Here is a 56,910-nt window from a genome sequence, read left to right as displayed (position 1 = left end):
TGGCCATGCGTCCGGACCTGCCGCCGGTATCCGCCGCCAACTCGGCGTTCAAGGTCGCCGGTCTGGTCGACGCGTTCGATCCGCCGGATCTGTCCGCTACCGATGGACCCATTCTGCTGCTGGATCTGCTGTCGGACACCGGGTGGACGCTCACCATGGCGGCTCGCGCGCTTCGTCACGCCGGCGCGGACGCGGTGTTGCCCTTCGCGTTGGCGACTCCGAAATGAACTAGCCCGCGGCGCGAGTTCGATACGTCGGTCTCGCACAATCCTGCGCGACGCCCAGCGAGGTCCCGGTCATCGATCGCGCGAGGTCCGACGCCGCGAACGCCGCGACATTGCCGACGTCCTCCAGAGGGACCGTCTCCCCTACCCCGGCGCTGTCGATGGTCAGAACCCGAATACCCCACGGCATCAACTCTTCCGACAGCTGACATCGCATGGCGTCGAGGGCGCCGAGGGCCACCTGAAAACCGCCGGGGTGAGACTGGTCGCCACTCGACGAGTGGCCGAACATCAGGATGACGCCGGACTCCTGACACTTCATGTGGCGGGCCGCGGCGCGGGTGGTGATGAACTGCGACCGGACGGCGTTGAGAATGGGGCGCTCGAAGTCGCGCAGTTCCATGTCTGCGAGTGGAACACCGCGAACGTCGTCCAACGCCATCAGGTTGAACGAGATGTCCACGCTTCCCGAGCAGGCCGCCATGATGTCGACGTGTTCGTCCACGTCGACCTCGTCCAACGCGTCGACCAGCGCGGCCTCCGCCTTGCCGCCGTAGGCGCGAATCTTCTCGACGACGATGTTCATCCGGGACAGCGTGCGCCCTGCGAGATGAATCTTGGCGCCCTCGCGGGCGAACGCCATGGCCACCGCGGTGCCGATCCTGCCCGCACCGCCGTAGATGACGGCGTTCTTGCCCTCGAGAAGCACATTGGCCTCCTGCTGGTGTGTGCCCCTACGGTACGGAGGAAGCCGGCTCGGTGTCCCGAGTTTCGGATTTCGTCTCGTCGACGTGCACGTCGGTCGAGTGCGCCGACCGAACAGCCTGCGCCACGGCGATTGTCGCGACGGCCACGACCGCGGACACCAGCGTCCGCACGCCTGCCCCCGACTGGGCGATCTCACCGAGAGCGGTCACGACCTGGCCCAACGGAAGGAACGAGGCGAGGTGTGCGCCCGTCTGCCAGAAGGCCGGACCCGCCACACCGCACACCACGAGCTGGACAGCCGCCGCGACGAGCAGCACGATCCGCCCGATCGTCCGGCCGGCCACCGCGATCACCGCACGGCCGGCCGCCACGAGCGCCGCGGCCCACAGAGCCAACACCACCACCGCGGAGGCCAACGCCCCACCGGTCAGATCGTCCTGAGCGAACCACAACACCACCGCAGCGGAGGCAGCTATTCCGGCTGTCACCAGCGCCGGGAACCGCTCGCGCATCACGCGCAGCGAGACGGCGACGGCCGCGCCGACCAACAGGAGCGACCCCACCATGTAAGGCCAATCGGGCAACGCCGGCCGCACCACGAAACTCGCCGGGGACGTCGAGCTGTCCGACTCCGACCGGCCTCCGGCCTGCCCGGAATCCGCTGCGATGCGATTCGCCGGCGGCAGCGACGCCGACGCCGACGCGATGTCCGACTGCACCCCGCTGATCACCCCGGCCATCGGCCCGGTCCCGTCGACCAGCTGACCGGTGCCGTCGACGAGACGGTTGCCACCGTCGTCGAGCTTGACGATCCCGTCGCGCAGCGCCGCCGACCCCTCGGTCGCGCGCACCACGCCGTCGACGAACTCGGACTTCGGATCGCTGAGCTGATACGCGAGCGTCCGCGCTCCGGTCTTCAGTTCTTGCAGCTGGTTCATGATGTCGCCGCCCAGTCCCTGCGTGCGCATCATGGTCTGCACGGTCGTGAGCTGGTCGATCGCGCCCTTCGCGGCCGGATCGGTGCTGGTAGCGAGGGTCTCGATCGATTGCTGGATGATCAGGTCGACCTGACCTTGCACGGCGCCGAGCCCGGTCAGCGAATCGACGACCTTGTCGACCCCGCCGCTGACTTTCGTCGAACCGTCACCGAGCGCCCAGACGCCTTCGCGCAGCTGGGTCATGCCGTCGGCCAACTCCCCCGACCCGTCCTTCGCCTGATGCAGACCGTCGGACAGTTGGTGTGCACCGTCGTCGAGCTGCTTGCCGCCGTCGGTCAACTTCGCGAGACCGCCACTGAGAAGGCCGAGCGGCAACGTGGTCGAGGCCAACGACTTTCGGGTGTCGGCGAGAGGGTCCGCGGACGAGGACATGGGCGCGGCCGTCACCGTGGTCGCGGGCGCCGGGTTCGACGCGAACCACACTCCCGCAGCGAGCGCGGGAACGACGATTGCGAACACGAGGGCTACCGGAGAGAGCAGGACGGCGACGACTCGGGCCACCACGTTCGAGTTCCTCATAATGGTTTCGGACGATAGTGGCTGTTCACAGCCGTTTCGGGGTGCCTCGCCGCGTTCGACGCCAACGATTTCCGCACCATTGTTGTCATAAACTCGGCGAATGCGCTCTCCTGCCATTGCCCTGCAGCCCGATATCGGACCCGAACTGACGGATGCGGTGACCGGTGGGGGCGGCACGATCGTCCCGCTGGACGAGGCGGAGGCACTTGTCTGGTACTCCCGCGCGCAGGACCTGCCCGACCTGCCGCCGAACGTCCGGTGGGTCCAGCTCGGGTCGGCGGGGATCGAGCAGTGGGCCGACGAGATCGCCGCCAATCCCGAGGTCACCTTCACCTCCGCCGCCGCGGCCTACTCGGACATCATCGCCGAGCACGCGCTGATGATGCTGCTGGCCGGCGTCCGAACCCTTCCGGCGCACCTCGCCGCGACATCGTGGCAGGACACCGAGCTCGCCGGCGGTGTCGGCACCCTCCGCGGCTCGACGGTCACGATCGTCGGAGCGGGTGGCATCGGACGCTCCCTCATCACCATGCTGGCCCCGCTCGGCGTCACGTCGGTGGCCGTCAACAGGTCGGGCCGGGAGGTGCCCGGCGCCGCACGCACGGTCTCCGCCGAGCACCTCGACGACGTGTGGGACGCCACCGATCACGTGGTGATCGCCGCCCCCGCGACGGCCGAGACAGCCCACATCGTCGGGGCGGATCGACTCCGCCGGCTGAAGCCGCACTCGTGGGTGGTGAACATCGCCCGCGGATCGCTGGTGGACACCGACGCGCTGGTCGACGCGCTGCGCGACGGGACCATTGCGGGCGCCGGTCTCGATGTCACCGAGCCCGAGCCGCTGCCCGACGGTCATCCGTTGTGGACGATGCGCTCGGCCATCATCACTCCCCACGATTCCAACCCGACCGGCCCCCGTACCGCCGCGCTGGCGCGTCACGTCGAGGCGAACATCGCACGGTTCGCGGCGGGCGAGCCGTTGGCCGCCGTGGTCGATCGCGACGCCGGATACTGACCGCGCCTACTCTGGAGTACGTGACCTCGTCGACCACCAGCACGCAGCCCGATCGGCGTCCGGTCGACCCCGGGATCGCGCTGTCCGACGCGTTCGCTCGTGGTGGTGTCGTCGCGCTCACGGGCGCCGGGATGTCTACCGACTCCGGGATCCCGGACTACCGCGGACCGGACTCGCCGCCGCGCAACCCGATGACGATTCAGCAATTCATGTCCAGCCCCGACTTCCGTCGCCACTATTGGGCCCGCAATCACGTGGGCTGGCGCCACATGGACGCGGCGATGCCGAACGCCGGGCACCGTATGTTGGCCGACCTCGAGGCACGCGGAGCAGTCCTCGGGGTGATCACGCAGAACGTCGACATGCTGCACACCAAGGCCGGCAGCCGCACCGTGATCGACCTGCACGGTGTCTACGGCCGTGTCCGGTGCCTCGGGTGCGAGCGTCTGATCTCCCGTCTCGAACTGGACGAACGTCTCACGAAGGCCAACCCCGGTTTCGCCGAGACGGTCACACCGGCGGACGGTGTCGAGATCGCCCCCGACGCCGACGCCATCATCTCGAGTACGGAACATTTCCGGATGGTCGACTGCGAGGTGTGCGGTGGAATTCTCAAGCCCGACATCGTGTACTTCGGTGACAGTGTCCCGAAGCCGCGCGTGCGCGCTGCCTTCGACCTCGTCGATTCGGGATCGTCGTTGGTGGTGTTGGGGTCGTCGCTGACGGTCATGTCCGGGCTGCGTTTCGTTCGTCATGCGCGCAAGACCGGAAAGCCTGTCTTCATCGTCAATCGTGGTCGGACGCGCGGCGACGATCTCGCGACACTCAAGATCGAGGCCGGTTGTGCAGAGGTGCTCGCCTCGGTCCTGTGACTAGAGTGACGGGGTATGACGCGAGTCGACCCCAAGGACGCCGCCTTCTTCTACGAATCCGTGCCCGGAAACACCACGGATCACTATTTCACCGTCGGTCTGCATCATCCGAGCGACGAGCACATCGACCCCGAGCGTCTCGCGAACGATCTCGTCGGCCGACTAGACGGCATCCCGCAGGTACTGGTCCGGCTGGCGCGCGTTCCGTTCGACCTCGACTATCCCTCGTGGACAACCGATCTCACGACACCGGCGGATCACGTTCGCGTGCTCCCGGTCGCGTCCGGTGACTGGACCGGGGCACTCGCCGTCCTCTCCGACATCGTGTCGGTTCCGCTGGACGTCGAGCGCAGCGCCGTAGCGGTGCACATTCTGCCGAACCTCCGCGGCGTTCCCGGAATCGACGGTATCGGATCGATTGTGGTGGTTCAGCTTTCGCACGCACTGGCCGACGGTCAGGGCGCGGTCGCCGTGACACGCACGCTGCTCGGCGACGAGTCCGCGCGCACGCACCTCCCCTCGCCCGCGCCGACCCACCGCCGTCCCGCCGTCGCTGCGGCCGTGGGATTGCTCCGCACGCCTCTGCAGGCGGCAGGGTTCGCCGGCGCCGCGGTGCGCGCCATCCGATCGAGTCGGGAGTTCGCCCGTGAGATCGCCGACGGGACCATCGTCCCCCGGCCGTCGGCGAGGCGGGCGACCGCCGTGAACGTGAACCCCGGAACCGACCGTGCCGCAGCCGTTCTCGTCCACGACCGCGCTGCTCTGACCGCATCCGGTCTGTCCGTGACCTCCGCGGCGCTGACCGCGATCTCGCGCGCTCTGACCACCTACCTCGGCGACGACGCCCCCACCGACCTCGGTGCACACGTCACCGTGGCGCTGCCCCCGGACGCCCACTGGCCCGGCGTCAATCGGTTGGCGTCGGGCAGCGTCGATCTGTTCCCGAACGCAGACGACCAGCCCGCACGCATCCGCGACTGCCTCGTCGGCGAACGACGGCGCGTGACACATCGGGCCATGCTCGATTCCGTCCGCGTCGCCGAACACATACCGGCGCCGTTGCTGCGTGCGGGTCTGCGCCGCCAGCATCCGTCGGGCGAAGGCGGGCAGGCCGGAGGCCGCTCGGAATTGACCGTGCATGCGCACACCACCGTCTCCAGCGTGAACTGCGGACCCGCGACCCTGCACCCGAGTGGCACGGACGCCGTGTTCATCGCTGCATTCGCGGGCCTGTCGCCCGCGATGTCGCTCAACCACGCTGTGCTCGGACTCGGTGACACCATCGCCGTCGGGGTGGTCACCTCACCGACTGCGATTCCCGATCACGCCCGATACCTCGACGTGCTGGACCGCGCACTGCACGAGGTCGGACGTCAGACGGACACGAGATCGTCGGCGTGAACGACGGGACGCTGCAGCTCCGGAGCCAGACTTACCGTCGATCGACCGAGCATCGCGGCGAGCTCGGCAGCGTCGTACGCCACCACTCCCCGACCGACGACCGCACCGCTCGGGTCGCGTAAGGCCACGACGTCACCGGCGTCGAAACCGCCGTCCACCGCCGTGATTCCGGCAGAGAGCAGCGAGTGACGCCCGGCGACCACCGCGCGCACCGCTCCCGCGTCCAGGTGTAGGTCACCGCGAGTGTCCGCGGCGTGCCGAACCCAGAAGCGTCTGGCGGACAACCGGTTCGGACGAGCGGTGAAGGTGGTGCCGACTGCGCCGCCCGTCAACGCGGACGCGGCGTCGGCCGCCGCAGCGAGGAGGACCGGAACACCGGCGTCGGCGGCGAGCCTGGCGGCGGACAGCTTCGACGCCATCCCACCCGTTCCCAGCGCTCCGCCGGACCCGGCGATGACCCCGTCGAGGTCCTCGGGACTGTCGACCTGCGAGATGAACTGCGCCGCAGGGTCCTTACGGGGGTCGCCGCTGTAGAGACCGTCGACGTCGGACAGCAGAATCAGAGCATCGGCTCCGACGAGGTGCGCCACCAATGCCGCGAGTCGATCGTTGTCACCGAAGCGCAGTTCGGCCGTGGCCACCGTGTCGTTCTCGTTCACCACGGCAACCGCACCCAGAGCCCGCAGGCGGTCCAGGGTGCGTTGCGCATTGCGATGATTCGAGCGCCGCGCCATGTCCTCGGCGGTCAGAAGGACCTGTCCGACGGTCCGCTGGTACCGGCCGAACGACGTACCCCACGCGTGTGCGAGGGCGAGTTGACCGACACTGGCGGCAGCCTGCTTGGTAGCGAGGTCCTGTGGGCGCCTGCGCAATCCGAGAGGTGCCAGTCCGGCACCGACGGCACCGGAGGACACCACGACCACGTCCGACCCGGCTCGCATCCGGGTCTCGATGGCGTCGGCCAGAGCGTCGAGGCGACCTGTGTCGAGGCCCCCGGCAACGCTGGTCAGCGCGGACGACCCGATCTTGACGACGATGCTGCGGGCGGACGCGATGGCCTGCCGAGTGTCGACGCCTGCGTTCACTTCTCTTCGGTCTCCAACCCTCGGCGTACACGCCGTGCGTGCTTGCGCTCGTCTGCGCCTATGCGCTCCACCTGATCGATGCGAGCGTCGGTGCCGCGCCCGGTCATCGTGATGTCCACGCCCGCAGGGGTTTGCGGCTCCCACTCGAAGCTGACGTCGCCGATGGTGACGGAACAGCCGGGCTGCGCACCCTGCTTGACCAGTGCGTCTTCCACACCGAGACGCGCCAGACGATCCGCGAGATAGCCGACAGCTTCGTCGTTGTCGAACGCGGTCTGCTGAATCCAGCGCTCGGGGCGCGTTCCGCGCACGATGAATCCCCCGGGAATCTCGGGATCGGCAGTGACGGAGAAGCCCGACTCGTTCGCCGCGATCGGACGGATGACCTGGCGACGCGGTGCGGCCTTGGGGTGCGCCTCCCGGTACTCGACCACCAGCTTGGCCAGTGCGAACGTCAACGGCCGCAGGCCTTCTCGGCTCACGGCGGAAATGGCGAACACCGGCCAGCCGCGCGCTTCGATGTCGGGGGTGACCATCTCGGCGAGGTCGGCGGCCTCGGGGACGTCGACCTTGTTCAGGATGACGATGCGAGGACGCTCGGCGAGATCGCCGAGGCTCGCATCCGACGACAGTGCGGGCTTGTAGGCGGCCAACTCCGACTCGAGTGCGTCGATGTCGGACAGCGGATCGCGACCCGGATCGAGGGTGGCGCAGTCGACGACGTGCGCGAGTACCGCGCACCGCTCGAGGTGACGCAGGAAGTCCAGGCCGAGACCCTTGCCCTCGCTGGCACCGGGAATGAGGCCGGGCACGTCGGCGACGGTGAAGGTGGTCTCACCGCTCGACACCACGCCGAGGTTGGGGGCCAGTGTCGTGAACGGGTAGTCGGCGATCTTCGGCTTCGCTGCCGAGAGCACGGACACCAGAGACGACTTGCCTGCACTCGGGAACCCGACCAGTCCGACGTCGGCGACCGATTTCAGTTCGAGAACCAGCTCGCGCTCCACACCCTCCTCGCCGAGCAGGGCGAAGCCGGGGGCCTTGCGGGCACGCGAGGCCAGCGCAGCGTTGCCGAGTCCGCCGCGGCCACCGGGAGCGGCTTCGAAGCGCGTTCCCTCACCCACGAGGTCGGCAAGAATACGGCCGTTCTCGTCCAGGACCATCGTGCCGTCCGGAACCGGAAGCACCAGATCCTCGCCGTTGGAACCGTCGCGGTTGCTGCCCGCGCCCTGCGTCCCGTTGCCGGCCTTGGCGTGCGGGTGGAAGTGGAAATCGAGCAGAGTGTGGACGTTGGGGTCCACGACGAGGACGACGTCGCCTCCGCGACCGCCGTTACCGCCGTCGGGTCCGCCGAGCGGCTTGAACTTTTCGCGGTGGACCGAGGAACACCCGTTGCCGCCCTTACCCGCGCTGATGTGCAGCGTGACGCGGTCTACGAAGCGAGACATGGAATTACTGGTCCTTCCGGAAAACTACCGACAAACCGACAGGGGCGGACGAGAGGCTCGATTGGCCCCTCTGTCCGCCCCTGTCGGGTGAAGCGTGTGAGCTGGGCTCAGACCTCGACGGTCTCGGCCACAGGCGGAACGATGTTGACGGTCTTGCGGCCGCGCTTGGTGCCGAACAGAACTGCACCGGCAGACAGCGCGAACAAGGTGTCGTCGCCGCCACGTCCGACGTTGACGCCGGGGTGGAAGTGGGTGCCGCGCTGGCGAACGATGATCTCGCCGGCGCTGACGGTCTGGCCGCCGAAGCGCTTGACGCCGAGGCGCTGTGAATTCGAATCGCGACCGTTGCGTGAGCTGGACGCGCCCTTCTTGTGTGCCATGTCTCTACGACCCTTTCAGCAGAAGTGTGTTGGTTACTTGATTCCGGTGACCTTGAGGACGGTCAGCTTCTGCCGGTGTCCCTGCCGCTTGTGGTAGCCGGTCTTGTTCTTGAACTTGTGGATGCGGATCTTCGGGCCCTTGGTGTGCTCGACGATCTCGCCGGCGACGGAGAGCTTCGCCAGCTTGTCTGCATCTGTGGTCAGGTCGGAACCATCGACGACGAGAACAGGAACAAGCGAGACAGCCGTGCCGGGCGCTCCCTCGATCTTCTCGACCTTGACGAGGTCACCGACAGCGACCTTGTACTGCTTTCCGCCGGTCTTGACGATCGCGTACGTTGCCATCGGAGGGCTACCCCTTGCTTCTTCGAACTTGTTCGCGCCGGTGACGGCGCGACTGGTCTGGTACTTCGTATCTCTTGCGTCGGCAGGTCGCGGCTCATAAGTGCACACCGCGCAGCGGGCAGAACTAACCGCGTCGCCGACAGCGACTGTCCAAGATTACGGGAGAGCCGCTATCGGAAGCAAACCGCGCTCACGACTCCCCGTCCACGGGCGGACCCGCGGGCCGTCCCGCAGCTCGGCGACGCTTCGGACGAGTCGCTGCGGTCGGCGGAGCGACGGACGCTCCACCTGCGGGAGCTGTCACAGACGGCTCGGCGGGTTCGGGTGCCGTCGCGCCCTGCGGAATGACGATGACCGTGCCCGCAGCGTCGCCGGCCGGTGCCGCCGCAGCGCGGGACACGCGTCGGCTTCGCCGCGGTGCGGCGGCCGGAGCGGACCGTGGCTCGGGAGCTGATTCGGGCTCGGGAGTCGATTCGGGCTTGGGGGCGGCCTCCAGGGCGCTCGGCGTTTCGTCGGTCGACGCCGACTCCGCCTCACGAACGGCCTCGACGGCTGCAGCCGCAGTATCGGCCGGGTCCTCGAAGGCAACCACTTCGGTGCCGTCGACGTCGATTGTCTCGGCCTCGTCCTCCGGGTGCAGGTGAGCGGCCATGGCCAGCGCAACCGGGTGCGCCCGCTTGGCGGTGACGTCGACCGTCTCCTTCTCCGGCTCCGACGATGTGACGTCGCTGCGCGTGTCGGACCTGTCCTTGCCACCGCGGCGACGACGACTGTTGCCCGACGACTGGTCGGACCGGGACGATCCGCCGCCGTTGTTGCTGCCGCCGCCGTTGTTGTTGCCGCTGTTGTTGTTGCCGCTGTTGCCGCTGTTGCCGCTGTTGCCGCTGTTGCCGCTGTTGCCGCCGCCGCGTCCCTCGTCGGACTTCGGCTCCACCGGGAATTGGTGAATCATGATCCCGCGGCCATGGCAGTGGTCACAGGTGGTCGAGAACGCCTCGATCAGTCCGGTGCCCATGCGCTTGCGGGTCATCTGCACCAGGCCGAGCGACGTCACTTCCGACACCTGGTGACGAGTGCGGTCGCGACCGAGGGCTTCGGTCAGCCGTCGCAGCACCAGGTCGCGGTTGGACTCGAGCACCATGTCGATGAAGTCCACGACGATCATTCCGCCGATGTCGCGCAGACGCATCTGTCGCACGATCTCCTCGGCAGCCTCGAGGTTGTTGCGCGTGACCGTCTCTTCGAGGTTTCCGCCCTCACCGGTGAACTTGCCGGTGTTGACGTCGACGACGGTCATGGCCTCGGTGCGGTCGATGACGAGCGTGCCGCCGGACGGCAGCCACACCTTGCGGTCCAGCGCCTTGGCCAGCTGCTCGTCGATGCGGTACGCAGCAAAGACGTCGACGTCCTTGGACGACGATTCGTACCGCTCGACACGCGGAAGCATGTCCGGGGCGACCGTCTCGATGTAGTTCTGCACGGTCGACCACGCACGGTCACCTTCGATGACCAGCTTGGAGAAGTCCTCGTTGAAGAGGTCGCGAACCACCTTGACCAGCAGATCGGGCTCTTCGTAGAGGCTCTGCGGGTTGGTGCCCTTGCTCGACTCGGCCTTCGACGACGCCTCCGAGATGGTGGCCCACTGAGCCTGCAGACGCGTCACGTCGCGAGCGAGCTCCTCGGCACTCACACCCTCGGACGCTGTCCGGATGATGACGCCGGCGTCGGCCGGGACGATGTCGCGCAGGATGTCCTTGAGCCGCTTGCGCTCGGTGTCCGGCAGCTTGCGCGAGATGCCTGTGGACGAGCCACCCGGCACATAGACGAGGAAGCGACCGGCCAACGAGATCTGCGTGGTCAGCCGCGCACCCTTGTGCCCGACCGGGTCCTTGCTGACCTGGACCAGAACTTGATCACCGGGCTTGAGCGCCTGCTCGATCTTGCGCGAACTGCCACCGAGGCCTGCTGCTTCCCAGTCGACCTCACCGGCGTAGAGCACGCCGTTGCGGCCCTTGCCGATGTCGATGAATGCAGCTTCCATGCTGGGCAGCACGTTCTGCACGCGTCCGAGGTAGACGTTGCCGGAGATCGAACCCGACGACGTGCTGGTCACGAAGTGCTCGACCAAGACTCCGTCTTCGAGGACGGCCACCTGTGTGAGGTCGGGGTCCCCGGCCAACGCCTTCTCGCGGACGACCATCGTGCGGTCGACAGCTTCGCGGCGAGCCAGGAACTCGGACTCGGTCAGGATCGGCGGGCGGCGGCGACCGGCATCACGACCGTCGCGTCGACGCTGGCGCTTCGCCTCGAGACGAGTGGATCCGGAAATGCCCTGGACCTCGTCCTTGGGAGCGCGCTGCTTGTTCCGCGGCTCGCGCTCGTGCACGACGGTGTTCGGCGGATCGTCCTCGTCGTTCGAGTCGGCCGAGCTGTCACCGGTGCTCTTGCGGCGACGACGGCGACGGCGACGGCGACTGCCCGACTCGGACTCGTCGTCCGACTCCGACTGGTCGTCGTCGGAACTGTCCTTCTCGGAACTGTCCTTGTCAGAGCTGTCCTTGTCGGAGCTGTCCTTCTCTGCGTCGGTGGTTTCTGCCTCGTTCGGCTTCGACGCGACGTCGGCATCGCGGGCATCGTCCGACTCGTTGTCGTCGGTCGACTCGTCCGAATCCTGCTGTTCACCACGACCGCGACCACGGCCACGACGGCCTCGGCGACGGCGACGCGGACCCGATGATTCCTGGTCGTCGTTGGATTCTTCGGCGTTGGAATCTTCGGCGTCGGAGTCTTCGGACGATTCGGATTCCGCCGACACACCAGCGGCCTGGCCGTCCACCGGAGCATCGGACGTGCTCGTCTCGGACTCGGTCGTCTCTGTTGTGGGCGCCTCTACCTCGGCGGCCTCGACATTCGCCGTCTCCGACTTCGGACGACGTCGTCGGCGGGCGGGCGCCTTTACCGGCGCGTCGTCAGAGGGCGGTTCGGGCTGCAGGAACAGCGGCATGGCCGCTGCGGTGGCGGCAGGCGGAGCCGACTGCGCGGGAGCGTCGACGTCGGTGAACAGGTCGGGCTGAGGCGCCTGCGCGGTGTCCTCCGGCTCGGCCGGGCTCACCTCGGGGATGCTGTCGATTGCGTCCTCGGTCGGCTCCGGCGTCTCCGGCAGAGCGGGCGCATCCACGGTGGGGACGCTTCCGAGCGCGCTGGTGACGGCTTCGGCGTCGGCGCGCACCACGCTGGACTGCACGTTGCGGGCGGGCGAACCCATCTCCACAAGTTGGGCCATCACCTGCTTGCTGGTGACACCGAGCCGTTTGGCGAGGGCGTGCACGCGTATGCGCTCGGGAAGAGCGTTCTCGGCGGCAAGGTCGGGCGAAGTCTGGGGCGGCTCGTGATCGGCCACGTGTTCTCCTCGGGCCCCCGGGCGCGTTCATTCACCGATTGCGATGAATGGCACGCGGCCACGCGGGAGCTATGTATGTTCTCGCGTCAACTGAACGCGAGAGTGGTCTCGCCTCGCATCGATGCGGCAACCGGCGGTCACCACTGTGTCGATGCAATGCCTGGTCGGATGGCTGGTGCGTCCGCCGGTCCGAGCGCCTGATCTTCAGCGTGACACGTGTGCAAGAGGTGTATTGCACCAGCGTGGCCGCGATGACGGGCATCGAACCGTTGGTTGTCATCCGGTTGCGAACGCGTGAACAGTAATTGCGTTGCAACCGTTGTCAGTATCCCACACCACTCGACGGACCCGTGCCAGGCCGTCCAAAACACGGCCGGCCTCCGGCCTACCCGCGCCAAAATGACGGCCGGGGTCCGCCGGCGGTGTCGGGCTCGTCAGGACAGTTCAGGAAACCAGAGTGCGATCTCGCGGTCCGCGGACTCCACCGAATCGGAGCCGTGAACGAGATTCTGACCGCCGTCGAGGGCCAGGTCGGCACGGATGGATCCGGGCACGGCCTTTTCGACGGGATCGGTTCCGCCGGCAATCTGTCGGAACGCAGCAATGGCGCGCGGCCCTTCCAGAACGGCCGCCACGACGGGTCCGGAAGTGATGAACTCGAGCAGATCGGGGAAGAAGGGCTTGCCCTCGTGCTCGGCGTAGTGCGTGCCGGCGAGTTCGCGGGTCACCATCTCCATCTTCAGTGCCACGATGTCGAGACCCTTGCGCTCGATGCGCCCCAGAATCTCTCCTATGTACCGGCGCTTCACGCCGTCGGGCTTGATCAGTATGAGAGTTCGCTCAGTCACGCCGCTCAGCATAGGGCGCAGACGTCAGTCGAAGTCGCGCTGACCCGCGAGAAGACCCTTGGTGATCCGTCGACGAATGTCGCGGCGCAGGTAGATCAGATACGCCCACACCAGCGCGAAGATCACACCGATCGCGGTCACGGACGGGTGCGCGAAGAACCCGAGGATCACCAGGACCTGAAGCGCCACGTTGAACTGCATCGCCCACGGGCGACGCTGCAGACCGGAGCCCACGATCATCAGCAGGCCCAGAGCCACGAGGTACGTGCCGTTGAGCCAGGTCACTCCCCCGCCGACGGTGCCGACGACGGGCAGCGCCAGCAGAACGACGATGGCCTCCAGGATCAGCGTGCCCGCGCAGACACCGCGGAAGCCCTTCCACGGGTCGGTGATCGGCGCACGAAACCCGGTGACGGGGTCGATGTCGTCGATCTCGTTGTCGCTCACGCCGGGTCCTTTCCGAACAGAGTGCGCGCCACACCCGCCGTCACGACGGAACCGGTCACCACAACTCCTGCACCCGATACTGCCTCACCTTCGTCGGCGACGTCTTCGGCGATGCCGATGGCCACCTCGATGGCGTCCGGCAACGTCTCCGCGACGACAACGCGTTCGTCCCCGAACTTGGCGACGGCCGCGTTGGCGAGGTCCTCGACGTCCATCCCGCGCGCCGAGCCGTTGTGGGTGACCACCACCTCGTCGAAGATCGGTTCGAGGGCGGTCAGGATTCCGTCGACGTCCTTGTCGGCCATGACCGCGACGACGCCGACGAGTTTGCGGAAGTCGAACTCTTCGCGCAGCGCCGTCGCGAGCGCCTGTGCGCCGTGCGGATTGTGCGCGGCGTCGAGAAAGACCGTGGGGGCGTTGCGTACGCGTTCGAGCCGGCCGGGATTGACGACGGAGGCGAATCCCTCACGAACGGAGTCGATGTCGAGGCGGTGATTCGCTCCGGCGCCGAAGAATGCCTCCACCGCCGCGAGGGCCAGGGAAGCGTTGCGCGCCTGGTGTTCTCCGTGCAGAGGCAGGAAGACCTCGTCGTAGACACCGCCGAGTCCCTGCAGTTCGAGCATCTGACCGCCGACGGCGACACCGCGGGAGAGGATTCTGAATTCCGAACCCGCTCGGGCGACTGCCGCGTCCATCTCGACGGCCCGCCGGAGCAGTACGTCCGCCACCTCGGGCTGCTGCTCGTCGAGGATGGCGACCGTGTCGATCGGCACCACGTTGTCCGGTGCCTTCTTGATGATCCCGGCCTTCTCGGCCGCGATTCCGGCGATGTCGCTACCCAGGTACTCGACGTGGTCGATCCCGATGGGCGTGATCACCGCCACCTGCCCGTCGACTACATTGGTTGCGTCCCAACGGCCCCCGAGGCCTACCTCGATCACCGCCACGTCGACGGGTGTCTCCGCGAACGCCGCGAACGCCATCGCCGTGAGCACCTCGAACTTGCTCATCGCCGGACCGCCGGCGTCCTGCGACTGCCGGTCGATCATCTCGACGTACGGGAGGATGTCGCGGTAGGTGTCGACGTACATGCGCGGCGAGATCGGCTTGCCGTCGATCGCGATGCGCTCGGTGGCCAGCTGCAGGTGCGGGCTCGTCGTCCGCCCGGTGCGGCGGTGGAACGCCCGCAGAAGCGACTCGACCATGCGCGTCACCGATGTCTTGCCGTTGGTGCCGGCGATGTGAATCGACGGATAGTTGCGCTGAGGCGAGCCCAGGATGTCCATCAATCCGGCGATGCGGTCGAGCGACGGCTCGATCTTGGTCTCGGGCCACCGGCGATCCAGTTCGGCCTCGACGAGCGTGAACTCGGCGAGGTCCACCGGCGACGGACCCGGATCGGCGGGCCCGTCGTAGGCGTGCTCGTGCGGGGTCGTCACTGACCGCCCAACTCCTTCAGCCGCTTCGTGATCCGCTCGATGTCTTCGTGAGCGAGCTGCTGTCGCCCACGAATTTTGTCGACGACGGCTTCCGGTGCGTTGGCGACGAATTTCTCGTTACCCAACTTGGCGGTAGTGGTCTCGAGTTCCTTCTGCGCGGCCGCGAGGTCCTTCTCGGCGCGCTTGATCTCCGCGCCCACGTCGACGGTTCCCGACGTGTCCAACTCGACGTTCACCGTGCCGAGGGACAAGCGGACCTCGAGCGAGGCCGATGCCGTGAAGTCGTCCTCCGGCTCGGTGAGGAACGCGAGCGCCTTGACGGCGGACAGTTGGCCCTCGATGTCGGCATCACCGGCACCTCCGAGACGCGCGGGCACCTTCTGCTTGGGCTTGAGACCTTGGTCGCTGCGGAAACGACGCACCTCGGTCACCAGCTTCTGCATGTCGGTGACCCGTTGCAGCGCAACGGGATCGGCGCCGACTCCGGTCTCGGTGGGCCACGACGCCGTCACGACGGTCGACCCTCCGGTCAGCACCTTCCACAGCATCTCGGTCACGAACGGGATAACCGGATGCAGAAGGCGCAGAAGCGAATCCAGGACCGTGCCCAGCACGATCCGGGTGGTGTCGCGGCCTTCACCCAACTGAACCTTCGCCAGTTCGAGGTACCAGTCACACACCTCGTCCCACGCGAAGTGGTAGAGCGCCTCGCATGCCTTGGAGAACTCGTACCGGTCCAGGGCGTCGTCGACTTCGGCCCGTACGGACGCGAGGCGATCGAGAATCCAGCGATCGGCGTCGGTGAGCTCGGCTCGATCCGGAAGGTCCTGCAGCACAGCGCCGTTCATCAACGCGAACTTGGTGGCGTTGAAGAGTTTTGTCGCGAAGTTGCGCGAGGCCTGCGCGTTGTCCTCGCCCACCGAGAGGTCGCCGCCGGGGTTCGCGCCGCGAGCCAGGGTGAAGCGGAGCGCGTCGGCGCCGAACCGGTCGACCCAGTCGAGAGGGTCGATGCCGTTGCCCTTCGACTTGCTCATCTTGCGTCCGAACTCGTCGCGAACGAGCCCGTGCAGGAATACGTCTCGGAACGGAACGGCGCCGGGGAGCTCGTCGGCGACAGCGGTGCCGAACATCATCATGCGCGCGACCCAGAAGAACAGGATGTCGTACCCGGTGACGAGAACGCTGGTGGGATAGAACTTCTCGAGATCGGCGGTGCGCTCCGGCCACCCCATCGTCGAGAAGGGCCACAGGCCGGACGAGAACCACGTGTCGAGAACGTCCGGGTCCTGAGTCCATCCCTCGGGCGCGCTCTCGTCGGGGCCGAGGCACACCGTCTCGCCGTCGGGCCCGTACCAGATGGGGATGCGATGACCCCACCAGAGCTGGCGAGAGATGCACCAGTCGTACATGTCGTCGACCCAGGCGAACCACCGCGGCTCCTGGCTCTTCGGATGAATCGTGGTGTCGCCGTTGCGCACGGCGTCACCCGCAGCCTTCGCGAGCGACTCGACCTTGACCCACCACTGCAACGACAGTCGCGGCTCGATCGGCTCACCGCTGCGCTCGGAGTGGCCGACGCTGTGGACGTAGGGACGCTTCTCCGCGACCACGCGACCCTGCTCCGCCAACGCCTCGCGCACCTTGACACGTGCCTCGAATCGCTCCATGCCGTCGAATTGCGTTCCGGTGTCGACGATGTGGCCGGTCTTGTCCATGATCGAGGGCATCGGCAGCGAGTGCCGCAGGGCCATCTCGAAGTCGTTGGGGTCGTGCGCAGGCGTGATCTTCACTGCGCCCGTACCGAATTCGGGATCGACGTACGCATCGGCGATGATCGGGATCTCGCGATCGAGGAACGGGTGCGGCAACGTCGTCCCCACCAGGTGGGTGTAGCGCTCGTCGTCCGGATGCACCGCGACGGCGGTGTCGCCCAGCATGGTCTCGACTCGCGTGGTCGCGACGACGACGTGTGGTTCGTCGTCGTTCAGCGAGCCGTAGCGCAGCGAGACCAGCTCGCCCTCGACGTCCTCGTACTTGACCTCGATGTCGGAGATGGCTGTCTGCAGAACCGGCGACCAGTTCACCAGGCGCTCCGCGCGGTAGATCAGGCCGGCGTCGTAGAACTTCTTGAACACGGTCTGGACTGCGCGCGAGAGACCGTCGTCCATGGTGAATCGGTCGCGAGTCCAGTCGACGCCGTCGCCGAGCCGTCGCATCTGCTCACCGATGGTGCCGCCGGACTCGGCCTTCCACTCCCACACCTTCTCGATGAACTTCTCGCGCCCGATCTCGTCCTTGGAGACGCCGTCGGCGGCGAGCTTCTTCTCCACCAGCGACTGGGTGGCGATGCCGGCGTGGTCCATGCCGGGGAGCCACAGCACCTCGTAGCCCTGCATCCGCTTGCGGCGGGCGAGCACGTCCATGAGCGTGTGGTCCAAGGCGTGGCCCATGTGGAGGCTGCCGGTCACGTTGGGCGGCGGGAGAACGATCGAGTAGCCGGGCTTCGACGAATTCGCGTCCGCGGTGAAGTAACCCGCATCCACCCATCCCTGATAGAGATCGGCTTCGACCTCGCCGGGGTTCCAGTTCTTGGGAAGCCGGTCGGCGGGGTTGTCCTGCGGTTCGGACGGGTCGTGGTCTGAGCTGGTCACTCGGCCAATTCTAGTGGGCCGCCGAGGTGGCTCCCAACCGCCGTCGGGAGACGACGGCGAGAGCTGACGCGGCCAACATCGCCGACACGACCATCGTCGCCGCCATCGGGACCGCCGTGCCCTCTCCCCCGAGCCCCACGATCGGCGACACGACGGCAGCGAGCCCGAACTGCAGAGCGCCGAGGACGGCCGACCCCGTGCCCGCTGCCTTGCGCACCTCACCGAGAGCGAGGGTGGTGGCGTTGGCCATGACCAGGCCGAGACCGCTCACCGCGAACCACAGCAGAACGCACACCGGCCAGAGCGACGGCCCCGCAATCGATTCCACCAGCAGCAGGGTCGATGCCACAGAAATGACGACGATCCCGACGCGCAGAAGCTTCTCCGGGCCCAGCGTGCCGACCAACCGAGCATTGAGACCGCTGGCCAACACGAGACCGAAAGCGTTGGCGGCGAAGGCAAGCGAGTATGTCACCGTCGACAAGCCGAGGAGGTTCTGAAACACGAAGGGCGACGCGGAGATGTAGGCGAACATGACGCAGAAGGACAGGGCGAAGGACAGCGTGTATCCAACGAAGCGTCCGTTGCCGAGCACGTACGCCACGTCTTTCTTCAGCGCCGCGAATCCTCCGGCGCTTCGCTTCTCCGGCGGCAGGCTCTCGTTCACTTTCAGCGCCACGCCGACGAACATGACGGCAGCCAGCGTGGTGACCACCCAGAACACCCCGCGCCACCCGATGTGGCCGACCAGTGTTCCACCTATCAGCGGAGCCACGATCGGAGCGACTCCACCGATCAGCATCATCAGACTGAAGGCCTTCGCGGCGTCGGTGCCCTCGGCTCGGTCCGAGATCACGGCGCGACTGAGCACGATTCCCGCTGCACCACAGAAGCCGGTGACGAAGCGCGCAGCAGTGAGGGTTCCGATGCTCGGTGCCAGCGCGCACGCCGCACTGGACACGGCACAGATCAGTGTCCCGCCGAGGAGGAGCGGGCGACGACCGAAGCGGTCGGACAACGGCCCGATCACCAACTGGCCGACGGCCAACCCGATCATGAACGCCGTCAACGTCAGCTGGACCGCCGACGCCGAGGTGCCGAACTCGTCGGCCATGCTCGGGAAAGCGGGGAGGTACATGTCGGTGGCGAGAGGTGCGACCGCCGAGAGCAGCGCCAGCACGGCGATGACCGATCCGGGCAAGGGCTTGGACATCAGCAACTCCATATATGTATAGATTTATAGCTATTTCTATAGCTAGTATGACACACATGGCGACCGACGACCCGACGCACGACATCTCCGTGGCCGTCGACTCTCTGGTGTGGAAGCTTCGACGGTTCGGCGAACAGCAGGTGGGTCTCACGCCGCTACCGCAGTCCGAGTTCGACGTCCTCCGCGCGGTCTTCGAAAGCCCCGGGGTGTCGGTGTCGGAGGTGGCGAAGGCACTCTCCCGTCAGCCCAGCAATGTCTCGACGGCTGTGCGCCACCTGGTCGAACGCGGACTTCTGGTTCGCCACACCGATCCCGACGACCGCCGATCCGGTCAGCTGCATCCGACCGAGCAGGCGCGCATCGACAAACGCGCCATCGATACCGCATGGGACGCCGCGGTCCGCAGAGTGCTGGACACCATGACCGACGACGAAGTACGGGTGGTGGCCGAGGCAATTCCGCTGCTGCATCGGCTGACGGAGTTGAACTGAAGCCCAAGTGGGACGGCAGGGCGGAATTGGGCTGCCTTTATCGCCCTGCTGTCCCTTTCGCGATCAGAACGTCGACGGATGATCAGGGCGCGAGCGACTCATCCTGCGGTACCAGTACCGGAGGTGACGGCGTCCAGGGCTTCAAGCCTTGAACCACAGTCGAGTAGAACTGCTCGGCACCCGACGTCACGCTGGTGATGAAGCTGGAGGCCGTGCCGGATCTCCTGCTCCCCAATGGGCTGATCATTGTCAGGGTGAACGCCGTGATATCACCGTGCCGGTCGGCGTACAGCGACTTTGGATCAGCTCGAACAGTTGTCAAATTTTCACACGCAGTCTCGCTGCCGCCGGCAAACTGGGCCTCCACCAACAGCTCCGGAGGTGAGTCCGCAAGCTGCTTCAACAGCCACTGCACTCGCTTGAGCGAGGTTCCAGTCTCGGGGGCCGAGATCGACGTGGAGCAATGAACTTTGTTGGTTCGCAAATCAGCTTCCACCGTCACATCACCCGCGCAGTCCGGGATACGCAGTACCGCAGTGAGCGACCCCTTGGCCGCCAACTGCTCGACCACATTCTGTCGCCGCGCGTCAGCATCGTTTGCCAGCCTCCTGGGCAAGTGGTGCTTCACGGTCACGCCGAGGTCGGCCGTGAATCGAAGCGCCAAATTTCGTGACAGCGCGGTCCATTTATCGGCTACCGCGTCGGCCTTGGCGTCGCCGGGTCGAACGGTTCCGGAGGCAACTGCATCCCGCACCGGCACCCAATGCCGACCCATGTCGACGAATTCGGTAGCGCCCGATCGGGGGTGGGTCAGGTAGCGAAGGAACTCGTTCAGGACCCATGCTTGGAGCGGGTCATCGATCCCGCCGTGAGACAGCAACATTCGCGCTTCGTGGATGACTTCGGACCACGAGATGTGCCGGAGCGCGACCTTGGCGAGCTTGCGCTTGTCCACCAGAACGGGCAGATCGCCGACTGCGGCGGGGATGTCGTTGGAGATGCTCAGAACGACTTCGTACTTGTGCCGCCTCGCGACGTCGAGATAGTTCTCGAGTTGCTCCTTCTGCAGTTTTCCCGAACCTGTCTTGACCTCGACGAGACAAGTCCACACATTTCCAGCGCGAGAGACTCGAAGGACTGCGTCGGGAATCACTCGCCCTTCGCCCTTCGGGTGGGAAACTTCTAGGTACCCCTCGAACGGTCCAACCGGGGCTCCGACCTTTCCACAGATCGCCCGCGCGAATGGCTTGACGGCTTGCATGGTCGCAAGCAACGCAGATGTCGCGCGCTTCTCCTGCTCTTCACCAGAGCCGACACCCGAAATGGAGAACAGACGGGCGGTCTGCCAGGAATCCCCACCGCTCAGCACGAACTCCGGCAAAATTGCCTTCTTGGACACTTTCTTACGAGTTTTGACACCCTTGACCGGTGGAGGAATCTCGACCACTGTCGCGTCGACTGTTGCAACCTGATGGCTGGCTTCGGCTACCTGAAGTACAGCCACGGAATCGTCGGCTACTGGTATGGCGTCGGAATCATCGACATGCACTCCGTAATTGGTCGCGAGGCCTTCGAGCCCCGAGTCCCAACCCTGTCCTACCGCCCGCAACTTCCACCCGGAACCGCGACGGTAGAGCTCGCCGAAGACAAAAGCCTGCTCGGAGGACGCGTCCGCAGTCACGAACTCCGCAAGGAGCGAACCCGTCGAATCCTGAACGTGAAGGCCGAGTTTGCCGAAGTCCCCCAGCGGACCCGAACTACTGCTGCCGCTGATGACAATTGTCTGCACCTCCGCAGCGACCGCACCGAGCTCGATCGAAATGAGTTCCTGGCGTCCTTCTTCGGTTGTGGTGCCACCCAGATGTCTCACCGAGGCATCCTTCGATTCCGACTGGTTGTAGAAGACGAAATCTCCGTCGTCACGAACTCGACCGTTCGAGTCGAGAAGCAGGGCGGACCCATCCATATCCAACTCACCTGCTACCCAGGTGACCAACACATCCAAGCGCGTGACGTCGTCCGGTAATTCGACGTTTTGGCCCTTGATCAAACTCGATGCGGTCACGTGGGCTCCTGGTTCGCAAACGGAAATATGTTCACAAACTAACCAAATCGACCCGACTTGTCTTGTTCTCGGTAGTGCGTCATTCGACCGAATGAACCCGGCTGCTACCAAGTGGGACGATGGGGCGGAATTGGGCTCCTTTTATCGCCCTGGTGTCCCCTTCGCTTCCTCGCCCGCGGCGAGCAGCACGTCGACGGTGTTCGCGATGAACTGCTCGGCTTTCGCTTTGTCGAAACCGAGCCCAGCCAGAATTCCGCTTCCGTCCTCCACCTCCGCGAGCGCCAGCAGAATGTGTTCGGTTCCGATGTAGCTGTGGCCCAATCGAAGTGCCTCACGGAAGGTCAGCTCGAGCGCCTTCTTGGAGTCGGAGTCGAAGGGAATGAGCGCCGGCATCGCATCCGATTCCGGGCCGCGGGCATCACGAGCTCGCGCAGCGACATCACGCAGCGAGATGCCCTGATCGGCCAGCGCCGCGGCAGCCAGGCTTTCGGGCTCCGCCACCAGTCCCAGCACGAGATGAGCGGGCGCAATTTCGGCGTTCTTGCCGGCGTGCGCCTCGTTCTGCGACGTGACCACCACGTTGCGCGCCCGCTCGGTGAACCGATCGAAGCCCTGGCTGGCGTTCAGATCGTTCGGCTCTCCGGGATCCTTGGCGACGAATCGCTTCTGCGCGGCCTGCTTGGACACGCCCATGCTCTTGCCGATATCGGTCCACGATGCGCCCGACCGGCGGGCCTGGTCCACGAAGTGGCCGATGAGGTGATCGGCGAGTTCCCCGAGGTGATCGGCTGCCAGCACTGCATTCGACAACTGATCCAGCGCGTCGGGGTGGACCTTCTTGATGGCGTCGATGAGATCGTCGAGGCGGATGGGAGGTGTGGGCTGCACTGGGGTCATGCGTCAACGATAGGTTGACGATCTGGCATCGTCAACCCGAAGTTGACGCTAGTTTGGCGGACCCTCCAGCACTTGGCAGACGCCGCAGCCTCTGCCGAGTGCTGCACGGTCTGCCAAAATCTCCGTCAAAACCGCCCGCCAAACCGAACAACTCAGCCCAACACCTCCGGCATCACCGCGTCCTCACCCAGAACGTGCTCGGCGAGGAAAGCCATAACCACCTGGTACCAGACCTTCGCGTGCTGCGGCGTCAGAACCCAGTGATTCTCGTTGGGGAAGAGCAGGAAGCGATGCTCGGTCTTGCCGAAATCGTCTGCAGGCAAGCCGGATTCGGACAACAACTCGTACCACAACCGCACACCCTCGCCGATCGGGACGCGGTAGTCGCGGTCACCGTGGATCACGAGCATGGGGGTGACGATGTTCGACACGAACAGGTGCGGAGAGTTGTCGAAGGCCATCTCGGGCGTCATCTCGCGCGCCCAGTACCAGGCTGAGTCTGTGGTCGGGCCGAACTGATCGAGCGCCCACAGGCTTGCGTGCGTGACGATGGCGGAGAACCGATCGGTATGCCCCGCAATCCAGTTGGCCATGTACCCGCCGAAGGATCCGCCCATGGCGGCCGTCCGCGTCGCGTCGATCGCCGGCAGTCGTTCGGCCGCGTCGGTGATCGCCATGAGATCGGTGTAGGGCTCCGTGCCCCACCGTCCCCACCCGCGCTGCACGAAGTCCTGCCCGTATCCGGTGGACAGGGCCGGATCGGGAAGCAGCACAGCGTATCCGGCGGCCACCATCAACCACGGATTCCAACGCCACGACCAGCTGTTCCACGAATTCAGCGGACCGCCGTGAACCCACAGCAGCAGCGGCGACGGGCCTTCGGCGGGCCGGGCGAGCCAGGCGCGCACGGTGGTTCCGTCGTCCGTCTGCGTCGACACCTCGACGAGCTCGCCCGGTAGCTCCGGGAGTTCGCACGGGGCGGGCAGCACACCGACCTCACCGGTGCTCGGGTCGATCCGAACCGGATGCGGCGGCGCGGCATACGACGCCCGCATCGCGAAGAGAACTCCGTTCGGGCCGGCGACCACATCGGTGTACACGAAATCGTCGTTCGTGGCGGGCTCGACCGCGTTCTCGTCGACCAGCAGAACCCTGCCTCGGCCGTTGTCGTCCACCGTCACCGCCACGGCACTCGAATCCTGCAGCCAGGTCACCGATGTGGGCCATCGGTCCAGGTTGCTCGCCCACTGCGCGGACGCACCCGACGACAGATCGAGAACGTGCAGTGTGATCCGGGGAGCGATGTCGGGCGTCGAGACCGACTCGCGCAGGAAGGCCACGCGCCGACCGTCCGGGGCGATCGCCGGAGCGAAGACGTCGGCGTCCGGGTCGTCCACGAGCACGGTTCGCGCGCCGGTGGCAATGTCGACCCGCACCAGCGTCGATCGAAGCGACGCCACCGGACCCCCGACGGACCACGTGCTCACGACGAACGAACCGTCCTGCGCCAGATCGTATTCCGCCTCGCGGAGGGCGCCGCCGGCCAAGGTCGTCACATCGTCGAGGTCGGTGTCGTCCGCGTCGGATGCTCCCATGAACAGGTGCGGTGTCGCCGGTCCGAGATCGTGATCCCAGTAGCGCACCGGGTATCCGCTGTGCAGGATCGCCGACACCTTCGAGTCCTTGCGCAGCGCTCGCACCCGACCGTCCTCGGTGTCGGAGCCACCCAGCACATCCGACGACAACACGAATGTCGGGGACGTCCGCGCGGACACCACGCCGCGCACGCTGCCCCCGCGGGATGCGATCTGCCGCGCCTCACCCCCGCCGGACGGGAGCAACCACAGCGCCTTCGGCGCGTGGTCCTCGGTCGAGGTCGCACGCAGAAACAGGACGTCGCCCGACGCCGAGAAAACCCCGCCCGACTCCCCCTGCTCACTGCGGGTGAGCCGCCGCGCGGGCGCTCGCCCGGTGGCGTCGAGCTCCCACAGCGCGGACACGTACGCGGTCGACTTCTCGTCCAGCGTCGACACGGTGGTGACCAGCCTGGCGCCGTCCGGTGAGAGGGACAGCCCGCTCAGCCGCGGGAGTGCAATGTACGCGTCGAGGTCATGGAAGGAATCGCTCACTCCCACGAACTTAGTCGTACGCTGAGGATGTACCACCACAACGAGGTTGGAGACAGAATGGCCACGCTTGCATCGGTCACACTCGGCGACGGATTGACCGTCAGCGCACAAGGATTCGGCGGGATGGCCCTCACACCGGTGTACGGCGACGTCGATCCCGACACGTCCCTGCAGACTCTTCGTCACGCCGTCGACGTCGGCGTCACGTTCCTCGACACCGCGAATGTGTACGGCGGGGGCGACAACGAGAAACTCTTCGCACGCCTGCTGAAGGATCGCCGGGACGAAGTCACGGTGGCCACGAAGTTCGGCATCACCGGAAACCCTGCCACGGGTGAACGGACGAGCCGCGGCGGACGTGACTACGCCCGCCAGTGCATCGACGAAAGCCTCGGTCGACTCGGCATCGACACCGTGGACCTTTACTACATGCACCGGTTGGATCCCAACGTGCCGATCGAGGAGACCGTGGGCGCCATGGCCGAACTGGTCACCGAAGGCAAGGTTCGCCATCTGGGACTGTCGGAGGTCACCGCCGCGGAGCTCGAGCGGGCCGTCTCCGTGCACCCCATCGCCGCCGTGCAGTCCGAGTGGAGCGTGTGGAGCCGAGACGTGGAGACGCACGTGGTCCCGGCGGCGGCACGACTGGGCGTCGGTTTTGTCCCGTATTCACCTCTGGGACGGGGCTTTCTGACCGGAACCGTCGATTCGTCCACGATCGGTGAGTCCGACGTGCGTCGGCACTTCCCGCGCTTCGCGGACGGCGTACTGGAAGCGAACACTCGCGCGCTCGAGGTGGTGAAGTCGGTGGCATCGCAGACCGGCGCCACGCCGGCGCAGGTCGCGTTGGCATGGCTCTACCGAAAGGGTGTCGACCTCGGCCTTCCCGTCGTGCCGATTCCCGGAACACGCACCGCATCTCGGATCGACGAGAACGCCGCGGCCACAACGCTCGAGCTCACCGACGCGCAGGTCACCGAGCTCGACGGCATCGATTCCCTGGTGTCGGGAGCGCGGAGCGCCGATCCGAACTGGGTGAGCTCAGGCCGCGAATGACCACCAGCGTTCGATAGCCGGACGAAGCGGGGTCAATCCCTTGTAGTCGGCGATGTCGCCCGGCAACTCGCGAACCACGTTCACGAAGCGCTCCGCCCAGCCGGGCACGGACGCGAGGTCGTCCAACGAGATCGTGTGGGTGCGAATCAGGAACAGAACCGCGCCCGACGGTGCGATTCTCGTGAGGTGCTGCACTTCCACGCGCAGGCACAGCCGCCGCCCGACTTCCTCGGCCGGTGCATCGAACAGCTGCTCGCGCAGAGGTTTCCACTCGTGCCGCGTCTCGGCGGACATGTCCAGCCGGTGATCGACGCCCGTCGACCAGTTGGTGCGGCGCATCCATTGCCCCGCGGCCAGCGAGAGCAACAGCGATTGTGCTCTGGCCGCCACCCCGTCGGACAGCAGCCGCGGTACGGGCCGGTGGATGTCCAGAAACGGCATGCCCAGATCGAAGTTCATCGACCAGTCGGCCGCGAACGTCACCACACCGGCGTCGGCGAACAACCTGCCGTCACGGCGATCGAGCAGCACAATATCTTCCTGAACCTGCTTGGCGGCGAACACGAGTGGGTCGTCGGGCAGCGAAGCGTCGTCCCTGTCGATCCACATGTGCGAGGTGCCCAACAGGTCGTTCCTCAGGGCCCACGTCGAGCCGTCGATCGTCAGCCCGATGGCGTCGGGACGGCTTCGAGCGAGTTCGATCGACACCGTACGCAGCGCATCCCACGCGGCCTCCCGCATGTGGGGCAGGGCCGCGTGCCGTCGCGGGTCACGGCGCAGAATCTCGGCCCGTTCCGCGACCGTGGCCCTGTAATCCGCACCCGGGTCGACGATGTCGTCCCCCCACCGCCCCGCGGCCGTCTCGTGCCGCGTCCGAGCGGGCTCGACGTTGACACTCGAGCGGTAGGTGTCGGATTCGAACGGGTAGGGAAACGATGCCGTCACAACTTCAGCTCCAGATCGGCTCCGGCGGCGCGCGATACACACACCATCATCGAATTGCCCTCGGCCCGTTCGTCGTCGGTGAGAAAGAGGTCGCGATGTTCGACCTGACCGGCGGACACGGTGGTGCGGCACCGACCACAGACGCCGTGCCGGCACAGATACGGCACCCTGATCCCGGCGTCGGCCAGGATGTCGAGTGCGGTGCGATGGGCGGGCACGTGCAGCGACACTCCACGAGAGAGTCGCATATCGAACGGGCGCGCCGGCGGCGACACCCGACCGAAAAGCTCCTGGTGGCAGCGAGATCGGGGCCAGCCGGCATCGGTTGCTTCGGAACCGACCACGTCCAACATCCCGGTGGGCCCGCAGACGTATAGGTGCGTTCCGAGCGGTTGGCGCCGCAGCGTTCTCCGAAGCGTCGACACGAAGGCCGTGCGGTCGGTCACGACGGTGACGTCGGCGCAGACTGCGCGCAGATCGTCGACGTGCGTGTCGACGCCCGGTTTGTGAACGTACAGAATTTCGGCGGACCGTCCGTTCTCGCGGGCGTGCGACAGGATGGGGGTGACGCCGATACCGCCGGCGACGAGGAGGTGCCGCGTCGCGGACAGGACGGGAGCGAAAGTACTTCGGGGCTCCGAGATGTCGACGGTATCCCCCATGCGGCGTTCGTGCAGCCACCGAGACCCGTCGCCCTGCAGGCGGACCGAGATCGAGTACGACTCGGGCGACCGGCATTCTCCCGTCAGGGAATACGCGTTGTACCGGCCCTCGCCGCACCCCACGAGGAGGTGGCTGCCCGGCACGAACGAGTCGAGCACGTCGTTGCCGCGGGGAACGAGGACCAGTCGCCGCACACCGGGCGCGATCGTCGTGGAGTCGGTGACCGTCGTCAGCACGGCGAGCCCAGGTATGCGGCCATGACCGGCGAGAAATGTTCGCCGACAACGAGTTCCAACGAGCATCCGGCGCATCGCACGACGGGTGCGGTCGTGGTCGTCACGGATCCGCACGGGGGACAGTAGACGCGGCGTTCGGCACGGTCGGTGACCACCGCGGTGATGTCGTCGTCCACCGCGCCGGCACCGAGCGCCCTCGCCTGTGCGGCTCGGACCGCAGACTCGGGCCCGATCACGGTGCACCGCCACCCGACCACCGCGGCGGCGAGTTCGGCGTCGAACCACGCTTCGGCGTCGTTCCACGACTGAAATCGACCCGTACGGCCCGCGATCCCCTGCGGCACCGACGCGTCGCCGATGATCAGGACGGTGGCGGTCACCGCATGAGATTAGCGAGCGCTCACGCCAGAAGCGGTGCGATCCGTCCGGGGACCTGATCCAGGGCGAACGGCAGGCTCAGCACCGTGCTCCACGCCATGGCCTCCGCGGCCTCGTCGTCGAGAATGATGACCCGGCCGTCGCGCACCACGGGTAGCTGCTGGTAGACGGGAGTGTTGGCCAACTCGGCCCGCAACTTGTCACCGAACCCGCCGCCCGCGTACCAGACGAGCAGATCCACATCGGCGAGCGAGAGCTGCTCGGTACTGATCGGGGCGAAGTTTGTCGTCGTGATCTGCTGCGTGACTGCGGGATTGACGAAACCGAGGTCGGTGAGGAACCGAACCTTGGGGTCCTGCGGGCCGTACACGCCGAACGCACCGGGGCCCTGAAGCGCCCCGACCACGACGGTCTTTCCTGCGAACGACGGGTTGGCGGCCGAGACCGAGGCGAACTTCGCTTCCAGGTCGGAGACCAGCTTGGCTGCGTCGTCGCTCTTGCCGACCGCCTGGCCGATCGTCGTGGTCTGGTCGCGCCACGGAATCCCGAAATCGGTGAACTGCGCCGGCTGGGTGATGGTGGGCGCGATCTGGGACAGCTTGTCGTACTGGTCCTGCGTCAGACCGGCGTACGTTCCGACAATGAGGTCGGGCGCCGCCGCCGCAACCTTCTCGACGTCGATGTTGGACGCGGTGTCACCGATGATCGCCGGAGCGGCGTCGCCCAGCGCGTCCTGCGCCCAGGGCCAGACCGCGTTCGGGTAGTTGCCGTACCAGTCGAAAACGCCGACCGGCTTGATGCCGAGGGCCAGGAGCGTGTCCTGGTCGCTGTAGCCGACGCTCACCACGCGCTGCGGATTTGCGGGAGCGGTGACGTCGCCGAACTTTCCGGAGAGGGTGGCGCCGGTTCCGCCGTCGCTCGTTCCGCCGCCGCCGCTGCTGCACGCCGCTGCGAAGGCCACGAGTGCCCCCGAGGCTCCGATGAGAAAGCTGCGGCGAGAAACTGCCGAGGCGTCGAACGACATGCGCGGTCCTTCCGTCGAGACTGTGTCGAAGGTAAGGCTAGCCTGCTTGAGCCGTCCCGACGCAATCGACCTTCCCGTGACCGGCACCGACATGTTCGAACAATGCCGTGGCCTTCTGACCTGGTACTGACATCGGTGGGTACACACTGGAGGAATGACGACCGACGCCCCGAAGAACGACATCGACGAATCGACCCTCGAGGTCAGTCCGCCCAAGAACTACGCCGCCGGAGTACCGGCCGTTCTGGTGTCGCTCGAGCGAGGTCTCGAGGAGATGGGTGCCGTCCGCACCGGACGGACACTGTTCCGACTGAACCAGCGCAACGGCTTCGACTGCCCCGGCTGCGCCTGGCCGGAGACGCCGGGACATCGCAAGCACGCGGAGTTCTGCGAGAACGGCGCCAAGGCTGTGGCCGAGGAAGCGACGCTCCGAACGGTCGGACCCGATTTCTTCGCCGAGCACTCGCTCGAGGACCTGTCGGAGCGAACGGACTTCTGGCTCGGCCAGCAGGGCCGGCTGACCCACCCGATGGTTCTGCACCCCGGCGAAACTCACTACTCCCCCATCTCGTGGGACGACGCGTACGACGTGATCGTTCAGCACCTGAAGGCACTTGCAAGCCCCGACGAGGCGATCTTCTACACGTCGGGCCGAACCAGCAACGAGTCCGCGTTCCTCTACCAGACCCTCATCCGCAGCTACGGCACCAACAACATGCCGGACTGTTCCAACATGTGCCATGAGTCGTCGGGCACGGCACTCTCCGACACCATCGGTATCGGCAAGGGTTCGGTGTCGGTTCCCGACCTGGAGAGGGCCGACCTGATTCTGATCGCCGGACAGAACCCCGGTACGAACCACCCGCGCATGCTCTCGACGCTGGAGAAGGCAAAAGGGAACGGCGCCAAGATCATCGCCGTCAACCCGTTGCACGAGGCCGGCTTGCGCCGGTTCAAGGATCCTCAGAAGGTCAACGGCGTCATCGGTTCCGGTGTCGACATCGCGGACGAGTACCTCCAGATTCGCATCGGCGGAGACCTGGCGCTGTTCCAGGGCATCGGCAAGCTCCTCTTCGAGGCGGAGGACGCAGCACCGGGCACCGTGATCGACTCGATGTTCGTCGAGGAGCACACCGCCAACATCGAGGAATACGAGAAGCACGCGCGTGCAGTGGATCTCGAAACGGTCGTCGAGGCCAGCGGGCTGACCCTGTCGCAGATTCGGGCTACGGCGGACGCGATCGCCAAGGCCGACAAGGTGATCATCTGCTGGGCGATGGGTATCACTCAGCAACGCCACGGCGTCGACACCATCCGGGAAATGACCAACGTCCTTCTGCTGCGCGGAATGATGGGTAAGCCCGGTGCGGGCGTCTGCCCCGTCCGCGGGCATTCGAACGTTCAGGGAGACCGGACGATGGGCATCTGGGAGCAGATGCCCGAATCGTTCCTCGCGGCCATGGACGCCGAGTTCGGCATCGAGAGTCCCCGCAAGCACGGATACGACACCGTCGACGCCATCCGCGCTATGCGTGACGGCAAGGCCAGTGTGTTCATGGCGATGGGCGGCAACTTCGTCCGCGCCACGTCGGACAGTGCGGTCACCGAAAAGGCCCTGCAGTCATGCGAACTGACCGTTCAGGTGTCGACGAAGCTCAACCGCAGCCACGTGAAAGCCGGCAAGACGGCGCTCATTCTGCCGACGCTCGGCCGGACCGATCGAGACATGCAGGCGGGAGGGCGTCAGAACGTCTCCGTCGAGGATTCGATGTCGATGGTGCACCTCTCGCGTGGACGCCTCAAGCCGGTCAGCGAGGAACTCCGCAGCGAGGTCGCCATCATCAGCGAGTTGGCGGTCAAGTTGCTCGGACCGTCGCATCCGGTGCCGTGGAACGAGTTCCACCACGACTACGACCGGATTCGTGAGTCGATCTCGCGAGTCGTGCCGGGGTGCGAGGACATGAACACCCGCGTCCGCCGGCCCGACGGTTTCCAGTTGCCGCACCCGCCGCGTGATTCGCGGGAATTCCCCACCACCACGGGCAAAGCGAACTTCACGGTGAACGAGCTGGACTGGGAGCGCGTGCCCGCCGGGCGGCTGATTCTGCAGACCATGCGTAGCCACGATCAGTACAACACCACCATCTACGGCCTCGACGACCGTTACCGCGGAATCAAGAACGGCCGCAAGGTCGTTCTCGTCAGCGCCGCCGACATTGCGGAGCAGGGACTGCGCGACGGCCAGCTCGTCGACATCGTGTCCGAATGGCCCACGGACTCCGGCGTCGAGGAGCGTCGGATCACGGAGTTCAAAGTCGTCCAATACGACACTCCGAAGGGCAACGCTGCTGCGTACTACCCGGAGACCAATCCCCTGGTCCCGCTCGATCACGTTGCGGCACGCAGTAATACGCCGGTGTCCAAGGCCGTCGTCGTCCGTCTCGAGCCCCGCTGATGGGCCGCGCCACGGCGCGGCGGCCCGTCGTCCGCCTGCGCGGCGAGTTCGAGACCACCCGCCCCGACACGGTTGTCGTGGAGGAGCCGCTCGAAATTCGGGTCGACGGGAAGGCTCTCGCGGTCACCATGCGGACACCGGGTCACGACATCGACCTGGCCCACGGGTTTCTTCTGACCGAAGGTGTGATCACCGGGCCCGAGGACATCTCGGTTGCCCGTTACTGCGACGGCGTCGGTGAAGACGGGCTGAACACGTACAACGTTCTCGACATCGCTTTGGCTCCAGGTGTGTCGCCACCGGACGTCGGCATCGAGCGCAACTTCTACACCACGTCATCGTGCGGCGTGTGCGGCAAGGCCTCGCTCGACGCGGTCCGGTTGCTGACCGCGCACTCTCCGGCGGGCGACACGTCCACCATCACCTCGGACACACTGTCGTCGCTGCCCGACACGCTCCGGTCCCATCAGAAGATCTTCGAGACCACCGGTGGCCTGCACGCCGCGGCACTGTTCGACACCGACGGTGAACTGCTCGTGGTCCGGGAGGACGTCGGCCGACACAACGCTGTGGACAAGGTGGTCGGATGGGCGGTGCAGAACGGCCGAATGCCGCTGCACGGCACCGTGTTGATGGTCAGCGGGCGTGCGTCGTTCGAGCTGGCGCAGAAGTCGGTCATGGCGGGGATTCCCATCCTCGCCGCGGTGTCGGCGCCGTCCTCGCTCGCCATCGACCTCGCCGAGGAATCCGGTCTGACGATCGTCGGCTTCCTGCGCGGCAACGGGATGAACCTCTACACGAGGACCGATCGAGTGATCATCAGACACGAGGCGACCACCGCCGCTGCTGCCCGGATGTGATTCCACCGCGTCCATCGGGTGAGGTACTCCTGCCAGAACAGCTGCGCAGCTTCGGGATCGAGTGCAGCCAGGCGATCGTTCAGAGGCACGTTCACCACCATCGTGACGACGAACGTGCCCACGACGAACATCGACGCCGCAATCACCGCCACCACGGTTCCGGGTCCTCCGACGATCGGTGACAGCACCAGCACGCCGACACAGGACAGCGACGTGCCCACGAACAGCGCGAGGAACAGCGGGTTCTGAATCACCGTGTTGACCGATTGCATCGTCGCGGCCGCCGACAAGTTGGGCTGCCGAGACAGCGCCGGCATCACGGAGGTCGAGAAGGCGAACAGCAGTCCGCCGACGACGGCGCTGCCCACTGCGGCCAGGATGGTGCTCAGCTGAAGAAGTCGTTCCATCGGTCCACTGTGCGACATACCGTCTGGACGCGGAATCCCTCTGAGTCCGCCTTTCTTGTCCGATCGTCCTGCAGACTGGACGGCATGTCGGCCGGCAATCCCTCGATATGGCAGAGAAGCGACGCGTTGGGAGAGGCGCTGCACGCCCTTCGCATGCAGGGAGCGTTCTACATTCGCAGCACGCTGACGGACCCGTGGGGACTCGAGATCCCCGAGATGACGGACTGCCTCTGGTTTCACATGCCGGTGGCCGGTGACTGCTGGCTCGAATTGGACGGTCACGACCCGCTGCGGCTCGGCACCGGCGACTGCGTCCTCGTTCCCCACGGTCGCGGCCACACCCTGGTCGCCTCGCCGGGTCAGCGGGCGGTGTCGATGTACGAGCCGGAGGCGGAGTGGGTCAGCGATCGCTACATCGTGATCGAACACGGCGGCGGCGGCGCGTCGACCACATTGGTCTGCGGCGCAGTCAAATTCGAGCATCCTTCGGCGCAGGGCCTGCTGGAGCTCCTCCCCGCCGTCGTCCACGTCGCATCGGAGACGGGTAGGACGAGCCTCGGCGCCACTGTGGACCTGCTGACGACGGAGGCCGCGGACAGACGACCGGGAGGCGAGGCCGTCATCACCCGCCTCGCGGACATCCTCGTGATCCAGATGATTCGCGCCTGGATGGACGACGACCCAGCCGGACAGACGGGATGGCTGGGTGCGTTGCGCGACAAGCACATCGGCCGTGCTGTCGTCGCCATCCACCGACAACCGGAGCGGGACTGGACGGTCGAATCACTCGCGCAGCACGTGTCGATGTCGCGCTCCGCGTTCGCGGCGCGATTCACCGAGGTGGTGGGCGAGCCGGCCGTCGCCTATCTGACGCGGTACCGAATGAGTCTGGCGGCAACGGAACTCACCGAATCAGGAACGGTGGTGTCCGAGCTCGCTCATCGCCTCGGTTACCGGTCGGAAGCGTCGTTCTCGCGCGCGTTCAAGCGCACGACGGGAGTGTCGCCGGGGTCGGTCCGCCGGGCGGGGAAGCGCTAACGCAGCGCGGCCCCCGTGGCCTCACGAACCTCGTCTTCGGAGATCCCGGGCGCCGTTTCGACCAGGGTGAGACCGTCGGCAGTGACGTCGATGACGGCCATGTCGGTGATGATGCGTTGCACGCAGCCCATGCCGGTGAGGGGAAGTGTGCACTCGGGCAGGATCTTCGGCTCGCCCTTGCGCGAGACATGCTCCATCATGACGATGACACGCTTGGCTCCGTGGACGAGGTCCATGGCTCCGCCCATGCCCTTGACCATGTGGCCGGGAACCATCCAGTTGGCGAGGTCGCCGCGCTCGCTGACCTGCATTCCGCCGAGGACCGCGACGTCGACCTGACCGCCGCGGATCATGCCGAACGACTGCGACGAATCGAAGAACGACGCTCCGGGGAGGACCGTGATGGTCTCCTTGCCCGCGTTGATCAGTTCGGGATCCAACTCGTCCTCGGTCGGGTAGGGCCCGACGCCGAGAACGCCGTTCTCCGAGTGCAATACGACCGTGATGTCGTTCGGGATGAAGTTGGGAACCAGGGTCGGCATGCCGATTCCGAGGTTCACGTACTGTCCGTCGCCGAGTTCCTGCGCGACGCGCGCGGCCATCTGGTCGCGGGTCAATTTCGCCGTGGTCATGCTCGCACCGTCCGTTGTTCGATTCCGACTTCCACCGGTCCGACGTGCACCACTCGCTGCACGTGGATGCCCGGGGTGTGCACGTTCTCCGGATCGAGTTCACCCGGTTCGACGAGGTGTTCGACCTGCGCGATGGTGATGCGCCCGGCCGCCGCGGCGGGTGGGTTGAAGTTGCGAGAACTCTTGCGGTACACCAGGTTCCCGAACCGATCACCTTTCCAGGCGTGCACCAGGGCGTAGTCGGCGACGATGCCACGCTCGAGTACGTAGGTCACGCCGTCGAACTCGCGCGTCTCCTTCGGAGGGCTTTCGATCGCGATGCCGCCGGACCCGTCGTATCGGAGCGGGAGTCCGCCGTCGGCCACCTGGGTGCCGACGCCGGCGGGGGTGAAGAAGGCGGGGATGCCCGCGCCACCGGCGCGGAGGCGTTCGGCGAGTGTGCCCTGTGGGGTGAGTTCGACTTCGAGTTCACCGCCGAGGTACTGCCGCGCGAACTCCTTGTTCGCCCCGACGTAGGAGGACACGGTGCGGCGAATGCGTCCTCGCTCGAGCAGTATGCCGAGGCCGAAACCGTCTGTGCCGCAGTTGTTGCTTATCGTCTCGAGCTCGGTTGCTCCCTGTTGGAGCAGCGCGTCGATCAGAATTTCCGGCACTCCCACCAGTCCGAATCCACCGACCGCGAGCGACGATCCGTCGGGGATATCGGCCACAGCTGCGGCTGCCGATTCCATCACCTTGTCCATCATGCGGACCACCCTACCGAACACTGTGCGTAATGTGAACACTAATCCGTATGTCGAACATTTCGCCCTCGAAACCTTGTCGGCCACGACGCGAACGCCTACTCTGTTCGCATAGCGTCTATGAGTACACATAGCGAACAGGGACCACGAATGCTGCACTTGCCACCCACGCTCGACACCTACCGCGATCAGACCGGCACCAACGCGCCCCGCGATTTCGCGGACTACCGCACCACCGCACTGCGCCATCCGTCCCAGCCGCTCACGCTTCTCCCCCAGCGGCTCACCGAAGTCACCGGACCGGTTCTCGGTGAGGGCCGAGTTCGGAAGGGCGACGCGGACCTCACCCACGCGAACGGCGGTGAGGCTCAGGGGCAACGCATCATCGTGCACGGCCGCGTCCTCGACAGCGACGGCAAGCCGATTCCTCACACCCTGATCGAGGTGTGGCAAGCAAACGCAGGCGGTCGATACCGGCACGCAGGCGACAACTGGCCGGCGCCGCTCGACCCGCACTTCAACGGCGTGGGCCGCGTCCTCACCGACAACCTGGGCAACTACCGCTTCACGACGGTCAAGCCCGGCGCCTATCCGTGGGGTAATCACCACAATGCGTGGCGCCCGGCCCACATCCACTTCTCGCTGTTCGGCCAAGCGTTCACGCAACGCCTGGTCACCCAGATGTACTTCCCCGACGACCCGATGTTCTTCCAGGACCCCATCTACAACTCGGTGCCCGACGGTGCCCGCCAGCGCATGGTCAGTGTCTTCGATTACTCCGCAACCGAGGACAACTGGGCCCTCGGGTTCCGTTTCGACATCGTTCTACGCGGACGCAATGCCACCCCGTTCGAGAGCGACGACCACGATGACTGACACCTTCGCCCCCCGCTACCCGGTCGTTCCCGGTGACTTCACGACGGTCCCGTTCGGGCAGACGCCCTCCCAGACGGTCGGCCCCTACCTGCACATCGGACTGCCATGGGACGACGGCATCGACGTGGTACCAGCCGGAACGCCCGGCGCGATCGACGTGTCCGTCACCCTCGTCGACGGCGCCGGCACCGCAATCGCCGACGGCATGGTCGAGACCTGGCAAGCCGACGCCGAGGGCCGGTTCGACCAGCCCGCGGATCCCCGCGGTCCGGTCCCGTTGTCGCCGAACGGCTTCCGCGGCTTCGGCCGGGCGATCTGCGACGCGTCCGGAACGGCCACCGTGCGCACCGTCAAGCCGGGGTCCCTTCCGGCCGAGGACGGCGTCGTCGAGGCCCCGCACATCGACGTCGGTGTCTTCGCACGCGGGATCGTCGAACGCCTGGTCACGCGGATCTACTTCCCCGACGAAACCGAGTCCAACGGGGCCGATCCGGTGCTGAACAGTCTGCGCGAGAAAGACCGCGCCAAGCTGATCGCCTCCGAGGTCGAGGGCGGCTACCACCTTCGTATCGTCGTGCAGGACACCGATCCCGACGGTGACGAGACACCGTTCTTCGAGCTGTGATGTCTACCGGATCGCATTCGACCGGCCTCCGGCCTACCCGATGACCACACGCGGGCCACTCTTCGATCCGACCTTCGGCGCGACGGACCTGGCGTACGAGCTGTCCGACCAAGCCTGGGTCTCCGCCCTTCTCGGTGTCGAAGCGGCGCTGAGCGTCGGCGCGGCCGAGGTCGGACTGATCAGTGCCTCCGACGCAGAGTCCGTGGCCGCTGCCGCGAGTGCACTCTCCCGCGACGGCCGCATCGATATCGGCGAACTCGGAACTGCTGCCGTGGCCGGCGGAAACCCCGTCATACCGCTGGTGAAGATACTGCGCAGCGAGGTCGCTCCACGTGGGGTGCCCGCCGCCTCGGTCCATCCCGGTGCGACGAGCCAGGACGTGATGGACACGGCCCTGGTCCTCATGCTTCGCCGTACGGGCGACGCGATCCTGGGTTACGCGACGTCGTCGGTGCAGGACGCACTGGACCTGGCGCGCGAACATCGGCGGACCCCGATGGCGGCCAGAACGCTGGGGCAGCAAGCACTCCCGACCACCTTCGGCGCCGTGGCGGCCGGCTGGGCGATGGGCCTGCACCGAGCGGCTCGCGACCTGCGGCGGGCACTCGACGGCTTGACCGTTCAATTCGGCGGCGCAGCAGGCACATTGGCAGCCGTGCATCCGCACGGTCTCGACATGGCCGACGCGGTGGCCCGTCACCTCGGACTCCCGCAACAGATCGCGCCCTGGCACACCGACCGCACACCCCTCGCCGCCGTGGCAACGGCGCTCGGGGTTCTGGCCGGTGCCGTCGCCAAGCCGGCCACGGACGTCGTGCTGATGTCGTCCACCGAGCTCACCGAAGTAGCCGAACACACCCCCGGTGGCTCGTCCGCCATGCCGCACAAACAGAATCCGGTCGCCGCCATCACCGCTCGCGCAGCCGCGCAGCGTGTTCCAGGCCTGGTGTCCACGGTTCTCGCCTCGATGGCCCACGAGCAGCAGCGCGCAGCCGGGCCGTGGCATGCGGAGTGGGAGACCCTCACCGACCTCGCTCGCCTCGCCGGCGGGTCTGCGGCCAGACTGGCGGACTGCCTCGGCGGACTGCGCGTCGACCGCGAGTCCATGGCGCGCAACCTCGACGTCACTCACGGACTGTTGCTGGCCGAGCGCGTCACCACCGCGTTGTCGGAGCACACCGACGACGCACGCGCCATCGTCACCGAAGCGTGCACCCTCGATGTGCCTCTGTACGAGAACAGTTCGATCACCGAGTTCATCCCCGCGGATCGGGTGCGGACGTTGCTCGATCCCGCGGACTACCTCGGGCACGCTGCCGACATCGTCGACCGCATCCTCGCCTCCATCACCGGATCGGAGTCCTCATGACCGTCGACCTCTCCTTCGATTTCACCCCGGCGCAGACGGACAGCGCACCCACCGTGGTGCTGCTCGGATCCCTCGGATCGGACCGATCGATGTGGGATCCACAGGTCGGCCCGCTCTCGCGCGCCGCCAACGTGCTCGCGGTCGACCTGCGTGGTCATGGCCGGTCGCCCGCACCGGTGGGTCCCTACACCATCGCCGATCTCGGATCCGACGTCGTCGCACTGCTCGATTCTCGGCAGCTCGATCGCGTGCACGTCGTCGGACTGTCGATGGGCGGTGCCGTCGGGCAGTGGCTCGCGATACATCACCCGGACCGTGTCGACACGCTGACATTGCTGTGCACCGCAGCCAAGTTCGGCGAATCGTCGGCGTGGACCGACCGGGCCGCCGCGGTGCGGGCGAACGGAATCGACTCGATTGCCTCGGCCGTCGTCGACCGCTGGTTCACCCCCGAGTTGGCCGCCCGCGAGCCTGACCTCGTCTCTCGCTACCGTGCGATGATCGCCGCCACCGACGACGAGGGTTACGCCGCGTGCTGTGATGCGCTGTCCGGCTGGGACTCCCGTGCGGACCTCGCTCGTATCAGCGCGCCCACCGTGGTGGTGGCCGGCGAGATGGATCCCTCCACTCCCCCGGACACTCTCGCCGTCATCGCCGACGGCGTTGCCGGTGCGCAATTCCAGGTTCTTTCTCCGGCAGCCCATCTCGCGAACATCGAGCAGGCCGGAGCAATCACGCAGCTGATTCTGGGGCAGATCGACAACTCCGCGCATGCCCGCGGGATGGCGGTGCGGCGCAGCGTTCTCGGCGACGCTCACGTCGACAGAAGCGTTGCCGGCACCACCGATTTCACCGCCCCCTTCCAGGATTTCATCACTCGGACCGCGTGGGGTGACATCTGGAGCCGGCCCGGTCTCGATCATGCGACGCGGCGGCTGCTGACACTCGCGATCCTGACGGCGGTCGGCAACGAGCACGAGCTCGACATGCACGTTCGAGCGGCTCTGCGCGCCGGGATGGACCCGGCGTTGCTGCAGGAAGTGTTCCTGCACACCGCCGTCTACGCCGGAGTTCCCAACAGCAACAGAGCATTCGCCCTTGGCAAGGCCGCACTCGAGGAGATGCCGTGACCGAACCGGACGTACAGGGTCCCTCCTCGGACTACGTGCAGTCGCTCGCACGCGGCCTGTCCGTCATTCGGGCGTTCGACGCCACGCATTCACGCCGCACTCTCTCCGACGTCGCCCGCGCCACCGACCTCACGCGGGCCACCGCCCGCCGGTTCCTGCTGACTCTCGTCGAGCTCGGGTACGTGCGCACGGACGGCTCGAGCTTCTGGCTCACCCCGCGCGTTCTCGAACTCGGCTACTCGTACCTGTCCAGCCTGTCGCTGCCCGAGATCGCGGGGCCGCACCTCGAGGCGTTGGCCGAGAAGGTGCGCGAATCGGCGTCGGTGTCCATTCTCGACGGCGACGACGTGGTGTACGTGGCGCGAGTCCCGGTGAGCCGCATCATGACCGTGTCGATCACCATCGGCACCCGATTTCCCGCCTACGCGACCTCCATGGGTCGCGTTCTGCTCGCCGGACTCTCGCCCACCGAGTTCGAGGCCTATCTCGGCCGAGTTCGGTTGTCGGACTTGACCCCGCACACCGTGAACAGCACCGACACGCTTCGCACGGCCGTCGACGAGGCTCGCGCACAGGGCTTCGCCATCGTCGATCAGGAACTCGAGGCAGGGCTCCGATCACTTGCCGCCCCGATTCACGACGCCACGGGAGCCGTTGTGGCAGCGGCCAACATCTCCACCCAAGCGGCCCGTTACTCGATCGACGCGATCCACGAGACGCTCGTGCCCGCAATTCTTCTCACCACACACGCCATCGACACCGACCTCGCCCGTGTCGGGGCCTCGACCCAAGGAAAGTCCTATGCCTGACGCCGTCATCTGTGAAGCACTTCGCACTCCGGTCGGCCGCTTCGGCGGTCAGTTCCGCGACATCGCACCCGAGGCGCTCGCCGCCGCGGTCATCACCGAGATCATGTCGCGGACCGGGTTGTCCGGATCCGACATCGACGACGTCATCCTCGGGCAGGCATCCCCCGGCGGCGAAGCTCCGGCGATCGGCCGCATCGCCGCACTCGACGCCGGACTGGGCGTCGACGTTCCGGGCCAGCAGGTGGATCGTCGCTGCGGTTCCGGCCTGCAGGCCGTCATCAACGCGTGCCTACAGGTGCAATCCGGAGGAAGCGACCTCGTCCTCGCGGGTGGAGCCGAGTCCATGAGTACGGCCGAGTTCTACGCAACCGGCATGCGCTGGGGCGTCAAGGGTGAGGCCGTCGCACTGTCCGACCGTCTTGCCCGCGCGCGAGTCACGGCCGGCGGCAAGAACTTTGCGGTTCCCGGCGGCATGATCGAGACTGCCGAAAACCTGCGGGAGGAGTTCTCCATCAGCCGCGCGGACCAGGACGAACTGGCGGTCTCCTCGCACCGGAAAGCCGTTGCGGCGCAGAAGAACGGCGTCTTCGCCGAGGAGATCGTCGGCGTGTCCGTCCCGCAGCGAAAGTCCGATCCACTGATCATCGACACGGACGAACACCCCCGCGCGGACACCGACGTCGAGTCGCTGGGCAAGCTCCGCGCCATCCGCGCCAAGATCGACCCGAACTCGACCGTCACGGCGGGCAACGCCAGCGGGCAGAACGACGGCGCGGCGCTGTGCATCGTGACCACCCCGGACAAGGCCGCCGCACTGGGGCTTCGCCCGCTGGCTCGCCTGGCGTCGTGGGCCGTGGCGGGCGTTCCGCCGCGCACCATGGGCATCGGACCGGTGCCCGCAAGCGAGAAAGCGCTCGGACGCCTGGGGCTGACGCTCGACGACATGGGCGTCATCGAATTGAACGAGGCTTTCGCAGCGCAGACGTTGGCCGTGCTCCGCACCTGGGGCGTCGAGCCCGACGACGAGCGACTCAATCCCCATGGTTCCGGCATCTCGCTGGGCCATCCGGTCGGTGCGACCGGTGCCCGCATTCTCGCCACTCTGCTGCGCGAGATGAGCAGGCGAGAAAGCCGCTACGGCCTCGAGACCATGTGCATCGGCGGCGGCCAGGGTTTGGCCGCGGTGTTCGAGCGCATTGCCTGAACTCCTCTACCGCCCCACACTCGAGCAACCCGGCGCAGCGGGCACACCGGCAATGCGCTGGTCCAACCAGGACAGCGCGACCGGAAGCCCGGTGATCGCGACGATCAGATGCTCGCCGAACGACTCCTCGAGGCGCACCGACGCGCCGCGCGAGCACCACTTGTCGTAGACCGCCTCCGCCCCTTCCTTGGGCACCCACTTCTCCTGCTGACCGTGGTAGATGAAGACCGGTGCGGTCGGAGTTCCGGCGTCGCCCATCCGGTTCTCGCGTGCCACCGACCGGGCGGTGTCGGATTCCAGTGCGCCGGGATACGCCTCGAGAGTTTCGAGACGAATCGGCGCGATCGCTCCCAGATACGAGACGTCGTCGATGCACGCGTTGCGGGCCGCGCCGGCCAGACGGAACCAGTCGTCGTTGTACAGCGACAACAGCTCCGGGTACTCACGGGCCACGCCCATTCCCGCCAGCAGGAACACCGCCACGGCTTCGTTTCCGGTCATCGATTGCCGCAGAAGCGCCGGGTCGGCCGGCGTGCCACCGAATGCTGCCCCCACGATGTTCAGCTCGGGCGCGTAGTCGGGTGCGAGCTGCACCGCCCATCCGCTGGCGATCGCACCTCCGGAGTATCCGGTCATGCCGAGGGGCGAGGTCGCGTCGAGACCGATCCCCGGTGCGCGTGTGGCTCCTCGCAGACCGTCGAGGACGGCGTAACCCGCCATGGGTCCGGCCGCATAGGCATTACGAGGACCTTCGTGATCGGTGACGACCGCCGCGTATCCGCGGCTGAGGACCTGTTCGATCTGAGGGAGGTCCGAGCTGGTGCCTCGCGGAAGAGTCCACGACGGCTGGCACTGGGCTCCCAGCGAGTTGATCGGGATGTTCCACGCCACCGCCGGTCGGGAGCCGGGGCCCCTCCACGGGGCGTTCGGGACGATGACGGTGGTGACGATCGCGACCGGACGCCCCTTGGCGTCGGTGGAGCGAACCAACAGCTGTGTCGTGGTGCTCGGGGTGAGAGGCGGCTTCACCGGCGCGATGCGTCGACGCAACACGGTGCCCGGCGTGGTCGTCTCGAAACCGGGATCCGGCGACACCCACCGGTCGGGCGACGGATCGGCCGCCAACGCCGCGGCCGTTCGCGGCGGGAGCGGCAAGAAGTCGAACGGACCCGCGGCGGCGGTGGGCGGTGCGGCCGTCGCGATCCCCATGGTGATCAGCAGCGCCCCCAGGACGCCGCCGAGCCTTCGCCTACCGCAACTGCTTCGCATGATCGTCCGTTCGGAGTCGGTGCACATGCCCCCACCGACAGTGCGTGGCCCTCAGATTATGGACATAACCGGCAACGAGTCGCCGATTCCAGTGAGTCGCCCTTGCGCCACTATCGAGCGCACCGATTTTCGGGAACATCCCAGCCCGGGTGACCCATCCCGATGACACGGCCCGGGCAAAGACAACCGTGTTTGACATTTTATGACAAGTAAGGTTGTCTTTTCTCATGGCCGAAGCACCTCGCTCCAACAGAGTGCGTGAGTACCGGAAGCCGACGAAATTGACGCAAGCCGAGCTGAGCCAGGCGGTGGGCGTGAGCAGACAGAGCATCGTCTCCGTCGAACGCGGCGATTACGCCCCCAGCGTCTACCTCGCCCTACGGCTCGCGCACGCACTGGACACCACGGTCGAAACCCTGTTTCCACTGAACGAGGAGTGAAAGATCATGAGCGCGTTCGTATCTGCAATGCGATTCGTCGGGGACCTGGACAACGAGTTCTATCGCGACGAGCATCAGCGCGACGTGTGGAACGAAGCGTCCGCCATCGGGTTTCAGCTGTGCCTGTGGGCAGCGGCCATCGCGATGGCAGTTCTCCCCTGGGTAGGCGGAATCACCGGAGCGTATGTCGCAGTCGGTCTCTTCCTGACTTCGGCAGCCGTATCGCTTGCGACGCTGGCGTATTCGAAGAGTCGCCGCGTCGACGTGCAGGCGCGGACCAAGCCTTTTCAACCGCGCGGGATCGTGATCGCCGTCCTCTACGTCGTCGCGGCGGTGGGGTACTTCGTGCAGCTCTACGGCTCGTCGGATTCACCGATCGGGCTCGACCCGTCCACTGCCGTCGGCGCGGTGTTCGGCGCCGTGGTCGGTGGGGGCGCAGCAGCCTTCGCCCTCCGGCGGTCCCGCAAGAAGCAAGCGGCCCTCGACGCCGTCGACGAGGACCTCTGAGCTCACCGCCGATCCACGTGCCCCAGATCGCGCTCCGGCGCCACCTGGTCCCGCACGAGTTGCTTCAACACCGTGATCTCGGGAAAACCGCTGCGTTCCTTGCGGTCCCACACGAGCTGATCGTCCACCAGCACCCGAAAGATCCCGCCCGTGCCCGGTATCAGGGCCACTTCGTCGAGTTCCTGACCGAAGGTCGACAGCAGTTCTTGAGCCATCCACCCCGCACGCAGGAGCCAGTTGCACTGCGTGCAGTACTCGATCGAAACCCGGCCGGTCATGTCGGCAACGCTAGCGCAGCTGGGCGGCCAGGCGCACCGCGGAGTTGGTCTCGCCGTAGCCCGCATACTCGCCGACCCGTTGCACCACTTCGAAGAACAGATCGTCGCCCACAGTCGGGGTGAAGAAGTGGAAGAACTCCCCGCCCGACCCGTCGGCGTCGTAGAGGATTCCCAGCCGTTGCAACGTGGCGAGCAGATCGGTGGGCAGGTCGAAGCGAGCGGCGAGATCGTCGTAGTAGTTCGGCGAAATCTCCAAGGGTACGAATCCGCGCGCGACCATCGATTCGGCCGCGGCGATCGCGTCGTGTGTTCCGAACGCGACGTGGCTGACGCCGCCGCGGCGCGCAGCCGGAAGCGGATCGGTGTCCGAGACTCGACCTGGAATCATGTTGAGCGACAACCTGATCACCGCAGTCTCGGTTGTCAGAGTCAAGGCTTGACTTCGGACCAGACCGACCGCGTCGACGACGTCCTGACCCTCGTGAGGGGTCATTCCGAGCGCCGACCGCAGCAGCAACATGACGCCGTCCCAGCTGTCGGCGGGCACCGCGAGCGCGATATGGTCTACGTCGACGAGAAACGGCGACGACACCGGCGCCGTGGTACGCGGCACCAAATCAAAAGCCTCGAGCCAAGATTGGACACTGTTCCGGCTGCGCAGGTCCAGGGACGTGGCGTCGGTGACCGACATCCGCACGACCTCGGTGAGGTCGGTTTCGGCACCCGGCATCCCGACCGCCCTGGCCGGAACCCCGAGGGCCCCGGCACGGGTGAGCCACTCCCCCGGGTCGTCGGACCGCACACCGATCTGCGCGATGGCCGGAAGATGAGCCGGAACTCCCGGCGCCGTCCACAACGTGTCCACCGAGGTGTCGACGGCCACGGCCAGCGGCCCGTGCGAGAACAGTTGCAGACCGTGCGTGCTGTGCGCGGCGGTCATGTCGAACCCGAGATGTCCCAGCGTCCAGGCGAGTTCGGGTGCACGCACCGGTCCGGACGCCAGCCGAATAGACACGATGTTCTCGATCGACCCGGCAGCGGGTGGCTCGAACAGTTGGTCCGTGGCGTGCGGATAGCGGCCGACCTGCTCCTGCAGATAGAGCAGCGAGCGATGCGCATCGGCCGCAGTCCGTCCCGTCGCCGACTGGCGGAACACGTCGTTGAATATCTCCAGCGACCACGGCCCGGCATATCCGGAAGCCAGGACGTGCGCACCGAAGGCACCGAGATCGAAGTTGCCCTGGCCGGGGAAGCACCGGTGATGCCGACTCCACTGCAATACGTCCATCACCAGGTGCGGTGCGTCCGCGAGCTGGAGGAAGAAGATCTTGTCGCCGTCGATGTCGCGGATACCCGACGGATCGTCACCACGCGAGAGAATGTGAAAACTGTCGAGACATGTTCCGAGCGCAGGATGGTCGACGTCGGCCACGATCTTCCAGGCGTGCCGATAGGTGTTGACGTGAGCTCCCCACGCGAGCGCTTCGTAGGCGAGGCGAATGCCGCGCTCGTGCGCGCCTTCGGCCATCGCATGCAGCTGCTCGGCGAGCACACCGTCGTCGCGCACCGCGGTGGGCAAAGGCGAGGAACACACCAGAAGAAGGTCGCACCCGAGTTCCTCCATGACGTCGAACTTGCGGTCCGCGCGAACGAGGTTGCGCGCGAACGTGTCCGGGTTGGTGGAGTCGAGGTCTCGGAAGGGCTGATACAGATCGATCGTCAGGCCGAGATCTGCTGCGCGAGCGGCGATCTCCTTCGGCGTCTGCGCGGAGCTGACCAGATCGGGTTCGAACACTTCGAATCCGTCGAAGCCGGCCTCCGCGATGGCCGTCATCTTGGTCTCGAGCGAGCCGCTCAAGGAGACCGTGGCGACGGACGTCCGGATGCTCATACGGTCAACACGGCTTCTTCGCGTCCGAGCAGCTCCCGCATGTGGTCGGTCATCCGCTCGGCGTCGGCCGCGCGCCCGGTGAAGATGTCGAACGCGGCGACGGCCTGGAACACCGTCATTCCCGTACCGCTCAGCACCGGTGCACCCAACGACCGAGCGGTCGCGAGCAGTTCGGTCTCCGCCGGCCGATAGACGACGTCGGCAACCCAGAGGTCCGGACGCAGAACCTCTGCCGCGACAGCCATCCCCGGGTGCGCAGCCATGCCCATCGGAGTGGCGTTGATCAAACCGTCGGCGCCCCCGATCAGCGCGGCTGCGTCGGCGGGCGCCGCGGCGTCGACGGCCTGCGACGGGAACAGTCGAGACATGCTCTCGCTCAGGGTATTTGCGCGTGCGAGATCGGAGTCGACGACCGTGTAGCGGCGCGCGCCGCGACTGAGAACTGCGTAGGCGACGGCTGCTCCCGCACCGCCGGCTCCCAGTTGGACGACGTGATCGAGACGCGCTGCGGGAAGTCCGCGGTCGAGGTTGCGACCGAAGCCGGTCCAGTCGGTGTTGTATCCGGTGGCGCGGCCGTCGTCGAAAAGCACGGTGTTGACGGCGCCGAGTCGCGCGGCGTCCGGCGAGAGGTCGTCGAGCAACTCGATGACGCGCTGCTTGCAGGGGTGCGTGATGTTCAGGCCGCGGAAGCCGAGATCGCGTGCGGTGGAGACGAGTCGCGGGAGGTCGTCGACCGACAGACCGAGAACGTCGAGATCGATGATCTTGTAGGCGTAGGCAAGTTCGTGATGCTGCCCTTCGCGCTCGTGCATCGGGGGGGTCAGCGAGAAACTGATTCCGGTCCCGATCAACCCGCACACGATCGATTCCGTCATGGTCGACTCCTGCTCTTATGTACTAATTGGTGAATTAGCTCACGACAGTACGCCCTCTGTGCCGACTTGCACAGAGAAGCCGCGGTTAGAGTTGACCCCCATGACGTCCGACGCCGCCGCGGCCCCACCGAAACGGCGCCGAAACAGTGACCTGACCAAGCACGACATCCTCGAAGTGGCCACGTCCGAGTTCGCAGACAAGGGCTACGCGGGTGCGCGTGTGGACGAGATCGCGCGGCAGACCCACACCACGAAACGGATGATCTACTACTACTTCGTGGACAAGGAAGGTCTGTACAAGGCCGTTCTCGAGCGTTCCTACCTGACCATCCGCGCGCTCGAAGCCAGCGTCGACATCGAGGGACTCTCCCCCATCGACGCGATCCGCGAGATCGCCGGCGTGACGTTCGATCATCACGAGCGCCATCCCGACTTCATCAGGCTCGTGGCAACCGAGAACATTCTGCGCGGCGAGCACATCAGGACGTCCGACGTTCTCGGCCGACTCGGCAACCCGGCAGCCGAACTGCTCGGCGTCATTCTCGCGCGTGGACAGGACAGCGGCGTCTTCCGCACCGACGTCGACGCCCTGGACGTGCACATGGTGATCAGCAGCTACTGCTTCTTCCGGCTGTCCAACCGCTACACCTTCGACGCGCTGTTCGGCCGCGACCTCACGGATCCGTCCACACGGGAGCACCTGCGACGGATGCTCGAAGACCTCGTGATCGCGTTTCTGACCGATCTCTAGGTTTTATGAACTATTTGGTTAATACTGTTGATCGCGTAGGTGAGCTGAGTTACATTCGTCTCATCCGGAGAGCGAACTCACGTTCGTCATACGAACACCATCCCTTTCAGCAGGAGTAACCATGACCAACAGCACCCTCGACACGGGAGCGACCACGTCGCCTCCTGCGGATACACGCAAGGTGAAGCGGGCCGCCGTCGCAAGTTTTCTCGGCAGCATGCTCGAGTACTACGACTTCTACATCTATGCCTCCGCCGCCGCCCTGGTCTTCGGCAAGGTGTTCTTCCCGTCGTCGAACGCCGCCGCCGGTACGCTCCTGTCCCTGGCCACGTTCGGCGTCGCCTACGTCGCCCGCCCGTTCGGCGCCGTCATCCTCGGCCACTTCGGTGACCGTGTCGGGCGCAAGAAGGTCATGCTGGTCACCCTCGTCATGATGGGTGCTTCCACCTTCCTCATCGGCTGCCTTCCCTCCCACGCCGCGATCGGCGTCGGGGCACCCATCCTTCTCGTCGTTCTCCGTGTGGTGCAGGGCATTTCGGCAGCCGGAGAACAGAGCGGCGCGAACTCGTTGACGCTCGAGCACGCACCGGAAGGCCGCCGCGCGTTCTTCACCAGCTGGACTCTGACCGGTACGCAGGCCGGCTTCATCCTCGCCACCCTGGTCTTCCTGACCGTCGCCAACCTGCCTGAAGATCAGCTGCTCAGCTGGGGCTGGCGCGTTCCGTTCTGGTTCAGCTTCGTCGTCGTGGTTCTCGCCTACGTGATCCGTCGCAAGCTCGACGAGCCCGAGGTGTTCCAGGAGGAGCAAGAAGCCGACAACACCGCCAAGTTCCCCGTCGTCGAACTGTTCCGGTCGCACACCTCCGACGTGGTTCGCGTCATCGCCTGCGCCCTGATCGCCGTGTGCGGCACCGTGTTCTCCGTCTTCGGCCTGGCGTTCGCCACCAGCTCCGAGGTGGGTGTGTCCCGCACTACCATGCTCCTCGTCGCCGTCACCGCCAACGTCGTCGCACTCGTCATGCAGCCCACCCTCGCCATCGTCGCCGACCGCGTCGGACGCAAGCCCGTCTTCATCACCGGCGTACTCGGTTGTGCCGTCATGATTTTCGTGTACTTCAATGCCATCATGACCGGCAACATCCCGCTCATCTTCGTCGGCGCGATTGTGCTCACCGGCATCTGCTACAGCGCTCCGAACGCCATCTGGCCGTCCTTCTACGCCGAGATGTTCAACACCAAGGTCCGCTTCTCCGGCATCGCCATCGGTACCCAGATCGGCTTCGCCCTCGCCGGCTTCGCACCGACCATCGCGTGGACCCTCATCGGCGACAGCCGCACCAACTGGCTGCCGGTCGCGATCCTCGTCGCAGCCTGCTGCGCCATCTCTGCCGTCTCCGCCTTCACCGCACGCGAGACGTACCGGGTGCCGCTCAAGCAGCTCGGTCGGGCGATGTAGTCGTTGCCCGCCCCACCCATGCGGACCCAATGTGACGTTGGGTCCGCATAGTGGACCGAATGTGTCATCGGGTCGGTCGCTGACTACTGTCGCTCCCGACCCAATGTGACGTTGGGTCCGCATAGTGGACCGAATGTGTCATCGGGTCGGTCGGGGGCGCGTTGCACCGCCCACCACATCGGGGTAAGCCGGAGGAATGGATCGGGACGAACTACGCGAGCGCTACCGCCACCTGGTCATGACCGAGCTCCCGGCGCTCGGCGAGGCGGGCCGCTGGGTCGTCGTCAAGAACCACTGCTTCGGGCGGATCCTTCTCGATCACGCGGTCGGCGGGTGTTGGTACGACGTCCTCGACCGGCGGCGGTCCCCGGCGTTCGACCAGCTTGACGACGCGCAACTGGCGTCCGCAGTCGGTATGGGTGAAGACATTGTGCGCGAGGGTGATCCGCTGTTGCGCCGCCTGAACAAGCAGAGTCTGGTGTGGCGCGGGAAGGCCGCATCCTGACGGACCCGATGTCACATTGGGTCCACTGTCCGTACCCAACGTGACATTGGGTCCACAAGAACACGCAAGCACGAAAAAGCCCCGCTCACACCGTGAGCGGGGCTTTTTCGAGCGATTACTACGCAGACTTGTCGCGACGCTCCGGCCGCTCCGGCTTACGCGGGACGATGGTCGGCAGAACGTTGTCGATGACGGTCTCGGCGGTCACGACCACCTTGGCGACGTCGTCGCGGCTGGGGATGTCGTACATCACGGGAAGAAGTACTTCTTCCATGATGGCGCGCAGTCCACGAGCGCCGGTGCCGCGGTGGATGGCCTGATCGGCGATCGCATCGAGTGCCTCGGGGGTGAACTCGAGCTCCACGCCGTCCATGTCGAACAGGCGTGTGTACTGCTTCACCAGCGCGTTCTTCGGCTGCGACAGGATGGTGACGAGGGAGTCCTTGTCCAGGTTGGTCACCGAGGCGACGACCGGGAGACGGCCGATGAACTCGGGGATCAGACCGAACTTGATCAGGTCCTCGGGCATGACCTCGGCGAAGTGGTCCTGGGTGTCGATCTCGGCCTTGGTGCGCACCTCGGCACCGAAACCCAAGCCGCGCTTGCCGATTCGATCGGACACGATGCGCTCGAGTCCGGCGAAGGCGCCCGCGACAATGAACAGAACGTTGGTGGTGTCGATCTGAATGAATTCCTGGTGGGGGTGCTTACGACCGCCCTGCGGGGGAACGCTGGCCTGCGTTCCTTCCAGAATCTTCAGCAGTGCCTGCTGCACACCTTCACCGGACACGTCGCGCGTGATCGACGGGTTCTCGCTCTTGCGGGCGATCTTGTCGACCTCGTCGATGTAGATGATGCCGGTCTCGGCGCGCTTGACGTCGTAGTCGGCGGCCTGGATCAGCTTCAGCAAGATGTTCTCGACGTCCTCGCCGACGTAGCCGGCTTCGGTGAGCGCCGTGGCGTCGGCGATGGCGAAGGGGACGTTGAGCATCTTCGCCAATGTCTGAGCGAGGTAGGTCTTGCCACACCCCGTCGGACCGAGCATCAGGATGTTGGACTTGGCCAGCTCGACGGTCTCGCCGCGTGAATCGCGCGCCTTGTCACCGGCCTGGATGCGCTTGTAGTGGTTGTAGACGGCCACCGCGAGCGTGCGCTTGGCCGTGTCCTGACCGATGACGTAGTTCTCGAGGAAGTCGCGGATCTCGGACGGCTTGGGCAGCTCGTCCAGCTTGACCTCGCTGGACTCGGCCAGCTCTTCCTCGATGATCTCGTTGCAAAGATCGATGCACTCGTCGCAGATGTACACACCTGGCCCAGCAATGAGCTTCTTGACCTGCTTCTGACTCTTTCCACAGAAAGAGCATTTGAGCAGATCGCCACCGTCGCCGATGCGTGCCATGTGTCGGCTCCTACTTCCTCGTCAGGGCTGGACAGCCATCGCGGGCCTCGAAACCACGCGCAGCGACTGTTCCATCCTGTGACCGTACCCGCACTCGGCGAACATGGTCGACTTCTTACTGCCGATTCGTCATCGGAAACGACAGCGATTGTGTGCGCCCCACAGCATGGCTGCCGGTCGCCGATGACACGCGGAGGAGGGACTCCTCCGCGTGTCGCGGTGTTATTTCTGTGCCGAGAGTTTGCGGTACTCGAACACGGTGTCGATGATCCCGTAGTCCTTGGCTTCGGCTGCCGTCAGAATCTTGTCGCGGTCGGTGTCCTTGCGGACGACCTCGGGATCCTTGTTCGTGTGGCGACCGAGGGTGGTCTCCATGAGCCGACGCATGCGCTCGATCTCGGCGGCCTGGATCTCGAGGTCGGACACCTGACCCTGAACACCACCGGTGGACGGCTGGTGAATGAGCACCCGGGCGTTCGGCAGTGCTGCACGCTTGCCCGGCGTACCGGCGGCGAGCAACACGGCAGCAGCGGACGCGGCCTGGCCGAGGCAGACGGTGGCAACGTCGGCGCGCACGTACTGCATGGTGTCGTAGATCGCCATCAGCGAGGTGAATGATCCACCCGGCGAGTTGATGTACATGGTGATGTCGCGGTCGGGATCGAGACCCTCGAGCACGAGCAGCTGCGCCATGATGTCGTTCGCGGAGGCGTCGTCCACCTGCACGCCGAGGAAGATGATGCGCTCCTCGAAGAGCTTGTTGTAGGGGTTCGATTCCTTGACGCCGTAGCTCGAGTGCTCGACGAAGGACGGCAGGATGTACCGCGACGACGGCATCTGGCTGGGGTCGAAGAGATTTGTCATCTGTTCTCCAAAAGTTGGGGCTGGATCGACGCTTGCGTCAGCCGGATCGATCAGTTGCCGGATTCGCCGATGCCGCCGGCCTGGGTGGCGCGTGCGACGACGTGGTCGACCATTCCGTATTCGAGTGCCTGCTGAGCCGTGAACCAGCGGTCACGATCGGAGTCCTCGGTGACCTGCTCGAAGCTCTGGCCCGTGTGATGGGCGATGAGCTCGGCCATCTCGCGCTTGGTCAGTGCGAACTGCTCGGCCATGATCGCGATGTCGGCCGCGCTGCCACCGATTCCGGCGGACGGCTGATGCATCATGATGCGTGCGTGCGGGAGTGCGTACCGCTTGCCCTTGGTACCGGCGGTGAGCAGGAACTGCCCCATGGACGCGGCGAGGCCCATGGCGTAGGTGGCAACGTCGCACTCCGCGAAGGTCATCGTGTCGTAGATGGCCATACCGGCCGACACCGAACCTCCGGGTGAGTTGATGTACAGCTCGATGTCGCGAGTGGGGTCCTCGGCCGACAGCAACAGAATCTGCGCGCACAGCTTGTTCGCGATGTCGTCGTCGACCTGAGTGCCGAGGAAGATGATGCGCTCGCGCAGAAGGCGTTCGTAGACGGAGTCACTGAGGTTGAGACCCGCGGTGGCCGACGTCATCACGGGGCTTACTGCCGGGTTCGCGTTGGTCGCCGGGTTCGAGTTGATCACGGTACCTGCCTTCTCCATACGGATGTACTTGCTGTCCTCGACACTAACGAAGGACGGCGGCCCCGGAGTCCCGGAACCGCCGTCGTTCGCTGTGAGCGTTACTTCTCTTGTTCGCCCTCGGACGAATCCGCAGGCGAGGCCTCGTCGTCGGACGAATCGCCGAAGAGCTCCTTGGTGTCCACGGGGGCGCCGGAGGTGTCGGTCACCGTCACCTGATCGACGATAGCGGCGAGCGCCTTGCTGCGACGGATGTCGGCGAACAGTGCGGGCAGCTGGTTCGCCTGCTGCACCTGCTGGATGAACTGCTCGGGCGCGATGCCGTACCGCTGCGCCTGGAAGATGATGTTCTGCGTCAGCTCTTCCTGGCCCACCTGGGTGGACTCGGCGTCGGCGATCGAGTCGAGGAGCAGCTGCGTCTTGACGGACTTCTCGGCGCTCTCACGCGAGTCGGCGTCGAACTTCTCGCGCGAGCTTCCGTCCGCTTCGAGCTGCTTGTTCAGTGCCTCTTCGTCGTGATCGAGACCGTGGATCGCGTCGTGCAGGTGCGAGTCGACCTCGGCCTGGACGAAGGCCTCCGGCACGGCGACCTCGACGGTGTCGAGGAGAGCCTCGAGAACCTTGTCGCGGATCTGACCGGCCTGCTCGACCTTCTTGACCCGGCCGACGCGCTCGCGCAGATCGGCGAGCAGCTCGTCGATCGTGTCGAATTCACTTGCCAGCTGGGCGAAATCGTCGTCGGCCTCGGGAAGCTCGCGCTCCTTGATGCTCTTGACGGTCACCACCACGACGGCTTCCTGGCCGGCGTGCTCACCGGCGAGCAGGGTGGTCGGGAACTCCTTGGACTCGCCGACGTTCAGGCCGACGATGGCCTCGTCGAGTCCGTCGATGAGCTGACCGGATCCGACCTCGTGGGACAGACCCTCGGTCGACGCCTCCGGGACGTCCTGACCGTCGACGGTCGCGCTGAGGTCGATGGACACGAAGTCGCCGTTCTGGGCCGCGCGATCGACACCGGTGAGGGTGCCGAAACGCTGACGCAGCGAGAGCAGCTGCTCGTCGACGGCCTCGTCGGTGATCTCGACCGGGTCGACGGTCACGCTCAGCGTCGAGTAGTCGGGAAGCGCGATCTCGGGCCGCACGTCGACCTCGGCGGTGAAGGTGATCTCTTCGCCGTCCTCGATCTTGGTGATCTCGATCTCCGGCTGGCCGAGCGGCTTGAGCTCGGTGGAGTTCAGCGCGTCGTTGTACTTGGCCGGAAGGGCGTCGTTGACGACCTGGTTCAGGACGTTGACTCGTCCGACACGGGCCTCGAGCAACTTGGCCGGAGCCTTGCCCGGCCGGAACCCCGGCAGACGGATCTGCTGTGCGAGGGTCTTGTACGCGGCGTCGAAATCAGGCTTGAGCTCCTCGAAGGGCACCTCAACATTGATACGGACTCGCGTCGGGCTCAGCTGCTCGACGGTGCTCTTCACGCCTTTTGCTCCTTCATTGCTTTTCGGAATCGGTGACTCGTTGACGTTCTGTCGGGATGACAGGATTCGAACCTGCGACCCTCCGCTCCCAAAGCGGATGCGCTACCAAGCTGCGCCACATCCCGTTCACCTGCCGCGTCGATCCTACGGTGGGTCGATTTCGGTTTTCAAAGCGGGATTGGGTACAGTCACTCAACGCAGACGACGTGGCCGGCGATCCCGGTTTCGTCGTGTGCATGCGGGCGTAGCTCAATGGTAGAGCCTTAGTCTTCCAAACTAATTACGCGGGTTCGATTCCCGTCGCCCGCTCCACCGCCTCACACGAGGTTTCGAGCGAATTGCCGCGGTCGCCTCGACCGTCAGTTCCCACCCCGGTTGCTGTTCCCGGGGCCACCGTTGTTTCCAGAGCCACTGTTGTTTCCAGGGCCACTGTTTCCGTTTCCCTGTCCGCTGTTGTTCCCCGGACCGCTGTTGTTGTTTCCGGGGCCACTGTTGCCGTTGCCCTTCGCGGGCGGCACGGCAGCGGGTGCAGGACCAGCGGCCGGCGCGGGCACCATCGCGGGCGCGGGTTCGGCAGTAGTCGAGGGTGCGGCAGACGGCGCGACGGGCACCGCCGTGACGCTCGTCGTCGTCACCGCCGCCTGTTCGGGTGCGGGCGTCGGTTCCACCACGGACGTCGTCGGCAGGACCACGCTGTCGGTCACGTCCTGCGGTCGCGTCAGCAGGTACGCCCCCACCACTGTCAATCCCACCAGCGCGAGCAGTCCCGCCAGCGCCATCGGCCGACGCGACGCTCCAGCCGCGACCGGCAGAATCATCGTCGCAGGTGTGTCGAGATGCTCCAACCTGCGCGCCACCTCGGCCGCAGCGGGGCGATCGGCGGGGTTGCGCGCCGTCATGTCCGCCATGAGAGCCGACCAGGCCGGGCCCATGGTGGTCGGCACCTCGGGGTCGTGGTGCAGTCGAGCAACCGCGGCCGCAACCGCGTCGCCGCCGAAAACCATTCGACCGCTTTGACATTCGATCAGAACCAGTGCGAGCGAGTAGATGTCGGAGGCGGGCGTGACCGGATGCCCGAGAGCTTGCTCGGGGCTGATGTAGTGCGCGGTTCCCACCGTCGCACCGTGCGCGGTGAGGCGAGCACTGTCGAGAAAACGGGCGATACCGAAGTCGGCGAGCTTCGTCGAGTACTCCCCCACCGAACTCCGTGGGGTTCCGAGAAGGATGTTGCCCGGCTTGATGTCGCGATGCACGATGCCCAGGGAATGGACGTAGGCGAGCGTCTCGGACAACTCCTTCGCGTACCGGATCACCTCGTCCGGCTCGAACGGTCGGCCGACCGAGCGAATGGTCGGCCCGTCGACCAATTCCATCACCAGAAACGGCGTGTCGCCGAATTCGGCGTCGAACAGAGTCACCAATCCGGGATGGTTGAGCGCGGCCAGCGTGCGCATTTCTGCGTCGATGCGCTGCGGGGTGTCGTCGCCGGAGAATCGGAACATCTTGACCGCGACGGAACGACCGAGGAGTAGGTCTTCGCCTCGGTAGACGTCGGCCACCCCGCCGCGGCCGACGAGGTCACCCAGCCGGTATCTGTTACCCAACACAACCGGATCCATTACGCCATTATGACCACGAACCACTCTATGGCTACGAAATGGCGTCGCTCGGTGAAGGCCTGCGCACAGTACGCTGACCCGACATCGGCTAGTGCGGGGGCGCTCGAGAAAGGTGAGAACGTGCTCGACCAGTCGGCGGGGCAGGCATGGGTGTCGTCGCTGCGCCTTCGTGCGCTGTATCAGCCCGTCGTCGATCTGCGGACCGGCGACGTCGTCGGCTTCGAGGCGCTCGCGCGGGGACCGGAAGGCTCGTCGATGGAGACGCCGGGGGCGTTGTTCGCGGCGGCGGCACAGCGACACGCCGTGTCGGAACTCGATTGGGCGTGCCGAATCGGCGCCATGCGCGGCGCGCTCGACGCAGGCCTCCCGACGTCGATGCAGCTGTTCCTCAACATGGAACCGTCCGCCATGGACGCTGCCGTGCCGTCGGATGCCCTCGACGCCTCCGCCGGCTTGTCCATCACCGTCGAGATCACCGAACGCGGCCTGCTCGCCGACCCCGCCGGACTTCTCCGGGCGGTGGCTCACGCCCGCGGACTCGGATGGCGCATCGCGGTGGACGACGTCGGTGCGGACACCGCCAGCCTGGCGCTGCTTCCGTTCCTGCGGCCCGACGTCATCAAGCTCGACCTGCGCTTGGTTCAGGAGCAGGCGGACGCGGACTCTGCCATGACCGTGCTGGCCGTGGCGGCCGAGTCGGACCGAACCGGTGCGGTGATCCTCGCCGAGGGCATCGAGACCGAAGCGCACGCCGACGCAGCGCGTGAAATGGGTGCGACGCTCGGGCAGGGTTGGCTCTTCGGACGACCCGGGCCACTGCGGCCCTACCCGACGACCGACACGGCCCCGACCGTTCCCGTCTCGGCCAAGCCCACGTCGGTCACCGCGCGCGTTCCCGCTGCGGTGACTCCGTTCGGGACCGCCGCGGCCACGCGAGCCGTCCGGCGCGGTTCGGCGTACGTGGTGTCGGCCATCGTCGAGCAGCTTCGCGGCACCGCACTGGCCGCGGCGCCCACCACCGTCTGCCTGACGACAATGCCCGACATGGTGCGCACCGCCCACGGCTCGGACGCTGCACTGGCCCAGCACTGCGCACTCTTCGCGGCGTTCGGCGTGACGCCGGTGGACACGTCGGTGCGCCACGTGGCGCTACATCCCGACGATCCGCTGGCGAAAGAGTGGTCGTTCGTCGTGGTCAACCCACACTTCGCCGCGGCGGTCACGGCAATGCAGGATCCGGACGGGCAGTTCGCCTTCTGCCTCACCTACGACCGGACCACCGTCGTCGCGATGGCGTCGCTGTTGCTGTTCCGCCTTCACCGAACCTCGACGCTGTAGCTCCAGATCACCGTCGCGATCAGGTCGTACGCCAACTCGGACACGTTCGTCGCGTCGGGCTCGACCATCTGCTGCGCCATCGCGCCGTCGTAGACCGCCAGCAGAGCCCGCCCCATGGTGTCGGGATCGTCGGGGAGGCCGCGGCCGAACAGTGCGAGTGCGTCTGCGACGAGCGGCATCAGTGCATCACGCATCGCCCGCCTGTGCGTCGAGACCATCTGCGCCACAGTCGGATTCCGGGCCGCGTGCGCGTTGAACTCCGCAGTGAGAATCTGCCAGGACGGATCGAGCAGAAGCGTCGGAAGCCCTGCTGCCAGCACGTCCGACAGCGACGAGTGCTCCTCGCTCAATGTCCCGATCGCGGATCGAACCCGATCGACCAGCGCCGAGGATTGTCGGCGCCACAATTCGACGAAGACCTCGTCCATCGATTCGAAGTTCGAGTAGAACGCCCCGCGCGTGAAACCTGCGCGCTCACAGATCTGTTCGAGTGTCGCTCGCCCGAAGCCGCGCTCGACGAACA

53 protein-coding genes and 2 tRNA genes (2 of these 55 only partly in view) are annotated in these 56,910 nt (G+C 66.2%); 22 read left to right on the top strand and 33 right to left on the bottom strand.

Annotated features, from left to right (window positions below):
• Window positions 1–227 carry the 3' end of a RecQ family ATP-dependent DNA helicase gene (locus AC59JP_RS01395; protein WP_497323836.1) on the top strand. The gene continues 1,912 nt to the left of window position 1, outside the view, so 227 of the gene's 2,139 nt are visible here — the last part of the coding sequence; its start codon lies off the left edge, out of view; the stop codon is at window positions 225–227.
• Window position 228: 1 nt separating this feature from the next.
• Here the strand turns inward: AC59JP_RS01395 and AC59JP_RS01390 are convergent, their stop codons facing one another.
• Together AC59JP_RS01390 and AC59JP_RS01385 are read right to left on the bottom strand one after the other, a co-directional pair.
• Complete coding sequence (locus AC59JP_RS01390; protein ID WP_497323835.1) at window positions 229–933, bottom strand: SDR family NAD(P)-dependent oxidoreductase; 705 nt, start codon at window positions 931–933, stop codon at window positions 229–231.
• A gap of 25 nt (window positions 934–958) precedes the next feature.
• Window positions 959–2,449: a hypothetical protein gene (locus AC59JP_RS01385; protein ID WP_497323834.1), complete on the bottom strand. Its 1,491-nt coding sequence runs from the start codon at window positions 2,447–2,449 to the stop codon at window positions 959–961.
• 100 nt (window positions 2,450–2,549) lie between these two features.
• On the opposite strand from AC59JP_RS01385, the gene AC59JP_RS01380 reads away from it, so the two are divergent.
• The 3 genes from AC59JP_RS01380 to AC59JP_RS01370 all read left to right on the top strand — a co-directional run bounded on the left by AC59JP_RS01380 (window position 2,550) and on the right by AC59JP_RS01370 (window position 5,737).
• The gene (locus AC59JP_RS01380) at window positions 2,550–3,464 is read left to right on the top strand and encodes a D-isomer specific 2-hydroxyacid dehydrogenase family protein (RefSeq protein WP_497323833.1); all 915 of its coding nucleotides are present in this window, start codon (window positions 2,550–2,552) and stop codon (window positions 3,462–3,464) included.
• 74 nt (window positions 3,465–3,538) lie between these two features.
• Complete coding sequence (locus AC59JP_RS01375; protein WP_497324830.1) at window positions 3,539–4,336, top strand: Sir2 family NAD-dependent protein deacetylase; 798 nt, start codon at window positions 3,539–3,541, stop codon at window positions 4,334–4,336.
• A 15-nt stretch (window positions 4,337–4,351) separates the two neighbouring features.
• Window positions 4,352–5,737: a wax ester/triacylglycerol synthase domain-containing protein gene (locus AC59JP_RS01370; protein ID WP_497323832.1), complete on the top strand. Its 1,386-nt coding sequence runs from the start codon at window positions 4,352–4,354 to the stop codon at window positions 5,735–5,737.
• Here AC59JP_RS01370 and proB read toward each other — a convergent pair.
• From proB to AC59JP_RS01320, 10 genes are all read right to left on the bottom strand, one after another.
• Window positions 5,710–6,822, bottom strand: coding sequence for a glutamate 5-kinase (gene proB, locus AC59JP_RS01365; RefSeq protein ID WP_497323831.1), 1,113 nt, complete (start codon window positions 6,820–6,822; stop codon window positions 5,710–5,712). The two genes, AC59JP_RS01370 and proB, sit on opposite strands and share 28 nt — an antisense overlap.
• Window positions 6,819–8,270, bottom strand: a complete 1,452-nt coding sequence (gene obgE / locus AC59JP_RS01360) for a GTPase ObgE (RefSeq protein ID WP_497323830.1) — start codon at window positions 8,268–8,270, stop codon at window positions 6,819–6,821. Before obgE ends, proB begins: the two co-directional genes overlap by 4 nt.
• 107 nt (window positions 8,271–8,377) lie before the next feature.
• Complete coding sequence (gene rpmA, locus AC59JP_RS01355; protein WP_188544271.1) at window positions 8,378–8,650, bottom strand: 50S ribosomal protein L27; 273 nt, start codon at window positions 8,648–8,650, stop codon at window positions 8,378–8,380.
• A gap of 33 nt (window positions 8,651–8,683) precedes the next feature.
• Window positions 8,684–8,995 (bottom strand): 50S ribosomal protein L21, encoded by a 312-nt coding sequence (gene rplU / locus AC59JP_RS01350; RefSeq protein WP_188544270.1) that lies wholly within the window; start codon window positions 8,993–8,995, stop codon window positions 8,684–8,686.
• Window positions 8,996–9,185: 190 nt separating this feature from the next.
• The gene (locus tag AC59JP_RS01345; RefSeq protein ID WP_497323829.1) at window positions 9,186–12,395 is read right to left on the bottom strand and encodes a translation initiation factor IF-2 N-terminal domain-containing protein; all 3,210 of its coding nucleotides are present in this window, start codon (window positions 12,393–12,395) and stop codon (window positions 9,186–9,188) included.
• 434 nt (window positions 12,396–12,829) lie between these two features.
• Window positions 12,830–13,243: a nucleoside-diphosphate kinase gene (gene ndk / locus AC59JP_RS01340; RefSeq protein WP_497323828.1), complete on the bottom strand. Its 414-nt coding sequence runs from the start codon at window positions 13,241–13,243 to the stop codon at window positions 12,830–12,832.
• 24 nt (window positions 13,244–13,267) lie between these two features.
• On the bottom strand, window positions 13,268–13,690 hold the full coding sequence (locus AC59JP_RS01335) for a DUF4233 domain-containing protein (RefSeq protein ID WP_497323827.1): 423 nt from the start codon (window positions 13,688–13,690) through the stop codon (window positions 13,268–13,270).
• Window positions 13,687–15,129, bottom strand: a complete 1,443-nt coding sequence (gene folC, locus AC59JP_RS01330; RefSeq protein ID WP_497323826.1) for a bifunctional tetrahydrofolate synthase/dihydrofolate synthase — start codon at window positions 15,127–15,129, stop codon at window positions 13,687–13,689. Before folC ends, AC59JP_RS01335 begins: the two co-directional genes overlap by 4 nt.
• Window positions 15,126–17,780: a valine--tRNA ligase gene (locus tag AC59JP_RS01325; protein WP_497323824.1), complete on the bottom strand. Its 2,655-nt coding sequence runs from the start codon at window positions 17,778–17,780 to the stop codon at window positions 15,126–15,128. The genes folC and AC59JP_RS01325 overlap by 4 nt, the downstream gene beginning before the upstream one ends.
• 10 nt (window positions 17,781–17,790) lie before the next feature.
• Complete coding sequence (locus AC59JP_RS01320) at window positions 17,791–18,993, bottom strand: Bcr/CflA family multidrug efflux MFS transporter (protein WP_497323823.1); 1,203 nt, start codon at window positions 18,991–18,993, stop codon at window positions 17,791–17,793.
• Window positions 18,994–19,049: 56 nt separating this feature from the next.
• Between AC59JP_RS01320 and AC59JP_RS01315 the strand changes: the two genes are divergently transcribed.
• Window positions 19,050–19,484, top strand: coding sequence for a MarR family winged helix-turn-helix transcriptional regulator (locus tag AC59JP_RS01315; RefSeq protein WP_497323822.1), 435 nt, complete (start codon window positions 19,050–19,052; stop codon window positions 19,482–19,484).
• Window positions 19,485–19,566: 82 nt separating this feature from the next.
• On the opposite strand, the gene AC59JP_RS01310 is transcribed toward AC59JP_RS01315, so the two are convergent.
• The 3 genes from AC59JP_RS01310 to AC59JP_RS01300 form a co-directional block, all read right to left on the bottom strand.
• Window positions 19,567–21,549, bottom strand: coding sequence for a TerD family protein (locus AC59JP_RS01310; RefSeq protein ID WP_497323821.1), 1,983 nt, complete (start codon window positions 21,547–21,549; stop codon window positions 19,567–19,569).
• A 141-nt stretch (window positions 21,550–21,690) separates the two neighbouring features.
• Window positions 21,691–22,446 carry a Clp protease N-terminal domain-containing protein gene (locus AC59JP_RS01305; protein WP_497323820.1) on the bottom strand — a complete coding sequence of 252 codons (756 nt, stop codon included), beginning with the start codon at window positions 22,444–22,446 and terminating at the stop codon, window positions 21,691–21,693.
• A 152-nt stretch (window positions 22,447–22,598) separates the two neighbouring features.
• Entirely contained in the window at window positions 22,599–24,575 is a 1,977-nt protein-coding gene (locus AC59JP_RS01300; RefSeq protein ID WP_497323819.1) for a prolyl oligopeptidase family serine peptidase, read from the bottom strand.
• A gap of 57 nt (window positions 24,576–24,632) precedes the next feature.
• On the opposite strand from AC59JP_RS01300, the gene AC59JP_RS01295 reads away from it, so the two are divergent.
• A complete protein-coding gene (locus AC59JP_RS01295; RefSeq protein ID WP_497323818.1) occupies window positions 24,633–25,631 on the top strand; it encodes an aldo/keto reductase in 999 nt (332 codons plus the stop codon).
• Here AC59JP_RS01295 and AC59JP_RS01290 read toward each other — a convergent pair.
• The 4 genes from AC59JP_RS01290 to AC59JP_RS01275 are packed head-to-tail and all read right to left on the bottom strand — an operon-like array spanning window position 25,617 to window position 28,877.
• Window positions 25,617–26,576, bottom strand: coding sequence for a heme-dependent oxidative N-demethylase family protein (locus AC59JP_RS01290; RefSeq protein ID WP_497323817.1), 960 nt, complete (start codon window positions 26,574–26,576; stop codon window positions 25,617–25,619). The two genes, AC59JP_RS01295 and AC59JP_RS01290, sit on opposite strands and share 15 nt — an antisense overlap.
• Window positions 26,573–27,475 (bottom strand): PDR/VanB family oxidoreductase, encoded by a 903-nt coding sequence (locus AC59JP_RS01285; RefSeq protein ID WP_497323816.1) that lies wholly within the window; start codon window positions 27,473–27,475, stop codon window positions 26,573–26,575. The genes AC59JP_RS01290 and AC59JP_RS01285 overlap by 4 nt, the downstream gene beginning before the upstream one ends.
• On the bottom strand, window positions 27,469–27,855 hold the full coding sequence (locus AC59JP_RS01280; protein WP_497323815.1) for a dimethylamine monooxygenase subunit DmmA family protein: 387 nt from the start codon (window positions 27,853–27,855) through the stop codon (window positions 27,469–27,471). The genes AC59JP_RS01285 and AC59JP_RS01280 overlap by 7 nt, the downstream gene beginning before the upstream one ends.
• Before the next feature lie 20 nt (window positions 27,856–27,875).
• Complete coding sequence (locus AC59JP_RS01275) at window positions 27,876–28,877, bottom strand: iron-siderophore ABC transporter substrate-binding protein (protein WP_497323814.1); 1,002 nt, start codon at window positions 28,875–28,877, stop codon at window positions 27,876–27,878.
• A 154-nt stretch (window positions 28,878–29,031) separates the two neighbouring features.
• Here AC59JP_RS01275 and AC59JP_RS01270 point away from each other — a divergent pair, with 154 nt between their 5' ends.
• Entirely contained in the window at window positions 29,032–31,332 is a 2,301-nt protein-coding gene (locus tag AC59JP_RS01270; protein ID WP_497323813.1) for an FdhF/YdeP family oxidoreductase, read from the top strand.
• A complete protein-coding gene (gene fdhD / locus AC59JP_RS01265; RefSeq protein WP_497323812.1) occupies window positions 31,332–32,192 on the top strand; it encodes a formate dehydrogenase accessory sulfurtransferase FdhD in 861 nt (286 codons plus the stop codon). The genes AC59JP_RS01270 and fdhD overlap by 1 nt, the downstream gene beginning before the upstream one ends.
• Here the strand turns inward: fdhD and AC59JP_RS01260 are convergent.
• Complete coding sequence (locus AC59JP_RS01260; RefSeq protein ID WP_497323811.1) at window positions 32,126–32,599, bottom strand: anthrone oxygenase family protein; 474 nt, start codon at window positions 32,597–32,599, stop codon at window positions 32,126–32,128. The genes fdhD and AC59JP_RS01260 overlap by 67 nt on opposite strands.
• An 84-nt stretch (window positions 32,600–32,683) precedes the next feature.
• Between AC59JP_RS01260 and AC59JP_RS01255 the strand changes: the two genes are divergently transcribed.
• Complete coding sequence (locus AC59JP_RS01255; RefSeq protein ID WP_497323810.1) at window positions 32,684–33,637, top strand: AraC family transcriptional regulator; 954 nt, start codon at window positions 32,684–32,686, stop codon at window positions 33,635–33,637.
• On the opposite strand, the gene AC59JP_RS01250 is transcribed toward AC59JP_RS01255, so the two are convergent.
• Both AC59JP_RS01250 and AC59JP_RS01245 read right to left on the bottom strand, forming a co-directional pair.
• A complete protein-coding gene (locus tag AC59JP_RS01250) occupies window positions 33,634–34,269 on the bottom strand; it encodes a CoA transferase subunit B (RefSeq protein ID WP_497323809.1) in 636 nt (211 codons plus the stop codon). The genes AC59JP_RS01255 and AC59JP_RS01250 overlap by 4 nt on opposite strands.
• Entirely contained in the window at window positions 34,266–35,012 is a 747-nt protein-coding gene (locus AC59JP_RS01245) for a CoA transferase subunit A (RefSeq protein WP_497324829.1), read from the bottom strand. The genes AC59JP_RS01250 and AC59JP_RS01245 overlap by 4 nt, the downstream gene beginning before the upstream one ends.
• A 150-nt stretch (window positions 35,013–35,162) precedes the next feature.
• Between AC59JP_RS01245 and pcaH the strand changes: the two genes are divergently transcribed.
• The 6 genes from pcaH to AC59JP_RS01215 are packed head-to-tail and all read left to right on the top strand — an operon-like array spanning window position 35,163 to window position 41,025.
• Window positions 35,163–35,888: a protocatechuate 3,4-dioxygenase subunit beta gene (gene pcaH, locus AC59JP_RS01240; protein WP_497323808.1), complete on the top strand. Its 726-nt coding sequence runs from the start codon at window positions 35,163–35,165 to the stop codon at window positions 35,886–35,888.
• Window positions 35,881–36,513, top strand: a complete 633-nt coding sequence (gene pcaG, locus AC59JP_RS01235; RefSeq protein WP_497323807.1) for a protocatechuate 3,4-dioxygenase subunit alpha — start codon at window positions 35,881–35,883, stop codon at window positions 36,511–36,513. The genes pcaH and pcaG overlap by 8 nt, the downstream gene beginning before the upstream one ends.
• Before the next feature lie 40 nt (window positions 36,514–36,553).
• Entirely contained in the window at window positions 36,554–37,882 is a 1,329-nt protein-coding gene (locus tag AC59JP_RS01230) for a lyase family protein (RefSeq protein WP_497323806.1), read from the top strand.
• Entirely contained in the window at window positions 37,879–39,012 is a 1,134-nt protein-coding gene (gene pcaDC, locus AC59JP_RS01225) for a bifunctional 3-oxoadipate enol-lactonase/4-carboxymuconolactone decarboxylase PcaDC (protein ID WP_497323805.1), read from the top strand. Before AC59JP_RS01230 ends, pcaDC begins: the two co-directional genes overlap by 4 nt.
• Window positions 39,009–39,821, top strand: coding sequence for an IclR family transcriptional regulator domain-containing protein (locus AC59JP_RS01220; protein ID WP_497323804.1), 813 nt, complete (start codon window positions 39,009–39,011; stop codon window positions 39,819–39,821). The genes pcaDC and AC59JP_RS01220 overlap by 4 nt, the downstream gene beginning before the upstream one ends.
• Window positions 39,814–41,025: an acetyl-CoA C-acetyltransferase gene (locus AC59JP_RS01215; RefSeq protein WP_497323803.1), complete on the top strand. Its 1,212-nt coding sequence runs from the start codon at window positions 39,814–39,816 to the stop codon at window positions 41,023–41,025. The genes AC59JP_RS01220 and AC59JP_RS01215 overlap by 8 nt, the downstream gene beginning before the upstream one ends.
• A 6-nt stretch (window positions 41,026–41,031) precedes the next feature.
• Here the strand turns inward: AC59JP_RS01215 and AC59JP_RS01210 are convergent, their stop codons facing one another.
• Window positions 41,032–42,294, bottom strand: a complete 1,263-nt coding sequence (locus tag AC59JP_RS01210; RefSeq protein WP_497323802.1) for a lipase family protein — start codon at window positions 42,292–42,294, stop codon at window positions 41,032–41,034.
• A 227-nt stretch (window positions 42,295–42,521) separates the two neighbouring features.
• On the opposite strand from AC59JP_RS01210, the gene AC59JP_RS01205 reads away from it, so the two are divergent.
• A complete protein-coding gene (locus tag AC59JP_RS01205) occupies window positions 42,522–42,734 on the top strand; it encodes a helix-turn-helix transcriptional regulator (protein WP_497323801.1) in 213 nt (70 codons plus the stop codon).
• Between the two features lie 6 nt (window positions 42,735–42,740).
• Complete coding sequence (locus AC59JP_RS01200) at window positions 42,741–43,241, top strand: DUF2029 domain-containing protein (RefSeq protein WP_497323800.1); 501 nt, start codon at window positions 42,741–42,743, stop codon at window positions 43,239–43,241.
• A gap of 2 nt (window positions 43,242–43,243) precedes the next feature.
• Here AC59JP_RS01200 and AC59JP_RS01195 read toward each other — a convergent pair whose 3' ends face one another.
• The 3 genes from AC59JP_RS01195 to AC59JP_RS01185 are packed head-to-tail and all read right to left on the bottom strand — an operon-like array spanning window position 43,244 to window position 46,285.
• Window positions 43,244–43,519 carry an Rdx family protein gene (locus AC59JP_RS01195; protein WP_497323799.1) on the bottom strand — a complete coding sequence of 92 codons (276 nt, stop codon included), beginning with the start codon at window positions 43,517–43,519 and terminating at the stop codon, window positions 43,244–43,246.
• Window positions 43,520–43,529: 10 nt separating this feature from the next.
• Complete coding sequence (locus tag AC59JP_RS01190) at window positions 43,530–45,410, bottom strand: sugar phosphate isomerase/epimerase and 4-hydroxyphenylpyruvate domain-containing protein (RefSeq protein WP_497323798.1); 1,881 nt, start codon at window positions 45,408–45,410, stop codon at window positions 43,530–43,532.
• Entirely contained in the window at window positions 45,407–46,285 is an 879-nt protein-coding gene (locus AC59JP_RS01185; protein WP_497323797.1) for a shikimate dehydrogenase, read from the bottom strand. Before AC59JP_RS01185 ends, AC59JP_RS01190 begins: the two co-directional genes overlap by 4 nt.
• A 100-nt stretch (window positions 46,286–46,385) precedes the next feature.
• Between AC59JP_RS01185 and AC59JP_RS01180 the strand changes: the two genes are divergently transcribed.
• The 3 genes from AC59JP_RS01180 to AC59JP_RS01170 all read left to right on the top strand — a co-directional run bounded on the left by AC59JP_RS01180 (window position 46,386) and on the right by AC59JP_RS01170 (window position 48,997).
• The gene (locus AC59JP_RS01180) at window positions 46,386–47,036 is read left to right on the top strand and encodes a TetR/AcrR family transcriptional regulator (protein WP_497323796.1); all 651 of its coding nucleotides are present in this window, start codon (window positions 46,386–46,388) and stop codon (window positions 47,034–47,036) included.
• 121 nt (window positions 47,037–47,157) lie between these two features.
• Window positions 47,158–48,492 carry an MFS transporter gene (locus tag AC59JP_RS01175; RefSeq protein WP_497323795.1) on the top strand — a complete coding sequence of 445 codons (1,335 nt, stop codon included), beginning with the start codon at window positions 47,158–47,160 and terminating at the stop codon, window positions 48,490–48,492.
• A 196-nt stretch (window positions 48,493–48,688) separates the two neighbouring features.
• Complete coding sequence (locus tag AC59JP_RS01170; protein WP_497323794.1) at window positions 48,689–48,997, top strand: hypothetical protein; 309 nt, start codon at window positions 48,689–48,691, stop codon at window positions 48,995–48,997.
• Between the two features lie 118 nt (window positions 48,998–49,115).
• On the opposite strand, the gene clpX is transcribed toward AC59JP_RS01170, so the two are convergent.
• The 5 genes from clpX to AC59JP_RS01145 form a co-directional block, all read right to left on the bottom strand.
• Window positions 49,116–50,396: an ATP-dependent Clp protease ATP-binding subunit ClpX gene (clpX, locus tag AC59JP_RS01165; RefSeq protein WP_497323793.1), complete on the bottom strand. Its 1,281-nt coding sequence runs from the start codon at window positions 50,394–50,396 to the stop codon at window positions 49,116–49,118.
• Window positions 50,397–50,618: 222 nt separating this feature from the next.
• The gene (locus tag AC59JP_RS01160) at window positions 50,619–51,260 is read right to left on the bottom strand and encodes an ATP-dependent Clp protease proteolytic subunit (RefSeq protein ID WP_497323792.1); all 642 of its coding nucleotides are present in this window, start codon (window positions 51,258–51,260) and stop codon (window positions 50,619–50,621) included.
• Window positions 51,261–51,310: 50 nt separating this feature from the next.
• A complete protein-coding gene (locus AC59JP_RS01155) occupies window positions 51,311–51,976 on the bottom strand; it encodes an ATP-dependent Clp protease proteolytic subunit (protein ID WP_497323791.1) in 666 nt (221 codons plus the stop codon).
• A gap of 80 nt (window positions 51,977–52,056) precedes the next feature.
• Window positions 52,057–53,430 carry a trigger factor gene (tig, locus tag AC59JP_RS01150; RefSeq protein ID WP_497323790.1) on the bottom strand — a complete coding sequence of 458 codons (1,374 nt, stop codon included), beginning with the start codon at window positions 53,428–53,430 and terminating at the stop codon, window positions 52,057–52,059.
• Between the two features lie 51 nt (window positions 53,431–53,481).
• Window positions 53,482–53,555, bottom strand: a tRNA-Pro gene (locus AC59JP_RS01145).
• 113 nt (window positions 53,556–53,668) lie between these two features.
• On the opposite strand from AC59JP_RS01145, the gene AC59JP_RS01140 reads away from it, so the two are divergent.
• Window positions 53,669–53,742, top strand: a tRNA-Gly gene (locus AC59JP_RS01140).
• A 47-nt stretch (window positions 53,743–53,789) separates the two neighbouring features.
• Here the strand turns inward: AC59JP_RS01140 and AC59JP_RS01135 are convergent.
• Window positions 53,790–55,049 carry a serine/threonine-protein kinase gene (locus tag AC59JP_RS01135; protein ID WP_497323789.1) on the bottom strand — a complete coding sequence of 420 codons (1,260 nt, stop codon included), beginning with the start codon at window positions 55,047–55,049 and terminating at the stop codon, window positions 53,790–53,792.
• Between the two features lie 120 nt (window positions 55,050–55,169).
• Between AC59JP_RS01135 and AC59JP_RS01130 the strand changes: the two genes are divergently transcribed.
• Entirely contained in the window at window positions 55,170–56,387 is a 1,218-nt protein-coding gene (locus AC59JP_RS01130; RefSeq protein WP_497323788.1) for a sensor domain-containing phosphodiesterase, read from the top strand.
• Here AC59JP_RS01130 and AC59JP_RS01125 read toward each other — a convergent pair.
• Window positions 56,366–56,910, bottom strand: partial view of a TetR/AcrR family transcriptional regulator gene (locus AC59JP_RS01125; protein ID WP_497323787.1) — the 3' portion only. It continues 73 nt past the right edge of the window; the window shows 545 of its 618 coding nt (coding positions 74–618); its start codon lies off the right edge, out of view; the stop codon is at window positions 56,366–56,368. The genes AC59JP_RS01130 and AC59JP_RS01125 overlap by 22 nt on opposite strands.

It is taken from the genome of Rhodococcus sp. 320_ES, assembly GCF_059691855.1.
Note: the sequence above shows the minus strand (reverse complement) of the source record. Positions and strands in the feature narration are given on the sequence as shown.

What these genes read in the sequence shown, in the direction of transcription:
- AC59JP_RS01385 (WP_497323834.1), bottom strand. Translation starts at nt 2,449, where the DNA reads ATGAGGAACTCGAACGTGGTGGCCCGAGTCGTCGCCGTCCTGCTCTCT.
- AC59JP_RS01380 (WP_497323833.1), top strand. Translation starts at nt 2,550, where the DNA reads ATGCGCTCTCCTGCCATTGCCCTGCAGCCCGATATCGGACCCGAACTG.
- AC59JP_RS01370 (WP_497323832.1), top strand. Translation starts at nt 4,352, where the DNA reads ATGACGCGAGTCGACCCCAAGGACGCCGCCTTCTTCTACGAATCCGTG.
- obgE (WP_497323830.1), bottom strand. Translation starts at nt 8,270, where the DNA reads ATGTCTCGCTTCGTAGACCGCGTCACGCTGCACATCAGCGCGGGTAAG.
- rpmA (WP_188544271.1), bottom strand. Translation starts at nt 8,650, where the DNA reads ATGGCACACAAGAAGGGCGCGTCCAGCTCACGCAACGGTCGCGATTCG.
- rplU (WP_188544270.1), bottom strand. Translation starts at nt 8,995, where the DNA reads ATGGCAACGTACGCGATCGTCAAGACCGGCGGAAAGCAGTACAAGGTC.
- AC59JP_RS01320 (WP_497323823.1), bottom strand. Translation starts at nt 18,993, where the DNA reads ATGTCCAAGCCCTTGCCCGGATCGGTCATCGCCGTGCTGGCGCTGCTC.
- AC59JP_RS01315 (WP_497323822.1), top strand. Translation starts at nt 19,050, where the DNA reads ATGGCGACCGACGACCCGACGCACGACATCTCCGTGGCCGTCGACTCT.
- AC59JP_RS01305 (WP_497323820.1), bottom strand. Translation starts at nt 22,446, where the DNA reads ATGACCCCAGTGCAGCCCACACCTCCCATCCGCCTCGACGATCTCATC.
- AC59JP_RS01295 (WP_497323818.1), top strand. Translation starts at nt 24,633, where the DNA reads ATGGCCACGCTTGCATCGGTCACACTCGGCGACGGATTGACCGTCAGC.
- AC59JP_RS01275 (WP_497323814.1), bottom strand. Translation starts at nt 28,877, where the DNA reads ATGTCGTTCGACGCCTCGGCAGTTTCTCGCCGCAGCTTTCTCATCGGA.
- AC59JP_RS01270 (WP_497323813.1), top strand. Translation starts at nt 29,032, where the DNA reads ATGACGACCGACGCCCCGAAGAACGACATCGACGAATCGACCCTCGAG.
- fdhD (WP_497323812.1), top strand. Translation starts at nt 31,332, where the DNA reads ATGGGCCGCGCCACGGCGCGGCGGCCCGTCGTCCGCCTGCGCGGCGAG.
- AC59JP_RS01260 (WP_497323811.1), bottom strand. Translation starts at nt 32,599, where the DNA reads ATGGAACGACTTCTTCAGCTGAGCACCATCCTGGCCGCAGTGGGCAGC.
- AC59JP_RS01255 (WP_497323810.1), top strand. Translation starts at nt 32,684, where the DNA reads ATGTCGGCCGGCAATCCCTCGATATGGCAGAGAAGCGACGCGTTGGGA.
- AC59JP_RS01250 (WP_497323809.1), bottom strand. Translation starts at nt 34,269, where the DNA reads ATGACCACGGCGAAATTGACCCGCGACCAGATGGCCGCGCGCGTCGCG.
- AC59JP_RS01245 (WP_497324829.1), bottom strand. Translation starts at nt 35,012, where the DNA reads ATGGACAAGGTGATGGAATCGGCAGCCGCAGCTGTGGCCGATATCCCC.
- pcaH (WP_497323808.1), top strand. Translation starts at nt 35,163, where the DNA reads ATGCTGCACTTGCCACCCACGCTCGACACCTACCGCGATCAGACCGGC.
- pcaG (WP_497323807.1), top strand. Translation starts at nt 35,881, where the DNA reads ATGACTGACACCTTCGCCCCCCGCTACCCGGTCGTTCCCGGTGACTTC.
- AC59JP_RS01230 (WP_497323806.1), top strand. Translation starts at nt 36,554, where the DNA reads ATGACCACACGCGGGCCACTCTTCGATCCGACCTTCGGCGCGACGGAC.
- pcaDC (WP_497323805.1), top strand. Translation starts at nt 37,879, where the DNA reads ATGACCGTCGACCTCTCCTTCGATTTCACCCCGGCGCAGACGGACAGC.
- AC59JP_RS01215 (WP_497323803.1), top strand. Translation starts at nt 39,814, where the DNA reads ATGCCTGACGCCGTCATCTGTGAAGCACTTCGCACTCCGGTCGGCCGC.
- AC59JP_RS01210 (WP_497323802.1), bottom strand. Translation starts at nt 42,294, where the DNA reads ATGCGAAGCAGTTGCGGTAGGCGAAGGCTCGGCGGCGTCCTGGGGGCG.
- AC59JP_RS01205 (WP_497323801.1), top strand. Translation starts at nt 42,522, where the DNA reads ATGGCCGAAGCACCTCGCTCCAACAGAGTGCGTGAGTACCGGAAGCCG.
- AC59JP_RS01200 (WP_497323800.1), top strand. Translation starts at nt 42,741, where the DNA reads ATGAGCGCGTTCGTATCTGCAATGCGATTCGTCGGGGACCTGGACAAC.
- AC59JP_RS01195 (WP_497323799.1), bottom strand. Translation starts at nt 43,519, where the DNA reads ATGACCGGCCGGGTTTCGATCGAGTACTGCACGCAGTGCAACTGGCTC.
- AC59JP_RS01190 (WP_497323798.1), bottom strand. Translation starts at nt 45,410, where the DNA reads ATGAGCATCCGGACGTCCGTCGCCACGGTCTCCTTGAGCGGCTCGCTC.
- AC59JP_RS01185 (WP_497323797.1), bottom strand. Translation starts at nt 46,285, where the DNA reads ATGACGGAATCGATCGTGTGCGGGTTGATCGGGACCGGAATCAGTTTC.
- AC59JP_RS01180 (WP_497323796.1), top strand. Translation starts at nt 46,386, where the DNA reads ATGACGTCCGACGCCGCCGCGGCCCCACCGAAACGGCGCCGAAACAGT.
- AC59JP_RS01175 (WP_497323795.1), top strand. Translation starts at nt 47,158, where the DNA reads ATGACCAACAGCACCCTCGACACGGGAGCGACCACGTCGCCTCCTGCG.
- AC59JP_RS01170 (WP_497323794.1), top strand. Translation starts at nt 48,689, where the DNA reads ATGGATCGGGACGAACTACGCGAGCGCTACCGCCACCTGGTCATGACC.
- clpX (WP_497323793.1), bottom strand. Translation starts at nt 50,396, where the DNA reads ATGGCACGCATCGGCGACGGTGGCGATCTGCTCAAATGCTCTTTCTGT.
- AC59JP_RS01160 (WP_497323792.1), bottom strand. Translation starts at nt 51,260, where the DNA reads ATGACAAATCTCTTCGACCCCAGCCAGATGCCGTCGTCGCGGTACATC.
- AC59JP_RS01155 (WP_497323791.1), bottom strand. Translation starts at nt 51,976, where the DNA reads ATGGAGAAGGCAGGTACCGTGATCAACTCGAACCCGGCGACCAACGCG.
- AC59JP_RS01135 (WP_497323789.1), bottom strand. Translation starts at nt 55,049, where the DNA reads ATGGATCCGGTTGTGTTGGGTAACAGATACCGGCTGGGTGACCTCGTC.